The sequence below is a fragment of the Rubrivivax gelatinosus IL144 genome, from assembly GCF_000284255.1.
GTDB classification, from domain to species: Bacteria; Pseudomonadota; Gammaproteobacteria; order Burkholderiales; family Burkholderiaceae_C; genus Rubrivivax; species Rubrivivax gelatinosus_A.
Genome location: NC_017075.1, coordinates 2501726 through 2558129 on the forward strand (window position 1 = coordinate 2501726; position 56404 = coordinate 2558129).

Consider the following 56404-nt stretch of genomic DNA (forward strand, 5'->3'; position numbering starts at 1 on the left):
AGCGCCATCTGGATCTTGCCGGCGCGCCAGCCGCGTTTTTCCTGCAGCCACAGCACCAGCACGTTGATGCCACCCAGGCTGGCCTTGTGGCGGAACAGGATCAGCAGGCCGGTGCCCATCAGCAGGCCGCCGCCGATCGCGGCGAACAGCGGCTCGACCGACTGCAGCACCACCCAGTGCGGCAGCACTTCGGACAGCACCGACAGCAGCGCCACCGCGCAGAAGGTCTTGATCGTGAAGCGCGCGCCCATGCGCTTCCACGCCAGCCAGTAGAACGGCAGGTTGAGCACGAAGAACGCGGCGCCGAAGGACACCTGCGTCGCGTAGTGCAGCACGAAGGCCATGCCCGCCGTGCCGCCGGTCAGCATGCCGGCGTGGCGGAACATCACCAGCGCCAGGGCGACGAACAGCGCGCCGGTGACGACGCCCTGGACGTCCTCGAACAAGGTGTGCCGCTGGATCGGCAAGGTGTTCATCGTCGTCGTGGTCATTCGCCGACACCGTTGAGAAAGTACTTGATCAGGCCCTTGGCGGCGAAACCGACGAGGCCGAAGCCCAGGGCCAGGAAGAGCACGAAGGCGCCGAACTTGCCGGCTTTCGATTCGCGTGCGAGCTGGAAGATGATGAAGACCATGTAGAGCATGAAGGCCGAGACGCCGAAGGTCAGGCCGAATTGCGCAATCTGGTCTTCCGTGAAACCGAACATTCAGGGGAGCTCCGACAACCCGCTGGTATCCACCAGGTCGCGATAAGCGTGCCAGCTGGCGTGGGCGAGCCAGGGCACGACGACGACGAGGCCGACCAGCGCGAGCGCCATCCCGACCATCGTCAACACCAGGATCAGCCCCGCCCAGAGCGCCAGCGGCAGCGGATCCTCCATCACGGCGCGCCAGCTCGTCAGCACGGCGGCCAGCACGCCGACCTCGCGGTCCAGCAGCAGCGGGATCGCGACGACGGTCGAGGCGAACAGCGGCGCGGCCAGCGCGCCGCCCAGCAGCAGCCAGGCCTCGAACAGCCACGAGTCCTCGGCGAGCACGACGTGCTCGATGAAGTCGCGCGGGCCGTCGATCGGATGCGGCGCGAACCCCGCGATCAGCGACCCCGAGGTCAGCACCCAGCCGGTGCCGGCGAACGCCAGCAGCACGCCGAAGACGACAAGGCGGCCGTCGCGCGGCTTCCAGACGGCCAGCGACTCGCCAACGCTCAGCACGCGCCCGCGCTGCAGCGCTCGGCTGACGGCATACAGGCCGGTAGCCAGGATCGGCGCGACGAGCAGGAAGCCGCTGAAGGCGCCGGCGATGAGCCAGAAACGCTGCTGCGACAGCGCCAGCAGCAGCGCGCCGAAGGCCGCGGCCGCCAGACCGTGCAGCAGCCCGGGCGCCGGGTTGCGGGCCAGGTCTCGCCAGCCGCGGGCCAGCCAGCCCAGCGGGCGCAGCGCCGGGATCTCCCGGACGCCGAAACGACGCGATTCCTCGAGTGCGGTGGTGTGGCGCATGGTCTTCGCTCCAGGGATGGCGACGCCTCCCGGTATATCGGCCATGGCCGACGCGGCCATCGGGGAAATCGCCTTGGCCGCGATCACGGCAAGACTCCCTCCACGACCGTCGTTCGCGCCAGCGCCTGTGCCGCACGCGCCAGCGTCGCGGGCTCGCCGTCGTCCAGCGCCACCACCACCGCCTGGCCGAAGCGCTCGAAGTTGCGCGCCGTCGAGCGCGCGTAGATCGGGTCGTAGTGCTCGGCGAGCAGTTCGCGCACCAGCGTCGGGAACTCGCCGGCGCGCGCCAGCGCCTGCCAGCGCTCGACGGTGGCCGCACCGCGCAGCTCGCGCAGCCGGGCGAGCAGCGCACACAGCGCCTCGGCGTCGGCGACGAGGTGGGCGTAGTCCTCGATCAGCAGGCGCACGCGGGCCTCCAGCGGCATCTCGACGGCTATGCAGGGCGCGGCGCGCAGGCGCTCGACCAGGCGTTCAGGCACCCGCAGCCGGCCGATCGTGCGGCTCTCGGCCTCGACGAAGACCGGGCGCGCGGGGTCGAACGTGCGCAGCACCTGCCAGATCCGGGTCTCGAAAGCCTTCTGCGAGGGCTGGGCCTGGCCGGGCAGCGGCCCGAGCACCGAACCGCGATGCGCGGCCAGCGCCTCCAGGTCCAGCACCTGGGCGCCGGCCGTGGTCAGCGCACCGAGCAGCCGGCTCTTGCCCGAGCCGGTCGGGCCGGCGACGACCTGCAGCGTGAAGCGCTCCGGCAGCGTCTCCAGCTCGGCGACGACGGCGCGGCGGAACTCGCGGTAGCCGCCTTCGAGCACGTTGACCGAGAAGCCGATCTGGTCGAGCACCAGCGCCAGCGCGCCCGAACGGTGGCCGCCGCGCCAGCAGTAGATCAGCGGCCGCCACTCGCGGTCCTTGTCGAGCAGCTCGCGCTCGACGTGGCCGGCGACGTTGCGCGCGACCAGGATCGCGCCGCGTTTGCGCGCCGCGAACGGCGAGACCTGCTTGTATTCGGTGCCGATGCTGGCGCGCTCGGCGTCGTTCAGCGACGGCCAGTTGATGGCGCCGGGCAGGCGGTCCTCGGCGTACTCGCTCTCGCTGCGCGCATCGACGACGGCGCCGTACTCGCCCAGCCGGGCGATGGCCTCGGCGGCGCTGATGCGGCGCAGGCTCATGGCAGGCGCGCGCGCCCGGCGTCGTCGTGGCGGCGCTTCATGCCGGGGCCGCGACGGCGTCGAGCAGCTCGCTCTCGATCTGCAGCTGCGTGCGCGGCTGCTGCAGCGCCGGGCCGTCGACGAGGAAGGTGTCTTCCACACGTTCACCCAGCGTCGTGATCTTGGCGAGCTGCAGGTTGATGTGGTGGCGTGCCAGCACGCGGGCGATGGCGTAGAGCAGGCCCGAGCGGTCGCTGGCCGAGACCGTCAGCAGCCAGCGCTGGGCACGTTCGTCCGGCGCCAGCGTTACGCGCGGCACGACCGGGAACGAGCGCACGCGGCGCGAGACGCGGCCCTGGCTGGGCTGCGGCAGCGGGCCGTCGGAAGACAGCGCCGCGGTGGCCTGGTTCTCGACCAGCGCGATCAGGTCGCGGTAGGCGGCCGGGCTGGTGTCGGCCAGGCGCGTGCTGACGACCTGGAAGGTGTCCAGCGCGTAGCCGGCGCGCGTGGTGTGGATCTTGGCGTCCAGGATGCTGAAGCCGGCACCGTCGAAGTAGCCGCAGATGCGCGCGAACAGGTCGGGCCGGTCGGGCGAATAGACCAGCACCTGCAGCCCGTCGCCGACCGACGAGGGCCGCGCGCGCACCACCGGCTCGCGCGTCTCGATGTGCCGCCACAGCGAGCGTGCGTGCCAGGCGATGTCGGCGGCCTCGTGGCGCGCGAAGTAGCTGACCTCCAGCGTGCGCCACAGCGGCTCCTCGGTGCCGGGCAGCGCGGTGTGCAGCGCCAGGATCTGCCGCGCCTCGTGCATGCGGGCCTCGATCTCGGCGTCGACGTTGGGGTGCGAGCCGCCCAGCGCACGCAGCGTCAGGCGGAACAGGTCTTCCAGCAGCTTGCCCTTCCAGGCGTTCCAGACGCGCGGGCTGGTGCCGCGGATGTCGGCCACCGTCAGCAGGTACAGGCCGATCAGATGGCGCTCGTTGCCGACCAGGCGCGCGAACGAGGCGATGACCTCGGCGTCCGACAGGTCCTCCTTCTGCGCGATGCGGCTCATCGTCAGGTGGTGGCGCACGAGGAACTCGACGAGCTGCGTGTCGGGGCGCGACAGGCCGTGGTCGCGGCAGAAACGCCGCACCTCGAGCGCGCCGAGTTCGGAGTGGTCGCCGCCGCGGCCCTTGGCGACGTCGTGGAACAGCGCCGCGATGTAGAGCAGTTCCGGGTGGTCCCAGTGCGCCGCCAGCCGGCTGCAGAAGGGGTACTCGTGGGCGTGCTCCGGGATGAAGAAACGGCGCACGTTGCGCAGCACCATCAGGATGTGCTGGTCCACGGTGTAGACGTGGAACAGGTCGTGCTGCATGCGCCCGACGATGCGCCGGAACACCCAGAGATAGCGGCCCAGCACCGAGGTCGAGTTCAGCAGCCGGAAGGCGTGCGTCAGCCCGACCGGCTGGCGCAGGATCTGCATGAACAGCGCACGGTTCCTCGGGTCGCGGCGGAAGCGCCCGTCCATCACGCTGCGCGAGTTGTAGAGCGCGCGCAGCGTGCGCGAGGACAGGCCCTGGATGCCGGGCTCCTGCGCGAAGACGAGGAAGGTCTCGAGGATCGCGTCCGGGTGCTGCAGGTACAGGTCGTCGCTGGCGACCTCGAGCATGCCGGCGCGGTCGCGGAAACGCTCGTTGATCGGGCGCGCCGGCTCGGCTTCCGAGCCGTTGACGCGGTCCTCGATGTTGAGCATCAGGATCTGGTTGAGCTGCGCCACCGCCTTGGCCGCCCAGTAGTAGCGGTGCATCAGCACCTCGGAGCTGCGCTGGGCCTTGGTCGGGTGGTAGCCGAAGCTCTCGGCCACCGCGGTCTGCAGGTCGAAGACCAGTCGGTCCTCGCGGCGGCCGGCGACGACGTGCAGCCGGGCGCGGATCAGCTTCAGCGTGCCTTCGTGGCGTGCCAGCTGCGAGGCCTCGAACGGCGTCACCAGGCCCTTGGCGGCCAGCTCGCCCCAGGTGCGGCCCAGGCCGGCGGCACGCGCGACCCAGATCACGACCTGCAGGTCGCGCAGCCCGCCCGGGCTTTCCTTGCAGTTGGGCTCCAGCGAGTACGGCGTGCCTTCGTACTTGACGTGGCGCTGCTGCATCTCCAGCGTCTTGGCGCGCAGGAAGGCCGGGGCGTCGACGGCCTGCGTCGTCGCGTCGCGGAAGTTGTTGAAGAGCTTGCGCGCGCCGCAGATCAGGCGCGACTCGAGCAGCGCCGTCTGCACCGTCACGTCGCGCTGCGCTTCTTCGAGGCACTCGTCGAGCGTGCGCACCGACGAGCCGATCTCCAGGCCGATGTCCCAGCAGGCGGTGATGAAGCCTTCGACCGAGGCGCGCAGCGCGTCGCCGCCGGCGGCGTCGGCCGGCAGCAGCACCAGCACGTCGACGTCGGAATAGGGGAAGAGTTCGCCGCGGCCGTAGCCGCCGACGGCCACCAGCGCCGCGCCGGCGGGCATGCCTGCGTGCGCCCAGAGGTCGGCCAGCGTCGCGTCGACGTGGCGCGCCAGCGCCTTGAGCAGCTGGCGCGCGGCGGTGGTCGTCGGCCGGCCGTTGCGGAAGTGGCCGATCAGCTCGGCCTTGCCGTCACGGAAACGCGCACGCAGCGCGGCGACGCTGCCCGGGGCCCGGGCCGACGCTTCGGGCAGCGCGGACATCGCTCAGCTGGCGGCGGTGGCCGCGGTGACGAAGGCCGGCGGCGGCGGGCTGCCGGCCGACAGCGTCAGCACCTCGTAGCCGCTGTCGGTGACGAGCACGGTGTGCTCCCATTGCGCCGACAGCGAACGGTCGCGGGTGACGATGGTCCAGCCGTCGTAGGGGCGGTTGCCCTTGCGGTCTTCCTTGATCTCGCGCCGGCCGGCGTTGATCATCGGCTCGATCGTGAAGATCATGCCCGGCTGCAGTTCTTCCAGCGTGCCGGGGCGGCCGTAGTGCAGCACCTGCGGTTCCTCGTGGAAGCGGCGGCCGACGCCGTGGCCGCAGAACTCGCGCACGATGGAGAAACCGGCGTTCTCGGCGAAGGTCTGGATCGCGTGGCCGATGTCGCCCAGGCGCGCGCCGGGGCGCACCTTGACGATGCCTTTCCACATCGCCTCGTAGGTGATCTGGCACAGCCGGCGCGCGGCGATCGAGCCCTCGCCGATCACGAACATGCGGCTGTTGTCGCCGTGGAAGCCGTTCTTGATGATCGTGACGTCGATGTTGAGGATGTCGCCGTTCTTCAGCGGCCGCTCGTCGGGGATGCCGTGGCAGACGACGTCGTTGAGCGAGGTGCACAGCGAGGCCGGGTAGGGCGGATAGCCTGGCGGCTGGTAGTTCAGCGTCGCCGGCACGCCGCCCTGGACGTTGACCATGTAGTCGTGCGCCAGACGGTCGATCTCCAGAGTCGTGACGCCGGCGCGCACGTGCGGCGTCAGCATGTCCAGCACCTCGGACGCGAGCCGGCAGGCCTCGCGCATCGCCGCGATCTCTTCGGCGTTCTTGATCACAATCGTCATCACCGGATTATCCCATCGGCCCCCGTAAAATCCCGGTCCATGGCTTCTTCCGCCCCGCAACTTCTGCACTACGAGGGCGGCAACGCGCTCTCCCCGTTCCGGTCCCGCTCGCTGCTCGCGCGGCTGCAGTCGGCCTGTCCGCGCATCAGCGCCGTTGCCGCTCGCCACGTCCACTGGGCCGCGTTCGACGCCGAGCCCGACGCGGCGACGCGTGAACGGCTGGCGGCGCTGCTGGCCGTCGGAGACCCCTACGACGGCCCCGCCGACGGCGAGCTCGTCGTCGTGATGCCGCGTCTGGGCACGGTGAGCCCCTGGGCCAGCAAGGCGACCGACATCGCCCACAACTGCGGCCTCGTCGTGCACCGCGTCGAGCGCGTCACCGAATACCGGCTGGCGGTCAAGGGCGGTTTCTTCGGCGGCGCCAAGCCGCTGGCCGACGAGGAGCGTGCCGCGGTCGCGGCGGTGCTGCACGACCGCATGACCGAGAGCGTGGCCTTCGAACGCGGCGCGGCAGCGCAGCTGTTCGCCGCCCAGGCCGCCGAGCCGCTGGCCCACGTCGACGTGCTCGGCCACGGCCGCGAGGCGCTGGTGCAGGCCAACGTCGAGTTCGGCCTGGCGCTGTCGGCCGACGAGATCGACTATCTCGTCGAGGCTTTCGGCAAGCTCGGCCGCAACCCGAGCGACGTCGAGCTGATGATGTTCGCCCAGGCCAACAGCGAGCACTGCCGGCACAAGATCTTCAACGCCGAGTTCACGATCGACGGCCAGAAGCAGCCGCTGTCGATGTTCGGCATGATCCGCAACACCGAGAAGCTGTCGCCGCAGCACAGCATCGTCGCCTACAGCGACAACGCCGCGGTGATGGAAGGCGGCCCGGTCGAGCGCTGGCTGCCGCAGGGCTGGACCTCCGCCCCGGTCTACGGCCCGCGTGCCGAGACCTCGCATGTGCTGATGAAGGTCGAGACGCACAACCACCCGACGGCGATCTCGCCGTTCCCGGGCGCGGCCACCGGCGCCGGCGGCGAGATCCGCGACGAAGGCGCGACCGGCCGCGGCGCCAAGCCCAAGGCGGGCCTGACCGGCTTCTCGGTCGGCAACCTGCGCCTGCCGGGCACGAACGAGCCCTGGGAGCGCGAGGACATCGGCCGCCCCGGCCACATCGCCAGCGCGCTGCAGATCATGACCGAGGGCCCGCTGGGCGGCGCCGCGTTCAACAACGAGTTCGGCCGGCCCAACCTGGGCGGCTACTTCCGCGTCTACGAGCAGACGGTGGCCGGCGTGCAGCGCGGCTACCACAAGCCGATCATGATCGCCGGCGGCATCGGCGCCATCGCCGACAGCCAGACGCACAAGCTGCCCTTCGGCGCCGGCACGCTGCTGGTGCAGCTCGGCGGCCCGGGCATGCGCATCGGCATGGGCGGCGGCGCCGCCAGCTCGATGGCCGCCGGCACCAACGCCGCGGCGCTCGACTTCGACTCGGTGCAGCGCGGCAACCCCGAGATCCAGCGCCGCGCGCAGGAGGTCATCAACCACTGCTGGGCGCTGGGCGAGGGCAACCCGATCCTCGCCATCCACGACGTCGGCGCCGGCGGCATCAGCAACGCCTTCCCCGAGCTGGTCGACGGCGCCGGGCAGGGCGCACGCTTCGACCTGCGCAAGGTGCCGCTGGAAGAGACCGGCCTGGCACCGAAGGAGATCTGGTGCAACGAGAGCCAGGAGCGCTATGTCCTGGCCATCGCCCCGGACAAGCTCGAAGCCTTCGAGGCGATGTGCACGCGCGAGCGCTGCCCCTTCGCCGTCGTCGGCGTCGCTACCGCCGAGCGTGAGCTGGTCGTCGAGGACGGCTCCGAAGCCGTCATCGCCATGCCGATGGACGTGCTGCTGGGCAAGCCGCCGAAGATGCACCGCGACGTGACGCGCGTCGAACGCACCGAAGCGCCGCTGGACCTGACCGGCGTGAAGCTCGAGCAGGTGGCGCTGGACGTGCTGCGCCACCCGACGGTCGCCAGCAAACGTTTCCTGATCACGATCGGCGACCGCACCGTCGGCGGTCTGAGCCACCGCGACCCGATGGTCGGCCCCTGGCAGCTGCCGGTGGCAGACTGCGCGGTGACGCTGGCCGACTACGCCGGATTCCGCGGCGAAGCGATGGCTATGGGCGAGCGCACGCCGCTGGCTTCGCTGGACGCGCCGGCCTCGGGCCGCATGGCGGTGGCCGAGGCCATCCTGAACCTGCTGGCCGCGCCGATCGAGCTGTCGCGCGTCAAGCTCAGCGCCAACTGGATGGCGGCCTGCGGCGAACCCGGTGAAGACGCCGCGCTGTACGACACCGTCAAGGCCGTCGGCCTGGAGCTGTGCCCGGCGTTGGGCGTCGGCATCCCGGTCGGCAAGGATTCGCTGTCGATGAAGACGCGCTGGACCGAAGGCGGCCAGACGCGCCAGGTCACCGCGCCGGTGTCGCTGATCGCCAGCGCCTTCGCGACGCTGGACGACGTTCGCGGCACGCTGACGCCGCAGCTCCAGCAGGGGGACACCACGCTGCTGCTCGTCGACCTCGGCGGGGGCAAGAACCGCATGGGCGGCTCGATGCTCGCCCAGGTGCTGGGCGGCTTCGGCGACCGCGTGCCCGACCTCGACGACCCGGCGCGCCTGAAGGCGCTGGTCGCGGCGGTCAACGAACTGCGCGCTGCCGGCACGCTGCTGGCCTACCACGACCGCAGCGACGGCGGCCTCTGGGCCGCGGTCTGCGAGATGGCCTTCGCCGGCCACGTCGGCGTCAGCCTGAACGTCGACATCCTGGTCACCGAAGGCGACGGCATCGCCGACAGCCGTGCCGACGTCGGCGACTCGAAGAACTGGGCCACCCAGGTCGCCGAGCGCCGCAACGAGCTGACGCTCAAAGCCTTGTTCAACGAGGAACTGGGCGTCGTGCTGCAGGTGCCGCGCGAGCAGCGCGACGCCGCGATCGCGGTGCTGCGCGCGCACGGCCTGTCCAAGGACACGCACGTCATCGGCAAGACCAACGAGCGCGGTGCGGTCGAGGTCTGGCGCGACACCCAGCTGCAGTTCGGCGCCCCGCTGGCGGACCTGCTGAAGCAGTGGGACGAGGTCAGCTGGCGCATCGCGCGCGAGCGCGACAACCCGGAGAGCGCCGACAGCGAACACGCCAGCGTCGCCGCGGCCGACGATCCGGGCCTGCATGTGCATCTGAGCTTCGACCCGGCCGAGGACGTCGCCGCACCGTTCGTCAACGTCGCGCGGCCGAAGATCGCGATCCTGCGCGAGCAGGGCGTCAACTCGCACGTCGAGATGAGCTACGCGATGCACCAGGCGGGCTTCGACACCTACGACGTGCACATGAGCGACCTGCAGGCCGGGCGCGCGCGTCTCGACGGCTTCCAGGCCTTCGTCGCCTGCGGCGGCTTCAGCTACGGCGACACGCTGGGCGCCGGCGAAGGCTGGGCACGCTCGATCCTGTTCAACCCGGTGCTGGAAGCGCAGTTCGCGGCCTTCTTCGCCCGGCCGGACACGATCGCGTTGGGCGTCTGCAACGGCTGCCAGATGCTGGCGGCGCTGTCGCCGATGATTCCGGGCGCCGAGCATTGGCCCAAGTTCACGCGCAACAAGAGCGAGCAGTTCGAGGCCCGGCTGTCGCTGGTGGAGGTGCTGCAAAGCCCCAGCGTCTTCTTCGAAGGCATGGCCGGCAGCCGCATTCCGATCGCCGTCGCCCACGGCGAAGGTTTCGCCGACTTCTCGCAGCGCGGCGACGCCGCCCGGGTGCTGCGTGCGATGCGTTTCGTCGACCACCACGGCCGCGCCACCGAGGCCTATCCCGCCAACCCGAACGGCAGCCCCGACGGCCTGACCTCGGTGACCACGGCCGACGGCCGCTTCACCGCGCTGATGCCGCACCCGGAGCGTGTCTTCCGCAACGTCCAGATGAGCTGGACCTCGGGCGACAAGAGCGCGTTCAGCCCCTGGATGCGCATGTTCCGCAACGCGCGTCGTTCGCTGGGCTGAGACCAGGCGAACAGGCCCCGGCCGGCACGAACAGGAGTCCGCACCCATGCGCCATTGATGCCGCCGTCTGCATGACGGCTTTCGCCCCTCCGGCAGCGCCGGAGGACCGAACGCATCGATCGGAGCCCGGGATGACGGACCCTCTGCTGACGCTGGACGGCGTCGGTTTTCTGCTCGCCGACGGCCGGCCGCTTTTCGCCGACCTGAACGAAACCTTCGACCGCCGCCGCACCGGCCTGGTCGGCCGCAACGGGATCGGCAAGAGCGTGCTCGGCCGTGTGCTGGCCGGCGAGCTGCCACCTTCCAGCGGCCGTGTGCGCCGCCAGGGGCGCGTCTTCCGCCTCGCGCAGCAGCTCGCGCCGGAGCCCGGTGCGACGCTGGCGCAGCTGGCCGGCGTGCACGAGGCGCTGGCGGCGCTGCAGCGGCTCGAAGCCGGCGAGGGCGACGAACACGACCTGAGCCGGCTCGCCGACCGCTGGGACCTGCGCCAGCGCCTGCAAGCCGAACTCGCACGTGCCGGCCTGCCGGCCTTGCCACCCGAGACGCCGGCGGCGACGCTCAGCGGCGGCCAGGCGATGCGTGCCGCGCTGGCCGGCGCCTGGCTCGCCGACGCCGACTTCCTGATCCTCGACGAGCCCAGCAACCACCTCGACCGCGAAGGTCGCCTGACCTTGCTCGCGCAGCTGCGACGCTGGCGCGGCGGCCTGCTCGTCATCAGCCACGACCGCGAGCTGCTGGAGACGATGGACAGCATCGTGGAGCTGTCGCCGCTGGGCCTGCAGCGCCACGGCGGCGGCTGGAGCTTTTACGTCGAACGACGCGACGCGCAGCGCGCCCAGGCCGAGGCCGAACTGGAGCGCTGCAAGCTCGAACGCCGCCAGACCGCGGCGCGGCTGCAGCGCGAAGCCGAGCGTCAGCAGCACCGCCAGTCGCAGGCGCGCCAGGAGCGTGGCGACGGCAGCCAGCCGAAGTTCGTGCTCGACTTCCGCCAGGAGCGCAGCGAAGCCAGCGCCGGCCGCATGCGCCAGCGCCACGACGCTGTGCGTGCCGAACTGGCCGGCGCGGTGCGCGAGGCCGCGAGCCGCGTCGCGGCCGACGTGGCCATCGTCGTGCCGCCGCTGCCGCCGGCGGTGCTGCCGCACGAGGTGCTGGCCTTCGACGGCGAGCTGCCTTTCGTCGCCGCGCCGCTGGCCCGGCTGCAGCTCAGGCTGCACGGCGCCGCCCGGCTGGCGGTCTGCGGCCCCAACGGCTGCGGCAAGTCGACGCTGCTGCAGGTGCTGGCCGGGCGCCTGGCGCCGCGGGCCGGGCGGGTGGAGCGGAACGTCAGGCAGGCCTGGCTGGACCAGCGCCTGGCAAGCTTCGACGGCCCGGGCAGCGCGCTCGAACGCATTCAGGACGCTTGCCGGCAGAGGCCCGAGGCGGAACTGCGCACCCGGCTGGCGCAACTCGGCCTGGGCGCGGCGACGCTGGCGACACCCTGCGACGCGCTGAGCGGCGGCGAACGCCTGAAGCTCGCCTTGGCCCTGGCGCTGCTGGCCGACGAGCCGGCACGGCTGCTGCTGCTCGACGAACCCGGCAATCACCTGGACCTCGCGGCGCTCGAAGCGCTGGAAGCCATGCTGCGCAGCTGGCGCGGCGCGCTTGTCGTCGTCTCGCACGACGAGGCTTTCCTCGCCGCGCTGGCGCTCGACGAACGCCTGGAAGCCACGCCGGACGGCTGGCAACGCCGCCCGTTCTGAGCGCCGGACAAAAGAAAACCGGCCCCGCGGGGCCGGTTTCAGCACGAGGCGGCGAGGGCCTCAGGTCTTGGCTGCCATCTGCTCGATGCCGGCGATGGCCCAGCCGCGGCTGTCGTCGCCGACCGGCTTGACCAAGTGCCAGACCTCGTCGAAGGACACCGGCTCGGCGCCGGCTTCCTCGCGCACGCGGCCGACGTAGCGCACGCTGACGATCTGGCGGCCGTCGTCCTCGGCGACGTCGACGACACGCGCGTCGACCTGGATGACGTCGGTGCTCTGCGGCGCGCTGCCCCGTTCCTGGATGTCCATCTTCAGCTCGGCGAACATCTCCGGCGTCGTGAAGCGGCGCAGGTCGTCGAGGTCGGCGGCGTCGTTGGCGGCCTGCAGGCGCACGAAGATCGTCTTCGCGGTGCGCTCGAAGCCTTCGCTGTCGAAGGCCGCCGGCACGAAGGCCGGGGCCAGCGTGCGTTCGGCGGCCGCCGACGTGGGCGGGGACACCGGGGCCACCGGCGCCGGCGAGGGCATCGGGTTCACCGGCGCCGGCGGCGGCGTCCAGTCGTTCGAGGCGCTGCGCAGCGTGCCGACCCCGGCGGCGGCCGGTGCGGCTGCCGGCTGCGGGCCGAAGCGGCGCAGCAGGAAGCGGATCGCGATGAAGGCGACGACGGCCAGCAGGATGATGGTCAGGAAGTTGGCGAACCCGGCGCCCAGGCCGAGGTGGCTCATCAGCGCCGCCAGGCCCAGGCCGGCGGCCAGACCGGCGATCGGGCCGAGCCAGGAACGTTTGCCTGCCGCGGCAGCGGCGCCAGCGGCTGCGCCGGCCTGCGTCGGAGCGGCCTGGTTGGGCGCGGCCTGCGTCGGCTGCGCGGGCTTGGCCGGCGTCGGCGCCGGTGCGGTGCGTTCGGGCATGCTGCGCTGCATGCCGGAGGACTTGCCGCCGCCCATGCGTTTGGCTTCGCTGAGATCGGGCGCCAGCGTCAGCGCGAGCGAAGCGGCAAGCACGACAAGCCAGCCGGATTTCATCGGAGTGTTTCCTCTTGTGAGAACTGTGGGAGGCCCGAGTGTGCGCGAGGAGCCCGGCGGCGCCAAACGCGGCCGTCAATCCCCCAGCGGCCGTCGGACTGCCCTTGAAAGAGGGGACGGGCGCCCCAAGTGCCCACGACCGTCTCTCGTCGAAAGCCTCCGATGTCGATCGCGCTGCTCTGGTCCCTGGTCGTGCTGCTGATGCTGGTCGGCCTGGCCGGCACGGTGCTGCCGGTGCTGCCGGGCACGGCGCTGATCTTCGCCGGCGCCTGGCTGGGCGCGTGGATCGACGGTTACGAGCGTGTCGGCGTCTACACCGTCGTCGTGCTCGGCGTGATGGCCGTGCTGGCCTGGGCGCTGGACTACCTGGCCGGGCTGATGGGCGCCCGGCGGGTCGGCGCCAGCCCTCAGGCGCTGGTCGGCGCCGCGATCGGCACCGTCGCGGGGCTGCTGGCCGGTTTCGTCGGCGTGTTGTTCATGCCCTTCGTCGGCGCCGCAGCCGGCGAGTACCTGGCGCGGCGCGACGAGCAGCGTGCGATGCAGGTCGGCCTGGCCACCGGCCTGGGCCTGCTGCTGGGCATGGTCGCCAAGGTCGCGATCGCCTTCGCGATGGTCGGCCTGTTCGTCGTCGCCTGGCTGGTCTGACGGGATTCAGGCGCCGGCCAGGCGGCCGAGCCATTCGTGCACCGCGATCCAGCTCAGGCGGTAGCCCTCCGGTTCGGGCATCAGGTCGCTCAGCAGCAGCTGCCGGGGGGCGCGCATGCCGGTCGGTGCCGGCACGATCTCGATCGGCGGCCCGCCGTCGGCCGCCGCGCGTTCGAAAGCCCCCAGCGCGCGCCGCATGTGAAAGCCGTGCGTGACGAGCACGATGCGCGTGATGCCGTCGCGGCGCAGCATCTCGACGCTGTAACGCGCGTTCTCGGTCGTGTCGCGTGAACGGCCCTCGGCCCAGCGCAGCGGCAGGCGGTAGTCCTCGGCGAGCATCGCCGCCGCGGCCTCGGCTTCGCTGGGCCCGCCTTCGCTGCCGTGGCCGACGCCGCCGCTGAAGCCCAGCGGCAGGCCGGTGCGGTGCGCAAGCCGCACGCCGTAGCGCAGCCGCTCGGCGGCCAGCGGCTTGAGCACCGCGCCGCCGTACTCCGGCGCCCAGGGATAACGCCCGGCGCCGAGCACGAGGATCGCGGTGTGCGGCGCGCCACGCAGCGACTGCACCTGGGCCTCGCTCAGCACCGGCGGCGGCTGGGTCAGACGGGTGACCAGCCATTGGCCGCCGGCCGAGCTGCAGATCGCCCACAGACCGGCGACACCGGCCAGCAGCGGCAGCCAGCCCAGCGCGCGGCGGCGCAGCATCAGCGCGCCGATCAGGATCAGCAGCAGCAGGGGCACCGGCGGCAGCAGCAGCGTCGCGAGCGCCGGCTTCCAGGATTCGATGCCCAGCCGCATCAGCAAGTCGTTCATGCGGGACGGGTCGGGGGGAGGCGCGGCATTGTCGCCGCCTGCGGCTGGGGCATCATCGCCCCATGCTCGCGAGAATGAAGAAGACGGGCGGCTGGACGCGTCTCGCGGCCACGCTGCTCGCAGGCGCCGTGCTGCTGGCGCTGGTGGCCTGGATCGCCGTACCGCGCCTGGTGAAGGCGCAGCTCGAACAACAAGGCAGCGCGCTGCTGGGCCGCGGCCTGCACGTCGAGTCGGTGTCGTTCTCCCCGCTGACGCTGACGCTCGAACTGCGCGGTCTGGTGCTCGACGCCGCGGCCGGCGACGCCGACCGCAGCCCGCAGGCGCGCGTCGAACGACTGGCGCTGAACCTGTCCTCGCGCTCCTTGTGGGCGCGGATCCCGGTCATCGAGGCCTTGGACCTCGATTCGCCGTCGTTGCGGCTGGCACGCACCGCCGAAGGCCGTTACGACGTCGACGACCTGATCGAGCGGCTCAGCGAGCCCTCGGCGCCAGGCACCCCGCCAGCGCGTTTCGCGCTCTACAACCTGAGCCTGCGCGACGGCAGCCTGCGTTTCGACGACCGGCCCGAAGGCCAGCGCCACCTCGTCGACGCGGTCTCGCTGGGGCTGCCATTCGTCTCGAACGAACCCGACCAGGTGCAGGCCGAGGTCGAACCGCGGCTGTCGCTGCGCCTGGACGGCAGCCCGCTGCATCTGCAAGGCCGCAGCCGGCCGTTCTCGGCCGAGCGCGTCAGCACGATCACGGTGGACCTGCCGGCGCTGGCGCTGGACTCTTTGTGGCCTTATCTGCCGCGCAGCCTGCCGCTGCGGGGGCAGGGCGGCGTGCTCTCGGGCAAGCTGGAGCTGCGATTCGCCCAGCCGGCCGGGCAGCCGGCGCAGCTGTCGCTGCAGGGCCAGGCGACGCTCGCCAGCCTGGCGCTGCGCCGCCCCGACGGCGCGCCGCTGGTGGCCTGGAAGTCGCTCGCCGTCGAGATCGAGGACCTGCGCCCGCTGGAGCGGGTCGTGGCGCTGCGCTCGGTGGTGCTGGACTCGGCCGTGCTGCATCTGCGCCGCGATGCCGCCGGGCGGCTGGAACTGGCCGCGCTGGGCGGCGCCCCTGCCGCAGCCCAGCCAGCGGCACCGGCCTGGCGCTGGAGCGTCGGCTCGAGCGCGCTGCGCGCGGCGACCCTGCACTGGGAAGACGCGTCGCTGCGCCCGGCGGCTTCGCTGGAGGCGCGCGAGCTGTCGCTGCAGGTCGGCCGCCTGTCCAGCGCCGATCCGGCACCGGCTCCGCTGTCCGGCAGCCTGCGGCTCGCCGCCGCGGGCGACGGCGGCGCCGAACTCGGCCGGCTGAAGCTCGACGGCAAGCTGTCGACGGCTTCGGCCGCGCTCGGCGTCGAGGTCGAGGGACTGCAGCTCGCGGCGGCGGCACCGTATCTGCGCTCGGCGCTCACCGAGACACCGTCGGGCCGGCTCGGTGGCCGCGCCGAAGTGGACTGGGCGGCGGGTGAGCCCGGCCGCCTGCTCGTCAAGCTACCGCAGGCGGCGGTCGAGGACCTGCGCTGGGGCCGCCAGCGGCTGGCGGCGCTGAAGCTGGCCGGTGTGCAGGCCGACCTGGGCGCGCGCCGCGTCGCCGTCGACTCGCTGGCGCTGGAGAACCCGGCGCTGGACCTGGCGCGCGACGCACGTGGGCAGTGGAACGTGCTGGCGATGCTCAAGCCCGCCGGCACCCCGGCCACGGCCGACCGCGGCCCGGGCTGGCAGGCCAGCCTGAAGTCGCTGTCGGTCTCCGCCGGCTCGCTGCATCTGGCCGACGCCGCGACGCCGGCGCCGGTCGGCTTCGCGCTGCAGGCGCTGGCGCTGAAGGCGCGTGATCTGCAGTGGCCGTCCGGCAAACGCCCGGCCTCGCTGGACCTGTCGCTGAACCTCGTGCCCGACCACGAGCCGGGCACGCCGGCGCCGACGCCCGGCCGGCTGCAGGCCGAGGGCACGCTGGCGCTGCAGCCGCTGGCCTGGCGCGGCCGCGTCAGCGTCGCGCGGCTGCCGCTGCAGGTGGCCGAACCGTACTGGCGCGAGCGCCTGCCGGTGCTGGTGCGCCGGGCCGAACTCGGCTGGCGCGGCGATACCGAGTTCCGGATGCTGGACGCCGGGCCGGCGCTGTCGCTGCGCGGCAATGCGATGCTCGCCGACCTGCGCGTGCTGGCGCGTGGCGACGACGACGAGGCCGGCGACGAGCTGCTCGCCTGGCAGTCGCTGCGCGTCGAGTCGCTGGCGGCGTCCATGGCGCCGGGCCAGCCGACGCGTCTGGCCACCGGCCCGGTGCGGCTGTCGCGTTTCTTCTCGCGCCTGGTCGTCACGCCGGAAGGCCGGCTGAACCTGCGCGACGTGCGCGGCGGCGATGCACCGGCGCCGGCGACACCCGCCGCCACGTCTTCGCCTGCCGCGCCGCTGGAACTCGACATCGCCGGCGTCGAGTTCGTCGACGGCCGTGTCGACTTCCGCGACCGTTTCATCCAGCCCAACTACTCGGCCTCGCTGAGCGAGCTGAACGGCAAGCTCGGCCGGCTGCGCTCGGGCACACGCGAGATGGCGACGCTGGAGATCACCGGCCGCGCCGCCGACACCGCGACGCTGGAGCTGCGCGGCGCGCTGAACCCGACCGCCGACCCGCTGGCGCTGGACATCGCCGCCAAGGCCAGCGGCCTGGAACTGGCGCCGCTGTCGCCTTACGCCGGCAAGTACGCCGGCTATGCGATCGAACGCGGCAAGCTCAGCATGGACGTCGCCTACCGCGTCGACGCCGACGGCCGGCTGCAGGCCCGCAACCGCATCGTGCTGAACCAGCTGACTTTCGGCGACCCGGTCGACAGCCCCGTGGCGACCAAGCTGCCGGTGCGGCTGGCGCTGGCGCTGCTGGCCGACCGCAACGGCGTCATCGACGTCGACCTGCCGATCAGCGGCTCGATCAACGACCCCGAGTTCAGCGTCTTCGGCCTGGTGCTGAAGGTCATCGGCAACCTGCTGGTCAAGGCGGTGACCTCGCCGTTCGCGCTGCTCTCCGGCGGCGGTGGCGACGAGACCGGCGCGGTCGAGTTCCTGCCCGGCACCGCGACGCTGGCACCGTCGGCCGAGGAGGCGCTGGATCGCATCGCCCAGGCGCTGAAGGACCGCCCGGCGCTGCAGACCACGGTGGCCGGGGCCGCCGACGCGACGGCCGAGCACGACGCGATCCAGGCCGCGACGCTGGAAGAGCGGCTGCGCAGCGAGCAAGCGCGGGAGCGCGCGCGTTCGCGCGGCGTCGGCCCCGGCGCCGCCGTTCCGGCCACCGAGGAGCGCGAACGCACGCTGCGCCGCGTCTACGCCGACACCCGGCTGCCGAACAAACCACGAAACCTGATCGGCCTGGCCAAGGACATCCCGCCGGCGGAGATGGAAGCGCTGCTGAAGGCCGCGGTGTCGGTCGACGCCGACGTCGCGCGCGACCTGGCGCTGCGCCGCGGCGTCGCGGTGCGCGAGGCGCTGGTCGCTCGCGGCCTGCCGGCCGAGCGCCTGTTCCTCGCTGCGCCCAAGCTCGACGCGGCCGAGGGCCAGACCGGCTGGACACCGCAGGTCGAGCTGTCGCTGGAAATGCCTTAAGCCGCTGCCACCGCAGCCGCGACCTGCTCGCGCAGCCACTGGTGCGCCGGGTCGCGGTGCAGGCGCTCGTGCCAGAGCATCAGCATCTCGAAGCCGGGCAGCTCCAGCGGCGGCGCCACGACCTGCAGCGTGCTGCCCGGGCGCAGCTGGCGCGCCGGCAGCATCGCCACCAGATCGCTGGCCGCCAGCGCCGCTTCCAGGAACAGGAAGTGCGGCACCGACAGCACGACGCGCCGCGCCAGGCCTTGCGCCGCCAGCACCTGGTCGGTGGCACCCTGGAAGCCGCCGCCGTCTGGCGAGACGATGGCGTGTTCCAGCGCGCAGAACTCGGCCAGCGTCGGCTGCCGCATGAGGCTCGGGTGGCCGGCGCGGGCGACCAGCACGTAGCGTTCCTGGAACAGCGGCCGGCGGCGCAGGTCGGGCGGCGCCAGCTCCGCGGCGTGGAAGGCGAGATCGAGTTCACCTTGTTCCAGCTGGCGGGTGAGCGCCGGCGGTTTCAGTTCCAGCACCGCGAGACGCGTGCCCGGCGCCGCGGCGCGCAGCCGGGCCAGCGCCGGCAGCACGATCGTCGAGGCGCCGTAGTCGGTGGCCGCGACGCGCCAGGTGTGGGTCGCGTGCGCCGGGTCGAAGGCGGCCGACGGCGCGATCGCCTGGCCGAGCGCGGCCAGCGCCTCGTGCAGCGGCTGGCGCAGCTCCAGCGCACGCGCGGTCGGCCGCATGCCGCGAGGGCCGGGCAGCAGCAGCGGGTCGGCGAAAGCTTCGCGCAGCTTGGCGAGCTGCACGCTGACCGCCGGCTGCGACAGATGCAGGCGCGCGGCGGCTCGTGTCACGTTGTGTTCGGCGAGCAGGGCGTCGAGCGTGACCAGCAGGTTGAGGTCCAAACGCCTCAGGCTATCTTCCACGGCTATACCAGGCGTCATTGCAATTCATTTCCAATATACGCCCGGCCTGCCTATCGTGCGTCGCATCCTCCGATGGAAAACGACGCATGAAAGTCCTGATCGTCTACGCCCACCCCGAGCCGCGCTCTCTGAACGGCGCGCTGAAGGATTTCGCCGTGCAGCGCCTGCAGAGCGCCGGCCACGAAGTCCAGGTCTCCGACCTGTACGCGATGCGCTGGAAAGCGGCGCTCGACGCCGACGACGACCGCGCCCACCTGCCCGGCGCGCGTTTCGACGCCTCGGCGAACTCCAAACGTGCCTTCGACACCGGCAGCCAGAGCGCCGACATCGAAGCCGAGCAGGCCAAGCTGCGCTGGGCCGACGCGCTGATCCTGCAGTTCCCGCTGTGGTGGTTCTCGATGCCGGCGATCCTCAAAGGCTGGGTCGACCGGGTCTACGCCTGCGGCTTCGCCTACGGCGTCGGCGAACATTCGGACACGCACTGGGGCGACCGCTACGGCGAAGGCACGCTCGCCGGCAAGCGCGCTATGCTGGTCGTGACGACCGGCGGCTGGGCTTCGCACTACGCGCCGCGCGGCATCAACGGGCCGATCGACGACATCCTGTTCCCGATCCAGCACGGCATCCTGTTCTACCCGGGTTTCGAGGTGCTGCCACCGCATGTGATCTACCGCAGCAGCCGCATCGACGAGGCCGGTTTCGCCCAGGCCAGCGCGGCGCTGGGCGAGCGGCTGGACGCGCTGTGGACCACCGAGCCGATCGCCTTCCGGCGCCAGAACCTCGGCGACTACCACATCCCCGAGCTGGAACTGCGGCCCGAACTCGCGCCGGGCGAGTCGGGCCTGGGCATCCACGTCCGCCGCTGACTCAGAAGAAGGCCTGCAGCCCCGTCTGCGCGCGGCCCAGGATCAGCGCATGCACGTCGTGCGTGCCCTCGTAGGTGTTCACCGTCTCGAGGTTGATCATGTGGCGGATGACGTGGAACTCGTCGTGGATGCCGTTGCCGCCGTGCATGTCGCGCGCCAGACGCGCGATGTCCAGCGCCTTGCCGCAGCTGTTGCGCTTGATCAGGCTGATCATCTCCGGCGCCGCCTGGCCTTCGTCGATCAGCCGGCCGACACGCAGACAGCCCTGCAGGCCCAGCGTGATCTCGGTCTGCATGTCGGCGAGCTTCTTCTGGATCAGCTGGTTCTGCGCCAGCGGCCGGCCGAACTGCTTGCGCTCCAGCGTGTAGCGGCGTGCGGCGTGCCAGCAGAACTCGGCCGCGCCCAGCGCCCCCCAGGCGATGCCGTAGCGCGCCTTGTTCAGGCAGCCGAACGGGCCCTTGAGGCCGGCGACGCCGGGCAGCTTGTTCTCGGCCGGCACGAAGACCTGATCCATCACGATCTCGCCGGTGATCGAGGCGCGCAGGCTCATCTTGCCTTCGATCTTGGGCGCCGACAGGCCCTTCATGCCCTTGTCGAGGATGTAGCCGCGGATCGCCTCCTGGCCGCCGGCGGCGCCCTGGGCGTCGGTCTCCTTGGCCCAGACGACGAAGACGTCGGCGATCGGGCTGTTGGTGATCCACATCTTCGAGCCGCTCAGCACGTAGCCGCCGTCGACCGGGCGGGCGCGGGTGGCCATGCTCGCCGGGTCGCTGCCGTGGTCGGGTTCGGTCAGGCCGAAGCAGCCGACCCATTCGCCGGTCGCGAGCTTGGGCAGGTACTTCTGGCGCTGTTCTTCGCTGCCGTAGGCGTGGATCGGGTGCATCACCAGCGAGCTCTGCACGCTCATCGCGCTGCGGTACCCCGAGTCGACACGCTCGACTTCGCGCGCCACCAGGCCGTAGCTGACGTGGTTCAGGCCGGCGCAGCCGTAGCCTTCGATCGTGCAGCCGAGCAGGCCGAGCGCGCCCATCTCGGACAGGATCTCGCGGTCGAAACGCTCCTCGCGCGCCGCGCTCAGCACCCGCGGCTGGAGCTTGTCCTGGCAGTAGTCGCGCGCCGCGTCGCGCACCGCACGTTCGTCCTCGGCGAGCTGCTGCTCGAACAGAAAAGGGTCATCCCACTGGAAGCGCTGCATGTGTCCTCGTCTCCGGATAATCCAGCCCGCAGTGTAAGGACCGGGCCGTGGCGGCCCGTCACCGCTGCGACAAGGAGCTTGCAGAGATGGCGGTGCAGACGATCACGCTGGGCGGCGGCTGCTTCTGGTGTGTCGAGGCGGTGTACGAACTGGTCGACGGCGTGCTCGGCGTCGAGTCGGGCTACAGCAACGGCCAGCTGCGCCAGCCGAGCTACGAGCTGGTCTGCGAAGGCCGCACCGGCCACGCCGAGGTCGTGCGCGTGCGCTTCGACGACGAGCGCATCTCGCTGCGCGAGATCCTCGAGATCTTCTTCACCGTGCACGACCCGACGACCCGCGACCGCCAGGGCAACGACGTCGGCCCGCAGTACCGCTCGGCGATCTACTGGCACACGCCGGAGCAGGAAGCGGTGGTGCGCGAGGTGCACGCCGAGGCCGACCGGGCGCTGGGCGGGCGGGTCGTCACCGAACTCGCGCCCGAAGACAACTACTGGCCGGCCGAGGCCTATCACCAGCACTACTTCGCGCAGCACCCGCAGCAGGGCTACTGCGCCTACGTCATCGCGCCGAAGGTGGAGAAGTTCCGCAAGACCTTCCGCGAACGCGTGCGCGGCTGAGCGCGCTCAGCGCGGCAGGCCGGTCGTGCAGAGGAAGTCGGTCTCGGGCTGGCCGTAGGGAAACAGCGTCGCCAGGCTGCCGCGCAGCAGGGGCTCGAGTTCCGACTTGCCGGCCGAGGCCAGCGCGGCGAACACCGTGCCGCGCAGCAGCCACAGGTCCGACGGCTGCTCGGCGGAGCGCACCTGGCGCCGCACCCATTCGCCGTGGGAACCGTCGAGTTCTTCGGCGGCGACGAGGAAATCGTGTTTCGTCGTCACGAAGGCGCGGCGTGCGGCCAGCCGCGCCAGGCGCGGGCCGGCCAGCGCGACGGCGCCGACTACCGGGTGCACCGGCAGGCGCGGACGTTCGACGGCGTGCAGGGCAGGGCGGTTCACAGCGGCATCAGGCGCGAGCGACCGCGCTTCGGAAAATGGCCGTTGAGGCGGGCGAGGCGGCGTTCGGCCTCGGACTGACTGCGGTGCAGCGCGACGACGCGGTAGAGGTCGGCGCGCAGATGCCAGAGTTCGCGCAGCGTGCGCGCCTGCTGGATGCGTTCGGACAGCTGGTGGACGTCGGAGCCTTGCAGATCCAGCAACGAGTCGACGAACTCCTGGCGTGCGACCGGCAGCTGGCTCAGCGGCGGCGCCGCGTCCAGCGCCGCCGGGGCGGTGAGCCAGAAGACGAAACGGTCCCAGGCCGCGGTCGGCGCGGTGCGCAGCGACGGCGGCGGCACCGGCGCGCGACCGAAGCCGACGCTGTCGGCGGGTCGGGATGCGCTGCGGGGCAACATGCTGGAACTGGTCATGAACGTGATATCGGCCACGAATGGCACGGCTTAAGTGCATTGTGGTCAGCCGGGCAACGCGTTAAGGCCCGAACAAGGGCCACGAAGCCGGTCAGTTCATTCGCCGTTCATCAGCCGGGCAGGAGTGAACCAGCCGGCTGCCGACGACAGCCGAGGCGATCTTTCGAGAGGGAGAAGTGGCGTGGCGGCAGCGTGGCCGCCCGCGTCAACGGCCGGTGCTCAGACCGCGCCGTAGACCGCCTTGCGTTCGGCGGTGTAGGTCCACCAGGGGCGCGGCTCGGCACCGCGCATGAAGTCGACGGCGGCCATGAAGGTGTCGAGCACGCAAGGATCCTGGCGCTTGCCGGTGGCTTCGCAGAGCGCGCGGTACAGCGCCAGCGCGTCGCGCTCGGCCAGTTCACGCGGGTGCAGGATGCCGAGCTGGCGCAGGTCACCGGCGATCGACGGACCGATGTTGGGCAGTTGCTCGAGCAGTTCGCATTCGTCGGCCGTGCGAGCCTTCAGCGGCCGCGGTGCCTTGGGCGCCCGTGGCGGGCGCGCCGGCCCCGGCCGCGGCGGCGCCGAGGGCAGCGTGCGACGGGCGTAGGGCGCGGCCATCACGCTCACATCAGCATCGTGTTGCGGATCAGGCCGACCGCGATGCCCTCGAGCTCGAAACCCTGGTCGCTGCCTTCCAGCGGCACGACGATGGTCTGGAAATCGGGGTTCTCGGGGATCAGCTCGATCGCGGCCTTGGTGCGGCGGAAGCGCTTGACGGTGACGTCGTCGCCCAGGCGCGCGACGACGATCTGGCCGTTCTTGGCCTCGTGCGCCTTCTGCACCGCGAGCAGGTCGCCGTCCATGATGCCGGCGTCACGCATGCTCATGCCGCGCACCTTGAGCAGGTAGTCGGGCTTGCGCTGGAACAGCGAGGCCTCGACGACGTAGCTCTGGTCGATGTGTTCCTGCGCCAGGATCGGGCTGCCGGCGGCGACTCGGCCCACGAGCGGCAGCGTCAGCTGCGCCAGGCTGGGCAGCGGCAGGCTGAACTGCTTGCCGTGCTGCGACATGCGCGCCTCGGCCAGCGCACGCAGTGTGTCAGACTTCAGCCGGATGCCGCGCGAGGTGTTGCCGACGAGTTCGATGACGCCTTTGCGTGCGAGGGCTTGCAGGTGCTCCTCGGCCGCGTTGGCCGAACGGAAGCCCAGCTCGGCGGCGATCTCGGCCCGGGTGGGCGGGGCGCCGGTGCGCTCGATCGCGCTTTGCACGAGGTCGAGGATCTGCTGCTGTCGCGGCGTGAGCTTGGGGCTGTCGTCCATCGCGTGATCCGGTCTTTGAGACTGGAGATTCATCCAGATCACTGTATTTTCATCCAGAGGACCACGGAATGCAAAGCGAATCGCGTGTCGTCGCGCTGGTCGCCACCGGCGGCACGATCGCCGGCACGGCGGCGCGCGGCGACGATCTCGTCGGCTACGACGCCGGCGCGCTGTCGGCCGAACAGCTCACCGCCGCCGTGCCGGCGCTGGCCGGCGAGGCGCTGGAGACCTGGACGCTGGCGCGGCTGGACAGCTGCGACCTGGGCCACGCGACCTGGGCGCTGCTGCTCCGCGAGCTGCAGTCGCGGCTGGCGCGGCCCGAGTTCGCCGGCATCGTCGTCACGCATGGCACCGACACGCTGGAGGAGACCGCCTGGTTCCTGCACCGCACGCTGGCCGCGCCCAAGCCGGTGGTGCTGACCGCGGCGATGCGCCCGGCGAGCGCGCCGTCGCCCGACGGCCCGCAGAACCTGCTCGACGCCGTGCGTTTGGCGCGCGAGCCCGGCGCCCGCGGCGTGCTGGTCGCTTTCGGCGGCAAGGTCTACGCAGGGAGCGAGCTGCGCAAGCTGCACGGCTGGCAGCTCGACGCCTTCTCGGCGGGTGACGCCGGAGCCGTGGCGCTCGTCGAAGACGGTGCTTTCCGCCGGCTGCGCGACTGGCCGGCGCCTGAGTTGCATCCCGCACCGGTCGGCGAGGTGCCGCCCGGCCGATGGCCGCGCGTCGAGATCGTCACCAGCCATGCCGGTGCCAGCGGGCGCATCGTCGATGCGCTGGTGGCCGACGGTGTGCAAGGCCTGGTGATCGCCGGCACCGGCAACGGCACGGTGCACACGGCGCTGCGTGAAGCGGCGGCGCGGGCGCTGGCGGCCGGGGTGGCCGTCGTGCGCGCCTCGCGCTGCCTGGCAGGCGGCGTCGTCGGCACGACCGACGGCGCCTTGCCGCACTACGGCGCGGCGACACCGGCGCAGGCGCGCATTGAGCTGATGCTGGACCTGCTGGCGCGCCGCGCCTGAGCCGCCGTCAGGCGACCGACAGCGCGACGTCGACGTTGCCGCGCGTCGCGTTGGAGTACGGGCAGACCTCGTGCGCCTCGGCGACCAGCGCCTCGGCTTCGCTCTTGTCGAAGCCCGGCAGCGACACCGTCAGCGCGACGGCGATGCCGAACGCACCCGGCTTGCCGGCGTGCGGGCCGATCGAGACTTCGGCGTTGATCGAGGCGTCCGCGGGAATCGCCTTCTTGTGGCGGGCACCGACGGCCTTCAGCGCGCCGATGAAGCAGGCGGCGTAACCCGCGGCGAAGAGCTGCTCCGGGTTGGTGCCGGCGCCGTCGTCGCCGCCCAGCGCCTTGGGCGTCGACAGCTGGATGTCCAGGCGGCCGTCGTCGGACTTGGCGGTGCCGGTGCGGCCGCCGGTGGCGGTGCCGCGGGCGGTGTAGAGCGCTTTTTCGATGGCCATGGAAAGTCTCCTTGGGGTTACGTCGTGAAGGGCGGCCTCAGGCCGCGCGGGGAAGGGATTCGTTGATGCGCCGGCGCAGGGCCTGCACACGCTCGACGAGCACCGCCAGTTCGGCGGCGTCGCAGTCGACACCGGCAAGCAGCCGGCCTTGCAGTTCGACCGCCTGGGCTTGCAGCGCGCGGCCGGCTTCGGTGGGCTCGACGTGCACGCGGCGCTGGTCGGTTTCGTCGCGCTCGCGGCGCACGAGCCCGGCGCGTTCCAGCCGGCGCAGCAGCGGCGTCAGCGTGCCGGACTCCAGGTCCAGTCGCTCGCCGATGCCCGACACCGTCTGCCGGCCTTCGTGCCACAGCACCAGCATCACCAGGTACTGCGGGTAGGTCAGGCCGAGCGGTTCGAGCAGCGGGCGGTACAGCCGCGTCATCGCCAGCGAGCCCGCGTACAGAGCGAAGCAGAGCTGGCGTTCCAGTGGCAGCAGGGCGGGGGCGTCGGTCGAGGCCATGGGCCGCACTGTAGCCAGTTGCGCGCAACTCGGTTGCGCACAACTTGATACGCCGACCGGCCGAAGGGTTGATGCCGGCCGCGCCGGCATCGAACTCAGTTTTCGGCTTGAAGCGACTCGATCTCGGTCTGCAGTTCGAGCCAGCGTTCCTCGAGCATGCCGGTCTCGGCGGCGACGTGGTTCAGGCGCCGGCCCGCTTCGGCGATCTCGGCGCCGGACATCGTGCCGCTGGCGAGCTGGGCCTCGAGTTCGGCGCGTTCGGCGCCCAGCTTCTCCAGCCGGGTGTCGATCTGCGCCAGCTCGTTGCGCAACGGGCGCGTGCGGTTGGCCAGCGCCTGGCGGGCCTGCGCGGCCTGCTTGCGGTCTTCGCGGCGGTCGCCGCTCGGCTGGGGCGCCGGACGCGCCGGCTGTGCGGCCTTGCTCTCCACCGGCGTCGCCGGGACGAAGGCCGCCGGCCGCGGCGGCGGCGGCGGTTCCTGGCCACGCGCCGTGGCACGCGAGACCTCCAGCAGCCAGCGCTGGTAGTCGTCGAGGTCACCGTCGAAGGGCTCGACGCCGCCGCGGCTGACCAGCCAGAACTCGTCGCAGGTCTCGCGCAGCAGCGCGCGGTCGTGGCTGACCAGCATCACCGTGCCTTCGAACTCGTTGAGCGCGATCGACAGCGCCTCGCGCGTCGTCAGGTCCAGGTGGTTGGTCGGCTCGTCGAGCAGCAGCAGGTTGGGGCGCTGCCAGACCAGCATCGCCAGCACCAGGCGTGCCTTCTCGCCGCCCGACAGCGAACCCACGGCCTGCGTGACCATGTCGCCGGTGAAGCGGAAGCGGCCGAGGAAGTCGCGCAGTTCCTGCTCGCGCGCCGCCGGGCCGACGTCGCGCGCCAGCCGCACCATGTGCATCAGCGGGCCGTCGTCCAGCGACAGCACGTCCAGCTCCTGCTGCGCGAAGTAGCCGATGACCAGGCCCTTGCCTTCGGTCATGCGGCCCGCGAGCGGCGCCAGCGCATGGGCGATGGTCTTCACCAGCGTCGACTTGCCCTGGCCGTTGGCGCCCAGGATGCCGATGCGCTGGCCGGCCAGCACCGAGCGGCTGACACCTTGCACGATGGCCGTGCTGCCGTAGCCGCAGACCAGGCCGTCCAGCGACAGCATCGGGTTGGGCAGGCTCACCGGCTCGCGGAACTCGAACTCGAAGTCGCTGGCCGTCAGCACCGGCGCCAGCTTCTCCATGCGCGCCAGTGCCTTGACCCGGCTCTGCGCCTGCTTGGCCTTGGTCGCCTTGGCCTTGAAGCGGTCGATGAAACGCTGCAGGTGGGCGATGCGATCCTGCTGCTTGCTGTAGGCGGCCTGCTGCTGTTCCAGGCGCTCGGCGCGCATCTCCTCGAAGGCGCTGTAGTTGCCGCCGTAACGCGTCAGCGTGCATTCGTCGAGGTGCACCGTGACCTTGGTGACGGCGTCGAGGAACTCGCGGTCGTGGCTGATGACGACCATCAGGCCGTCGAAACGCTTGAGCCAGGCTTCCAGCCAGACCAGGGCGTCCAGATCCAGGTGGTTGGTCGGTTCGTCGAGCAGCAGCAGGTCGGCCGGGCACATCAGCGCGCGCGCCAGCTGCAACCGCATGCGCCAGCCGCCGGAGAAGCTGTTGACCGGCGCGTCGAGCTGGTCGCTGCGAAAACCCAGGCCCAGCAGCAGCGCCTGGGCGCGCGAGCGCGCGTCGAAGGCGCCGGCTTCGTCGAGCTGCATATGGGCTTCGGCGATGGCGTGGCCGTCGCCGGAGGCTTCGGCCGCGGCCAGCGCGGTCTGCGCCTCCACGAGCGGGATGTCGCCCTGGAGCACGAAGTCGGTCGCGCCGTCCTCGGTCTCGGGCATGTTCTGCGCCACTTCGCCCAGCCGCCAGCGCGGCGGGATCTCGACGTCGCCGGTGTCGGCCTGCAGGCGGTTGGTCAGGAGCGCGAACAGGCTGGACTTGCCGGCGCCGTTGCGGCCGATCAGGCCGACCTTCTCGCCCGGCTGCAGCACCAGGTTGGCGTTCTGCAGCACGACCTTGACGCCGCGTCGCAGCGTGATGTTGCGCAGCGTGATCACAGGCCGGCCTCCAGCGCCTGCGCGGTCAGCAGCAGCACCTGGTCCTCGCCGACGCTGGTTTCCAGCCAGACGGCCTCGAGGCGCGGGAACGCGGCTTCGAAATGCGCGCGTTCGTGGCCGATCTCCAGCACCAGCACGCCGTGCGGCGACAGATGCGCCGGCAGCGCGGCCAGCAGCGTGCGCACGAAGTCCATGCCGTCGTCGCCGCCGTCCAGCGCCAGCGCCGGCTCGGCGCGGTACTCGGGCGGCAGCGCCTGCATCGATGTGCGGTTGACGTAGGGCGGGTTGCAGAGCACGAGGTCGTAGACGCCGTCGGCCGCCGCCAGACCGTCGCCCTGGCGCAGGCGGATGCGCGACTGCAGGCCGTGGCGCTCGACGTTGATCGCGGCAACCGCCAGCGCGTCGGCGCTGAGGTCGGTCGCGTCGACCTCGACCTCGGGCCAGGCCATCGCGGCCAGCACGGCCAGGCTGCCGTTGCCGGTGCACAGGTCCAGCACGCGCCGCGTCTGGTCCGAGAGCCAGGCGTCGATCGCACCGTCGGCCAAGGGCTCGGCGATCAGCGAACGCGGCACGATGACACGTTCGTCGACGGTGAAGGGCACGCCTTGCAGCCAGGCTTCGCCGGTCAGGTAGGCGGCGGGTTTGCGCGTGGCGATGCGCTCGGCCAGCAGCGTCTCGCAGGCGGCGACGTCAGCCGCCGACAGTTCACGCGCGGCGTGTTCGTCCAGCGCGTCCAGCGGCAGGCCCAGCTTCCACAGCACGAGCCAGGCGGCTTCGTCGAAGGCGTTGGTGGTGCCGTGCCCAAACGAAACGCCCGCCTCGGCGAGGCGGGCGCTGGAGGTCTCGATCAGCTCGATCAGGGTCATGGAAAGAAGTTTTTCAGCGTGCCGCGGTAGACGTTCTTCAGCGTCTCGACCGAGGCCGCGTCGACGTGTTCGTCGATCTGGTGGATGGTGGCGTTGAGCGGCCCGAACTCGACGACCTGCGGGCAGATCGCGGCGATGAAACGCCCATCGGAGGTGCCGCCGGTGGTGCTGAGCTCGGGCTCGACGCCGCATTCGGCTGTGATGGCCGCGCCCAGCGCGGCGATCAGCGGGCCGGGTGTCGTCAGGAAGGGGCGGCCGGAGAGCGTCCACTCCAGCCGGTGCTCGACGCCGTGGCGCGCCAGCACTTCGGCGACCCGAGCCTGCAGCGACTCGGGCGTCGACTCGGTGCTGAAGCGGAAGTTGAAGTCGACGACCAGTTCGCCCGGGATGACGTTGCTCGCCCCGGTGCCGCCGTGCAGGTTGCTGACCTGCCAGCTCGTCGGCGGGAAGAAGGCGTTGCCCTCGTCCCAGCGCATCGCCGCCAGCTCGGCCAGCGCCGGCGCGAAGACGTGGATCGGGTTCTTCGCCAGCTGCGGGTAGGCGATGTGGCCCTGCTTGCCGATGACCGTCAGCCGGCCCGACAGCGAGCCGCGGCGGCCGTTCTTGACCATGTCGCCCAGGCGCGAGACCGAAGTCGGCTCGCCGACGATGCAGGCGTCCAGGCGTTCGCCGCGCTGTTGCAGCAGCTCCACCAGGCGCACGGTGCCGTCGACCGACGGGCCCTCTTCGTCGCTGGTCAGCAGGAAGGCGATCGCGCCGGCGTGGCGCGGCTGCGCGGCGACGAACTCCTCGACGGCGACGACCATCGCCGCCAGCGAGCTCTTCATGTCGGCGGCGCCGCGGCCGTAGAGCCGGCCGTCGCGGTGGCTGGGCACGAAGGGGTCGCTCGTCCAGCGCTCCAGCGGGCCGGTCGGCACGACGTCGGTGTGGCCGGCGAAGGCCAGCACCGGGCCCGGCAGGCCGCCGGTGCGGCGCGCCAGAAGGTTGGTGACGCGGAAGTTCTCCGGGCCGCAGACCAGCGTCTCGCACTCGAAGCCCAGCGCCGCCAGGCGCGAGGCGATCAGTGCCTGGCAGCCGGCGTCGTCGGGGTTGACCGAGCGCCGAGCGATCAGCTGCTCGGCCAGGCGCAGCGCGTCGTTCATCGCACGCTCCAGGGGGCGCCGCCGCCGCGGCCGTCCTCGGGGCGCACGTCGATCGTGATCTCGGTGAAGCTGGCCGGCTCCAGCTCGTCGGCAGGCTTGGGCGGCGGGGCTTTGGCGGGGGCGCCGCCAGCGGGCGCGTTCTGCAGGCGCCACAGCAGGTTGGTCGGCGAGTCGGCGTAGGCCAGGCCTTCATCGCGCGTGATGACGCCTTCGTTGATCAATCGCGCCAGGTCCTGCTCGAAGGTCTGCGAGCCTTCGGCGATCGACTTCTCGACGGCTTCCTTGACGCCGGCGAGGTCGCCCTTCTCGATCAGCTCGGACACCAGCTTGGTGTTGAGCAGCACCTCGACGGCCGGCACGCGGCCGCCGGTGGTGGCGCGCAGCAGGCGCTGCGAGATCACCGCGCGCAGGCCGGAGGACAGGTCCGACAGCAGCGTCGGCCGCGCCTCGGGCGTGTAGAACGACAGGATGCGGCCCAGCGCGTGGTAGCTGTTGTTCGCGTGCAGCGTCGCCAGCACCAGGTGGCCCGACAGCGCGTACGAGGTCGCCGCGGTCATCGTCTCGCGGTCGCGGATCTCGCCGATCATGATGCAGTCGGGCGCCTGGCGCAGCGCGTTCTTCAGCGCGATCTGCAGGCTCTGCGTGTCGCGGCCGACCTCGCGCTGGTTGACGATGGACTTCTTGTTCGAGAACAGGAACTCGATCGGGTCCTCGATCGTCAGGATGTGGCCGGTGACCTGCTGGTTGCGCCACTCCAGCATCGACGCCAGCGTCGTGCTCTTGCCGGTGCCGGTGGCGCCGACCATCAGGATCAGGCCGCGTTTTTCGGTGACCAGCTGCGACAGCAGCGGCGGCAGCCCCAGCGTGTCCAGCGCCGGGATCTGGTGCGGGATGCAGCGGAAGACCGCGGCGACGGTGCCGCGCTGCTTGAAGGCCGAGAGCCGGAAGCTGCCGACCCGCGGGATGCCGATGCCGACGTTCAGCTCGCCGGTGTCGTCCAGCTCCTCGAGCTGGTGCGGCGTCAGCAGCTCGGCCAGCAACTGGCGCGTCTGCGTCGGGCTCAGCAGCTGGTCCGACAGCTGCAGGATCTGGCCGTGGATCTTGATGAGGATCGGCGTGTTCGCCGACAGGTAGACGTCGGAGGCGTTCTTCTCCGCCATCAGGCGCAGCACGCGCTCCATGTTGCCCGACATGCCGATCCTCCCGTCGCTGCGCGTCTTCAGGCGCGCAGCAGCTCGTTGATGCTGGTCTTGGCGCGCGTCGCCGCCGTCACCTGCTTGACGATCACCGCGCAGTACAGGCTGTGGCTGCCGTCGGCCGCCGGCAGCGAGCCGCTGACGACCACCGAGCCCGCCGGCACGCGGCCGTAGCTCACTTCGCCGGTCATGCGGTTGTAGATCTTGGTGCTCTGGCTGATGAACACGCCCATCGAGATCACCGAGTTCTCCTCGACGATCACGCCTTCGACGACTTCGGAGCGTGCGCCGATGAAGCAGTTGTCCTCGATGATCGTCGGGTTGGCCTGCAGCGGCTCGAGCACGCCGCCGATGCCGACGCCGCCCGACAGGTGCACGTTCTTGCCGATCTGCGCGCAGGAGCCCACCGTCGCCCAGGTGTCGACCATCGTGCCTTCGTCTACGTAGGCGCCGATGTTCACGTAGCTGGGCATCAGCACGACGTTCTTGGCCTGGAAGCTGCCGCGGCGGGCCACCGCCGGCGGCACGACGCGCACGCCGGTGGCACGGATGGCCTCGGCGTCGGCACCGCCGTACTTGGTCTCGACCTTGTCGAAGAAGCTCAGCTCGCCGGCCTGCATCAGGCGGTTGTCGTTGAGGCGGAAGGACAGCAGCACCGCCTTCTTGACCCACTGGTTGACGGTCCACTGGCCGACGGCCTGGCGTTCGGCCACGCGCAGGCGGCCGGCGTCGAGTTCGTCGATCACGTGCTCGACGGCCTCGCGCACCTCGGGGGCGTTGACGGCGTTGATCTCGGCACGCCGTTCCCAGGCGAGGTCGATGGTGGCTTGGAGCTGGGTCGTCATCGGGTGAGGCTTTCGGTGTAGGAAACGATGCGGTCGGCGGCTTCGAGGCATTCCTCGAGCGGGGCGACGAGCGCCATGCGGACGCGGCCGGCGCCGGGGTTGCGGCCCTGCGCGCTGCGCGCCAGCAGGCTGCCGGGCAGGACGGTCACATTGTATTGAGCGAGCAGGCCCTGGGCGTAGGCGACGTCGTTGCCGCCGGGGACCGCGGCCCAGAGATAGAAGCCGGCGTCGGGCAGCGCGACGTCGAGCACGCCGGCCAGCCGCGGCGTGACGGCGGCGAACTTCTGTCGGTAGGCCTCGCGGTTGGCGACGACGTGCGCCTCGTCGTTCCAGGCGGCGACGCTGGCGCGCTGCACCAGCGGGCTCATCGCGCTGCCGTGATAGGTGCGGTAGAGCAGGAAGGCCTTCAGCAGCGCGGCGTCGCCGGCGACGAAGCCCGAGCGCAGCCCGGGCACGTTGCTGCGTTTGGACAGGCTGGTGAAGGCGACGAGATTGCGGAAGTCGCTGCGGCCGAGCTTCGCCGCCGCCTCCAGCCCGCCCAGCGGCGCTTCGTCGCGGAAATAGATCTCCGAATAACACTCGTCGCTGGCAATGACGAAGCCGTGGCGGTCCGACAGCTCGAACAGCCGCGCCCATTCGTCCAGCGGCATCACCGCGCCGGTCGGGTTGCCGGGCGAGCAGACGTAGAGCAGCTGCGTCGTGGCCCAGGTCGCGTCGTCGATCGCCGACCAGTCGGCGGCGAAGTTGCGCGCCGGGTCGCTGGGCGCAAAGGCCGTGCGTGCGCCGGCCAGCAGCGCCGCGCCTTCGTAGATCTGATAGAACGGGTTGGGGCAGACGACCGTGGCGCTCTCGCGCGTCGGGTCGATCACCGTCTGCGCGAAGGAGAACAGCGCCTCGCGCGAGCCCAGCACCGGCAGCACCTGGCTCGCCGCGTCGACCGTGATGCCGTAGCGCCGGCCCAGCCAGGCGGCGCAGGCTTCGCGCAGCGCCGGCTCGCCGGCGGTCGCCGGATAGGCGGCCAACGACTTCAGGTTGGCCACAAGCGCTTCTTCGAGCAGCGCCGGCGCCGGGTGTTTGGGTTCGCCGATCCCCAGATTGATGGATCGCAGCGCCGGGTTGGGCACCAGACCGCGCGTCAGCTCGCGCCAACGCTCGAAAGGGTAGGGGTTCAGGCGGGCCAGCAACGGGTTCATGGCGCGGATTATCCCGGAGGGGGATGGCGCGGCCGGCGGCCACAATCGGTCGCGACTTTCCGCTGCCGATTCCGGCACGATGTCCCCGTCCACCCTGACAGGAGAAGCTCATGAGCCTTCCGCGCGAGATCTTCGTCGTCTCCGCCGCCCGCACCGCGATCGGCACCTTCGGCGGTGCCCTCAAGGACCTGCCGCTGTCCGAACTGGCGACGCTGGCCGTCAAGGCCGCGCTGGAGCGTTCCGGCGCCCCGGCGGCCGCCATCGGCCACCTGGCGATGGGCACCGTCGTGCCCACCGAGCCGCGCGACGCCTATCTCAGCCGCGTCGCCGCCATGGGCGCCGGGCTGCCGCAGGAGACGCCGGCCTTCAACGTCAACCGGCTCTGCGGCTCGGGGCTGCAGGCCATCGTCTCGGCGGCTCAGGCGATCACGCTCGGCGACTGCGAGCTGGCGGTCGGCGCCGGCGCCGAGAACATGTCGCGCGGCGCCTACCTGATGCCCAGCGCGCGCTGGGGCGCCCGCATGGGCGACGCGCAGATCCTGGACTTCGTCGTCGGCGCGCTGAACGACCCGTTCCACAAGGTGCACATGGGCATCACCGCCGAGAACGTCGCCGAACGTTTCGGCATCACGCGCGAGCAGATGGACGCGCTGGCGGTCGAAAGCCACCGCCGCGCCGCCGCGGCGATCGAGGCCGGCTACTTCCGCGAGCAGATCATCCCGGTGGTGCAGCAGACCCGCAAAGGCGAGGTCGTCTTCGACACCGACGAGCACGTCAAGCCGGGCACGACGCTGGAGGGGCTGGCGAAGATGAAGCCGGCGTTCAAGAAGGACGGCACGGTGACCGCCGGCAACGCCTCGGGCATCAACGACGGCGCCGCGGCCGTCGTGCTGGCCAGCGCCGAGGCCGTCAAGGCGCACGGGCTGACGCCGCTGGCGCGGTTCGTGGGTTACGCCCACGCCGGCGTCGAGCCGGCGATCATGGGCATCGGCCCGGTGCCGGCGACGCGTGCGCTGCTGGCGCGCACCGGGCTCAAGGTCGGCGACTTCGACGTCATCGAAGCCAACGAGGCCTTCGCCGCCCAGGCCTGCGCGGTGTCCAAGGAGCTCGACCTCGACCCGGCCAAGGTCAACCCCAACGGCTCGGGCATCTCGCTGGGCCACCCGATCGGCGGCACCGGCGCGATCATCACCACCAAGGCGATCCACGAGCTGCGCCGCATCGGCGGCCGCTACGCGCTGGTGACGATGTGCATCGGCGGCGGCCAGGGCATCGCCGCCGCATTCGAGAAGGTCTAAGGCCCCCCCCGGAGCGCCTTCGGCGCTCCCCCCTCAAGGGGGCGCCGCCAGTGACCCGGCAAAGCCGGGCCACGGCGTCCGCTTGATGCGCTGGCGAGTGCGCAGCCGACTGCCGCGGCGCCGCAGGCCTGTCAGTTACAGCGCCCCGCGACAGCCGGGCGCGCCGCAGCGGCACGGCAGCGTGCCGCCGTGGTGCGTCTCGCCGTAGTCGACGGTGATCTCCTCACCCGGGGCGATGGCGCGCAGCGAGAAGAACTCTACGCGGCCGTTGTCCAGCACCAGCCGGGCGTTGGGCCGGCAGCTGTGGTTGGTGTAGCGCATCGGGTCGGTCGACAGCGTGAAGTCGATCGCGCGCTTGGGCGACAGCTCGACGATCATGATGCGTTCGTGACGCGTCGCGCGGATGCGCGCCTGCTCGACGCTCAGCGCCTCGCCGCGGATCTCGCCGATCTTCACGCGCTCGGGGATGGCCTCGGCGGCAAAGACACCGTGGCCGTCGATGGTGCTGACAGCGACCTCGACCGCGTACTTCTGGTAGGGCCGGCGTTCGACGCGCGGCGCCTCCGGCACGTTCACGCCTGCGGCGCCGGTAGCACGACCGGCGCGGCCGGCTTCCAGCCCTTGGCGCGGTGTTCGACGGTGACGTGGGTGCCGATGCCGCCGCGCACGAACCAGTTGCCGTGGATGCGCAGGAACCGCGGCTTGATGGCCTTCACCAGGTCCTCGAGGATGGTGTTGGTCACCTTCTCGTGGAACGCGCCTTCGTTGCGGTAGCTCCAGAAATAGAGCTTCAGGCTCTTCAGCTCGACGCACAGCTTGTCCGGCACGATCTCGATCGTGAAATGGGCGAAGTCGGGCTGGCCGGTCAGCGGGCACAGGCAGGTGAACTCGGGCACGTCGAAGCGGATCACGTAGTCGCGTTCGGGTGCCGGGTTCGGGAAGACCTGCAGTTCCTTGCTGGGCTGGGTGGGCGGCACCGCGGGGGCGGTGCGCTGGCGGGGGGGGGTGCGGGCCATCGGAGTTCGGGGGCGGCGGGGCCGGGGGGAAAGGGGCGCGATGCTATCATCCGGCCACCAGCGCGCTCCCCCGTCGAGCGCGTTTTGCCATGTAGATCAAGCACTTGCGTGTATTGACCCGCCGCCAGCGGCCGCCTCGATGCGACTGAACCAGATCAAGCTCGCCGGCTTCAAGTCCTTCGCCGAACCGACCACCTTCCAGCTGCCCGGGCAGCGTGTCGGCGTCGTCGGCCCGAACGGCTGCGGCAAGAGCAACATCATGGACGCGGTGCGCTGGGTGCTCGGCGAGAGCAAGGCCAGCGAACTGCGCGGCGAGTCGATGCAGGACGTGATCTTCAACGGCTCGGGCCAGCGCAAGCCCGCCAGCCGGGCCAGCGTCGAGCTCGTCTTCGACAACGCTTCGGCGCGTGCCGGCGGCCAGTGGAACGCCTTCGCCGAGATCGCCGTCAAGCGCGTGCTGACGCGCGACGGCACCTCCAGCTACTTCATCAACAACCAGCCGGTGCGCCGGCGCGACGTGCAGGACGTGTTCCTGGGCACCGGCCTGGGCCCGCGCGCCTACGCCATCATCGGCCAGGGCACGATCAGCCGCATCATCGAGAGCCGCCCCGAGGAACTGCGCCTGTTCCTCGAAGAGGCCGCCGGCGTCTCCAAGTACAAGGAACGCCGCCGCGAGACCGAGAACCGGCTGAAGGACACGCGCGAGAACCTGACGCGGGTCGAAGACATCCTGCGCGAGCTGAACCTCAACCTCGAGAAGCTGGAGAAGCAGGCCGAGGTCGCCGCCGCCTACCGCCGGCTGCAGGACGACGGCACGACCAAGCTGCACCAGCTCTGGTTCCTGAAGGCGCGCGACGCCGCCGGCGAGGAAGAACGTGTCAAGACCGCGGTGCTGGCCGCGACCAACGTGCTCGAGCAACGCATGGCCGAGCTGCGCCACGTCGAGGCCGAGCTGGAGCAGCTGCGCCAGGCGCATTACGAAGCCAGCGACGAGCTGCACGCGCGCCAGGGTTCGCTGTCCGAAGCGGCACTGGAAGTGAGCCGGCTCGAGGAACGCATCCGCTATGTCGTCGACGGCCGCCAGCGTGCCGAGCAGCGCCTGGCCGCACTCGACGCGCAGAACGAAGGCTGGCGCGAGCGCCAGGCCGCCGCCGAAGCCGAGCTGGAAGACATCGCCGGACAGATCGTCGCCGCCGAGGAAGAGGCCGACGTGCTCGTCGCCCAGGCCGAGGACCAGGGGCTGGAACTGCCGGCGCTGGAAGACGGCCTGCGCGCCGCCCAGGCCGACGCCAACCGCCAGCGCAACGCCGTCACCCAGGTGCAGCAGCAGATCCAGGTGCTGGCCGCCGACAGCCGCAACCTCGACGAGCAGGCGCGCCAGCTGCGCACGCGCCGCGAGCGCCTGGCCGGCGAGCGCCAGCAGCTGCAGGCGCCCGACACCGCGCGCCTGGACGCGCTGCGCGAGGACGAAGCCGTCGCCGCCGAGCGCCATGAGGAAGCCGAAGGCCGGCTGCACGAACTGTCCGAGCAGGTGCCGGCGCTCGACGAGCAGCGCCGCGCCGCGCAGACCGCCGTCAACCGCGAGAACGCCAAGCAGGCCGACATCGCCGCGCGTCTGGAGGCGCTGCGCACGCTGCAGGAAAAAGTGCAGACCGAAGGCAAGCTCAAGCCCTGGCTGGAGCGCCACGGCCTCACCGGCATGCAGGGCCTGTGGCGCCAGGTGCACATCGAACCCGGCTGGGAGACGGCGCTGGAAGCCGCGCTGCGCGAGCGCCTGAACGCGCTGGCCGTCGGCCGGCTCGACACCGTGCGCGCCTTCGCCGCCGACGCTCCGCCGGCCAAGCTGGCTTTCTACGCGCTGCCCTCGGGCGCCATCGCCAGCACGCACGCCACGCTGCCGCGGCTGTCCGACCTGCTGCGCCTGGGCGACGCCGGCCTGAAGGCGCTGCTGGGCGACTGGCTCGAAGGCGTCTACACCGCCGACTCGCTGGACGCGGCGCTAGCCCTGCGCGGCCAGCTGACGCACGGCGAGGTCGTCATGACGCGCGAAGGCCACGCCGTCAGCCAGTTCGCCGTCGCCTTCTACGCGCCCGACTCCGAGCAGGCCGGCCTGCTGGCGCGGGCCCAGGAGATCGAGAACCTCGACCGCCAGCAGCGCGCGCAGACACTGATCGCCGAAGAGACGCGCACCCAGTCCGTGCGCCTGGAAGCCGCCTACACCGACGCCAGCGGCCGCCTGGCCGCCGCGCGCCGCGAAGCCGCCGAAGCGCAGAACCGCGCCCACGCGCTGCACGTCGAGCTGCTGCGCCTGAGCCAGCAGGCCGAGGCCGCGCTGCAGCGCCGCGAGCAGCTGGGCGACGAGCTCGCCGAGATCGATGCCCAGATGGAGGCCATCGAGGAGCGCCGCGCCGTCGGCGAAGCGCGTTTCGAGGAACTCGACGTCGAGCTCGGCGAGGCCCAGCAGCGCCACGCCGACCTCGAAGACGAGGTCATCGCCGCCGACCGCCGCCTGGCCGACGCGCGCGAGCAGCAGCGAGCGCTGGAGCGCCAGGCGCAGGAAGCGCGCTTCCAGGCGCGCTCGCTGGCCGCGCGCCGCGACGAGCTGCAGCGTGCGCTGGAAACCGCCGGTGCGCAGATCGCCGCCAACGAGCAGGCCGCCGAGCAGATCCGCAGCGAACTCGCCGGCTTCGACGACGCCGCAGCCGAAGCCGGGCTGCAGGAAGCGCTGTCGCTGCGCCTGGAGCGCGAACGCGAGCTGGGCGCCGCCCGCAGCCGCTACGACGACCTGTCGGCGCAGATGCGCCGCGCCGACGAGCAGCGCTTGGGGCTGGAGCAGGGCATGGCGCCGCTGCGCGAGCAGATCACCAAGCTGCAGCTCGAACAGCAGGCGGCACAGCTGGGCGGCGCGCAGTACCTGGAGCAGCTGCAGGCGGCTGAGGTCGACCTGGAGGCGCTGGCCACCGGCATCGAGCAGGGCGGCGTCAAGCTCTGGGGCCTGCAGTCCGAGATCGACCGCATCAACCGCGAGATCGCGGCGCTGGGCGCCGTCAACCTCGCCGCGCTTGACGAACTCACCGCCTCGCGCGAGCGCAAGACCTTCCTCGACGCCCAGCTCGCCGACCTGACCGAAGCCATCACCACGCTGGAAGACGCGATCCGAAAGATCGACCTGGAGACGCGCGACCTGCTGGGCAGCACTTTCAACCAGGTCAACGAGCACTTCGGGCGCATGTTCCCGTCGCTGTTCGGCGGCGGCCAGGCCAGGCTGGTGATGACCGGCGACGAGATCCTCGACGCCGGCGTGCAGGTGATGGCGCAGCCGCCGGGCAAGAAGAACAGCACCATCCACCTGCTGTCCGGCGGCGAGAAGGCGCTGACCGCGATCGCGCTGGTGTTCGCGATCTTCCAGCTCAACCCGGCGCCGTTCTGCCTGCTCGACGAAGTCGACGCACCTCTGGACGACGCCAACACCGAGCGTTACCGCAACCTCGTCACCGAGATGAGCGCGGGCACCCAGTTCCTCTTCATCAGCCACAACAAGATCGCGATGGAGATGGCCGAACAGCTGATCGGCGTGACGATGCAGGAGCAGGGCGTCTCGCGCATCGTCGCCGTCGACATGGAAGCGGCCATCGGCTTCGCCGAAGCGGCATGACCCTCACCACGGCACTCGCCCTCGTCGGCGGCCTCGTTCTCGTTGCCCTGATCGTCCAGGGCTGGCTTTCCACCCGTCGCGCCGGCCCGCGCCGCGCCGACGCCCAGCCCGACGCGCCCGACCGCGTCGAACCCGGCCTGGGCAGCGCGCCGGCCTCCGGCGATGCGTCCGACGAGCCGACGCTGGACGGCACGCCGGCGCCCCATCACCCGCCCGCGGCCACCCGCCGCCCGGCACGCCTGGACGCGCTGATCGACGCCATCGTGCCGATGACGCTGGAGTCGCCTGTCACCGGCGACTTCGTGCTCTCGCACCTGCCGCCGTCGCGCCGCGCCGGCACCAAGCCCTTCTACGTCGAAGGCCTGGATACCGAGACCGGCGACTGGGAGCAGCCGCGCGCCGGCCACCGCTACGGCGAGCTGCAGGCCGGCGTGCAGCTGGCCAGCCGCAGCGGCGCGCTCAACGAGATCGAGTACTCCGAGTTCGTGCAGAAGGTCCAGGCCTTCTGCGAGGCCGTCGGCGCGATGCCCGACTTCCCCGACATGCTGGAAGTCGTGGCCCGCGCGCGTGAACTCGACGGCCTGGCCAGCCCGCTGGACGCCCAGCTGGCGGTGACGCTGCGCTCCAACCACGTCGCCTGGTCCGTGGGTTATCTGCAGCAGACCGCCAAGCGCCACGGCTTCGTGCCGGGTTCGCTGCCCGGGCGGCTGGTGCTGCCGGGCGCGGAAGCCGGCGCGCCGCCGATGCTGGTACTGAGCTTCGACCCGCAGGCCGCGCTGGCCGAGGACGGCCAGCTCGCCGCCGTGCGCGACTGCACGCTGGCGCTGGACGTGCCGCAGACCGAGGCGCGCCTCGAACCCTTCCCGACCTGGCACCGCCTGACGACGACGCTGGCCGACGAGATGGACGCCACCGTCGTCGACGACCAGGGCCAGCCGGTGACGCTGCACGCCTTCGACGCCATCGGCCGCGAGCTCGAACAGCTTTACGGCCAGCTCGAAAAGCTGGATCTGGCCGCCGGCTCGCCCGCGGCGCGGCGGCTGTTCAGCTGAGCCTTCAGAATCCCCCCATGCCCGAGACGACCCCCGCCGCGCGTGCGGAGGCGCTGCGCCGCCTGCTCGCCCACCACGCCCACCGCTACTACGTGCTCGACGCGCCGGAGATCCCCGACGCCGAGTACGACCGCCTGTTCCAGGAGCTGCAGGCGATCGAGGCCGACCACCCCGAGCTGCTGACGCCCGACTCGCCGACGCAGCGCATCATCGGCCAGGTGCTGCCCGGGCTGGTGCCGGTGCGCCACGTCGTTCCGATGCTGTCGATCCGCACCGAGACCGACACCACCGCCGCCGGTGCCGCGGCCTTCGACGCGCGTGTGCGCCGCGAGCTGGAACTGGGCGAGGACGCGCCGCCGGTCGAGTACGCTGCCGAGCTGAAGTTCGACGGCCTGGCGATCAACCTGCGCTACGTAGCCGGCCTGCTGGTGCAGGCCGCCACCCGCGGCGACGGCGAGACCGGCGAGGACGTCACGCACAACATCCGCACGATCGGCCAGATCCCGCTGCGCCTGTTCGGCGAGGCGCCGCCGGTGCTGGAGGTCCGCGGCGAGGTCTACATGCGGCGCGACGACTTCGAGCGCCTGAATGAACGCCAGCGCGAGAAGGGCGCCAGGACCTTCATCAACCCGCGCAACACCGCCGCCGGCGCGGTGCGCCAGCTCGACAGCCGCTCGCTCGCCGACAAGCGCCTGAGCTTCTACGCCTACGGCCTGGGCGAAGTGCAGGGCTGGCAGCAGCCGGCGACGCACAGCGCGACGCTGGACGCGCTCGCCGCCTTCGGCCTGCCGGTCAACGGCGAACGCGCGGTGGTTCAGGGCGCCGACGGCCTCGTCGCCTTCCACCAGCGCATCGCCGCGGCGCGCGACCGGCTGCCGTTCGACATCGACGGCGTCGTCTACAAGGTCAACGACATCGCGCTGCAGAAGCGCCTGGGTTTCGTCACCCGCGAGCCGCGCTGGGCGGTGGCGCACAAGTACCCGGCGCAGGAGCAGATGACGCGGCTCAACGCCATCGAGATCCAGGTCGGCCGCACCGGCAAGCTGACGCCGGTGGCCAAGCTGGAGCCGGTGTTCGTCGGCGGCACGACGGTCAGCAACGCGACGCTGCACAACCTCTTCGAGCTGCGCCGCAAAGGCGTGCGCGTCGGCGACACCGTCGTCGTGCGCCGCGCCGGCGACGTGATTCCCGAAGTCGTCGGCCGCGTGCCCGGCGAACGCGCCGGCTATGTGCCCAACTTCCGCATGCCGCGCCAGTGCCCGGTCTGCGGCAGCGCCGTCGCGCGCGAGCGCGGCGGCATCGACCACCGCTGCAGCGGCGGCCTGTTCTGCGCCGCGCAGCGCAAGCAGGCGCTGCTGCACTTCGCCGGCCGGCGCGCGATGGACATCGAGGGCCTGGGCGACAAGCTCGTCGACCAGCTCGTCGACGCCGGCATCATCCGCACGCTGCCCGAGCTGTACACGCTGGGCGTGCTCAAGCTCTCGGCGCTGGACCGCATGGCCGACAAGAGCGCCGCCAACCTCGTCGCCGCGCTCGAGAAGAGCAAGCAGACGACGCTGGCGCGTTTCCTCTACGCGCTGGGCATCCGCCAGGTCGGCGAAGCCACCGCCAAGGACCTGGCGCGCCACTTCGGCAGCCTGGACCGCGTGATGGACGCCAGCGTCGAGCAGCTGCTGGAGGTGCGCGACGTCGGGCCCATCGTCGCGCAGAGCATCCGCACCTTCTTCGAGCAGCCGCACAACCGCGAGGTCGTCGAGCAGCTGCGGGCCGCCGGCATCCGCTGGGACGAGCACGAAGGCGCGGCGCTTGCCAACGTGGCGGCGCTGCCGCTGGCCGGCAAGACCCTGGTGCTGACCGGCACGCTGCCGACGCTGTCGCGCGAGCAGGCCAAGGAGATCATCGAGGCCGCCGGCGGCAAGGTCGCCGGCTCGGTGTCGAAGAAGACGCACTACGTCGTCGCCGGCGAGGAAGCCGGCAGCAAGCTGGAGAAGGCGCGTGAACTCGGCATCACCGTGCTCGACGAAGACGGGTTGAAGGCGCTGATCGAGGCGGCTGCGGCCGCCGCCAACGACGAGGCGGCCGCTGCCGCCGGGGAGTCCTGATGGCCGTGCACGAGATCCTGAAGATGGGCGATGCGCGCCTGCTGCGTGTCGCCCAACCGGTCGAAGCCTTCGACACGCCCGAGCTGCACGCGCTGGTGGCCGACATGATGGAAACCATGGCCGCCGCCAACGGCGCCGGCCTGGCGGCGCCGCAGATCGGCGTCGACCTGCAGCTCGTCGTCTTCGGCTTCGAGCGCAACGAGCGCTACCCGGAGGCGCCGGCGGTGCCGCTGACCGTGCTGTGCAACCCGGTGATCACGCCGCTGTCCGACGAGAAGGTCGACGGCTGGGAAGGCTGTCTGTCGGTGCCGGGGCTGCGCGGCGTCGTGCCGCGTTTCGCGCGCATCCGCTACACCGGCTTCGACGCCCAGGGCCGGGCGATCGAACGCGAAGCCGAGGGTTTCCACGCCCGCGTCGTGCAGCACGAGTGCGACCACCTGATCGGCCGGCTGTACCCGACGCGCATGGACGACCTGACGAAACTCGGCTTCACCAGCGTGCTCTTCCCCGAACTGGACCCCGCGTCCGACGACTGAAGCATGGGGTAACGGCGGGTTACGCAGCCCCAGGTCGGCGCCTTGCCCCTGTCGCGCGTTGGAGCCTCATGAACCCTGCTGAACGCCTCGTGCGCCGGCTCGTCGCCGGCCTGCTGACCGTCGCGGCACTCGCCGTCCCGCTGGGGGCGTCGGCCCAGGACGATCCTCCCGGACGCGTCGGCCGCATCGCCGCGTCGGAGGGGCGCATCTGGATCTACGACGACGCCCAGGGCGCCTGGATCGACGCCTCGACCAACCGCCCGCTGACCCGCGGCGACCGCATCTCCACCGACGGCGACGCCCGCGCGACGCTGCGCATCGGCTCGACGACGGTGCGCCTGGGCGGCAGCACCGAACTGGAAGTGCAGCGCCTGGACGACCAGCGGGTCTCGCTGCGCCTGCACAGCGGCGCCGTGGCGCTGCGCGTGCGTTCCAGCGAGGTCGCCGACGAGACCGAACTCGTCACCGACGAAGCCACGCTGCGCCCGCGCCGTGCCGGTTATTTCCGCGCCGACCGCGTCGACGACGTCACCTGGGCCAGCGCCTGGCGCGGCGAGCTGCGTGTCGACCCGCGCAACGACGAGGCTTTCACCGTCGACGACGGCCGCCGTGTCGAGGTCTGGAGCGAACGCGGCCGCGCGCAGCGCCGCTGGGACACGCCGCCCGACGACGAGTTCGCCGACTGGGCGCGCCGCGAGGACCGCGCAGACGAACGCAGCGCCGCCTACCGCTACGTCTCGCCCGAGATGACCGGGGCCGAGGACCTGGACCGTTACGGCAGCTGGGACCGCCACCCCGAATACGGCAACGTCTGGGTGCCGACGGCGGTGCCGGTCGGCTGGGCGCCGTACCGCTACGGCCACTGGGCCTGGATCGCGCCCTGGGGCTGGACCTGGGTCGACGACGCCCGCTGGGGCTTCGCGCCCTTCCACTACGGCCGCTGGGTGTACTGGGGCCGTCGCTGGGCCTGGTATCCGGGGGCCTACGTCGCCCGGCCGGTCTACGCGCCGGCGCTGGTGGCCTGGGTCGGCGGCTCGAACTTCAGTGTCGGCATCAACGTCGGCGGCCCGCCGGTCGGCTGGGTGCCGCTGGCGCCGCGCGAGGTCTTCGTGCCGTACTACCGCGTCACGCCGATCTACATCGACCGCGTGAACCACCGCCCGCACGGCCCGCGCCCGGTGCCGACCGGCCCGATCATGTACACCAACCAGGGCGTGCCCGGCGGCGTCACCGTCGTGCCGCGCGACGTGCTGGTGCGGCGCGAGCCGGTGGCGCGTGCCGTCGTCGACGTCAACGTCGGCCGCCGGCCGCTGCGCAGCGATGCGCCGGCCGCCTTGCCGCAGCCGCCGGCGCTCGACGGCGGCCACCGGCCGGCACCGCCGTCGCCGCGCTGGAGCAGCGACGACGGCCGCCGCGGTGCTCCGGCGATGGGCCGCCGCGACGACACCCGCACCGAGCGTCCGACCCCGCGTGCCGACGACGGCGATCGCCCGGGCACGGCCTTCGGCCGGCCGGTGCCGGTGCCTTCGAACCGCGCCGAGGACCGCCGGGACGATCGCCGCGATGATCGCCGTGAGGACCGGCGCGACGAACGCGCCACGCCGCGCCCGTCCACGCCAGCGCCGGTGCAGATGCCTGCGCGTTCGATGCCGCGCCGGGACAGCGGCGACAACGAGGATCGCCCGGACCGCCAGGCGACGCCCGACCGCCGCGGGGCCAACTGGACCAAGCGTCCGGACGAGGACCGCGTGTTGCGCACGACGCCTCCGCAGACCGTCGAACGCCGTGCGCCCGACCAGGGTGTCGAACGCCCGGGCCGCGAGCCCAGCGTGTTGCCGGTGGAGCCGCCGGCGCGCCATGCGATGCCGGAGCGGCCTGCGGAACGGCAGCAGGAGCGCCAGCCTGAACGCGTCCAGGAACGCCCGCAGATGGCGCCGCGCCAGCCCGAGCGGGCAGAGCGCCGCGACGACAAGCGCGACGAGCGCCGCAACCCGCGCCAGGACGAGCGCTGACGTCGAGCGCCGGGCTCAGCCCTCGCGCGTGAAATCGCGCTCGGGCCTTCGGCAGGCGCAGAACGCCTTCCGGCGTCCTGCGTCCAGGCTCAGCCCTCGCGCGTGAAATCGCGCTCGGGCCTTCGGCAGGCGCAGAACGCCTTCCGGCGTCCTGCGTCCGGGCTCAGCGCAGCAGCGGCTTGAGCACCGGCCAGACGTTGTCGAGCATCGTCGGCTGGGCCTGCGCGGTCGGGTGGATGCGGTCGGCCTGGAACAGCGTCTCGGCCTCGGGCACGTCGGCGACGCCGCGCAGCAAAAAGGGCACGAGCGCCGCGCCGCTTTCGCGCGCGACCTTGGCGAACGAGGCCGAGAAGTCCTCGGCGTAGCGCCGGCCGTAGTTCGGCGGCACTTCCATGCCGACGACGACGACCTTGGCGCCGGCCTCGCGCGCGCTGCGCGCCATCGTCGCCAGGTTGTCGCGCGTGTTGGCGATGGGCAGGCCGCGCAGCGCGTCGTTGCCGCCGAGTTCCAGGATCACCAGCCCGGGCTTGTGCTGCTTGAGCAGCGCCGGCAGCCGCGTGCGCCCGCCGGAGGTCGTCTCGCCGCTGATGCTGGCGTTGACGAGTTTCCAGCCCGGCGCCTGGTCGCCCAGGCGCTTGTCCAGCAGCGAGACCCAGCCGCTGCCGCGCGCCAGGCCGTACTCGGCCGACAGGCTGTCGCCGAGCACGAGCAAGGTGCGCGCGTCGGCCGCTGCCGCCGGGCCCGCGAACGCCGGGGTGACGGCGAGCGCGCTAGCATGCGCCAGCCATTGCCGGCGGGTCCACCGCATCCGAATGTCAGATCCGATCATCTCCGTCCAACGCATCTCGAAGCAGGTCGCCGATTCGACCGGCACGCTGACGATTCTCCACGACATCGATTTCGCGCTCTTTCCGAAGGAGACCGTGGCCATCGTCGGTGCCTCGGGCTCGGGCAAGAGCACGCTGCTGGCCATCCTGGCCGGCCTGGACACACCCACGGCGGGCACGGTGACGCTGGCCGGCACCGACCTGTTCGCGCTCGACGAAGACGCCCGCGCCGCGCTGCGTGCGCGCCAGGTCGGCTTCGTCTTCCAGAACTTCCAGCTGCTGGGCCATCTGACGGCGCTGGAGAACGTGATGCTGCCGCTGGAGCTGATGGGCCGGCGCGACGCACGCGCCGCGGCTGCCGAGATGCTGGCGCGTGTCGGCCTCGGCGAGCGCCTGGCGCACTACCCGAAGCTGCTGTCCGGCGGCGAGCAGCAGCGTGTCGCGCTGGCGCGCGCCTTCGTCGTGCGCCCGGCGGTGCTGCTGGCCGACGAGCCCACCGGCAGCTTGGACTTCGCCACCGGCGCCAAGGTGATGGAGCTGATGTTCGAACTCAACCGCGAAGCCGGCACGACGCTGGTGCTCGTCACCCACGACCCGCAGATCGCCGCCCGCTGCGAGCGCCAGCTGCGCATCGACGCCGGGCGGGTGGCGGAGGCGGCGGCGGCCTGATCAGACCCCGGCGCGCTCCAGCCGCGCCTTGAGCGCCAGGCGGATCGTCTGCGCGCTGTCTTCCAGATGGGCGCGGGTCTCGGCGTCGCGGCGGGCCGGGTGGGCCTTGGCGTGGTCCAGGCGCACCAGCAGCGTCTGCGCCTGGCTGCGCAGCAGCGCGCGGGCGTCGGCGCGGGCCGAGGGCTGCAGCAGCGCGGCGGCCAGGCGGTTGGCGTGGTCGCGCTGCAGCTCCCGGCGTGCCGGCGGGATCGCCGCGCCGGCGCCGAGTTCGCTCCAGACCTCGCGAGTGAGCCGGCCGTACAGCTCGGCCAGCCCGAAAGCGTCTTCCGGGTGGTCGACCTTGGCCGCGGCGTCCAGCACGCGCCCGGCCAGCGCATCGCCTGACAGCGTGGCCAGCACGCTGCGCTGCAGCTCCAGCAGACGCTGCGGCAGCGCGAAGTCGGTCGGCGTGCCGGATTCGCCGCGCTCCAGGTAGTCGGGGGCCAGACGGCGCTGCAGCGCCGGGCTCAGCGCCAGGCCGTCGGCGCCCAGCACGTCGCGCATCAGCAGGTCCAGCGCCTGGCGCTGGGTCTGCGCCGGCAGCGGCTGCAGCGGGTCGCGGCCGCTGCCGGGGTAGTCGCGCAGCGTGCGCACGCCGCCGATCTGGCGCAGCAGCAGCTGCGTCGCGCGGCCGACGTCGTTGAGCGCGAAGGCGATCGAGCGCCGCAGCACCGAGTAGTCCTCGTCGGGCGCCAGCGTGCGTGTCTCCTGGCGGCGGAACAGGTCGCGGGCGATCTCCAGCCGCTTGGCGGCGAAGGCGACGGGGTCGGCGCCGAGGTCGAAGACCGCGACCTCGGGGTCCAGGCCGAGCGCGTTGTCTTCGTCGGTGGCGAAGGCGAGCTGCGGGTCGCGGCTGCGGGCGGCGATCTTCTGCAGCTCGGCCGCCTCGTGCTCGGCGGCGATCGGCTTGTAGGCGTACTCGATCGCCCAGTAGTCGTAAGGCCCCAGCGTGGTCTGGAACGGTGTGCCCAGCGGCGCCCCCGGGCGCGGCAGGTTGATGGCGTTGTATTCCATCACCGAGCCGGTCGTGCCGTGATCGCGCGTGAACTCGGGGTCGGCGAGCTGGGCCTCGGTGTAGATGCGCGAGGCGCGGAAGTTGTGGCGCAGGCCCAGCGCGTGGCCGACCTCGTGCATCACGGTGTTGCGCAGGTAGTCCTGCACGTAGCGCCGGGTGCGCGGGTCGTCGGCGGGCAGGTCGTCGCGCGCGGCGAGCACGTCCAGGCCGTAGGCCAGCTGGGCGGCCGCCTCGTCAGCGAAGCTGCAGGCGGCGGGGCCGTCGGCCGCGGCCGCTGCACCGGCGGTGCCGGCCAGCACCTGGGTGCGCTCGACACGCTTCAGCCGCGTGACCAGGGCTTCGACGCCGATGTCGGCGTCGAGGATCTCGCCGCTGCGCGGGTCGACCTGCGACGGGCCGATCGCGGCGAAGCCGGGGTCGGGGCTGGTCATCCAGCGCACCGAGGCGCGACCGGCGTCCAGCGTGTCGAAGTCGGCGTCGTCGGCCTGCTGGCGCACGACGATGGCGTCGCGGAAGCCGATGCGCTCGAAAGCCTTATTCCATTCGAGGATCCCGTCGCGCACGGTGTCGCGCCAGGCCAGCGGCACGTTGCGGTCGATCCAGAAGGTGATCGGCTTGACCGGCTCGGACAGCGCCGCGGCGGGGTCGCGTTTTTCCAGCCGCCAGCGGTTGATCCAGCGCTGGCGCGGCGAGCTGCCGAGCTCGCCGGCGACGTCGAAGCTCTGCGTCGTGAAGCTGCCGATGCGCGGGTCGGCGCGGCGCGCGTGCATCGGTTCGGCCGGCAGCGGCGCCAGCGAATAGTGCAGGCCGACGAGCAGGCTGCGCGCGTCGGGCACGTAACGCGGCAGCGAGGGCCCGCCCGGGGCCGCCGGGGCCAGCGTCGCGGCGTAGAAATGGTTCGTCGTCTCGATGACGGTGGCGTCGGCCGAGTTGCGCACCGCGGCGATCGTCGTGTTGCGCGGGTCCAGCAGATAAGGCTGGCGGAAGGCACGCTGCAGCGACATGCCCACGCCCAGCATGTCGCCGAGGAAGAGCGCGTTGGCCTCGACCAGCACGGCGCCGCTCTGCGGCTGCGGCTGGCTGACCACCGGCGCACTGGCCAGCAGACTGGAAGCGAACGAGGCCGCCGCGGCCCGCGCCTCGGGCGAGCCGGGCGCGGTAGCCGGGTAGACGTTGCGCGCCTGCAGCCGCACCTGCTGGTACTGGCGCACGAACTCCACGAGCTGCGGCCCGCCGGCGCCGGAAACCGGGTGCGCCATCAGCCCGCCGAGCACGCCGGCTTCGGCGATGCCCGAAGCGAACTTCGGCGACAGCAGGAAGGGTCGGCCCCAGGCGGCCGGCGCGAGTTCGATCCAGACCTTGTCCTCGCGCTGCCACAGCGGCAGCGGCCCGTCGATGCGGCGCGCGTCCTTCACGACCGCGGCGAAGGCTGGCAAGTTGGGGTCGGGCGGCGCCACGCGGGCCGCCGGGACGGCCTCGGCGGGCTTGTCGGCCGCGGCGGCGGGCGCCGCCGGACGCGTGGCGCAGGCCGCGAGCAGCGCGGCAGCGGCCAGCGGCAGCAGCGGACGGAGGAGGCGGGGCAGGGCAGGCACGGCGAAATTGTCGAAGCCGTGCGGCGGCGAGTCCCCGCGATAAGGAGCACGATTGCCCCTCTGCTGCTTCATTGCCCGCCATGTCGCCACACGTCACTCCGCTGCGTTGGGGCCTCGTCGGCCCCGGCACGATCGCCCGTCGCTTCGCCGATGCGCTGACCGTGGTGCCGGGCGCGCGCCTGACGGCGGTGTATGGCGGCCGCCCGAGCCATGCCGAGGCCTTCGCCGCGCACTGGCCGGCCACCGTGCACCATGAGCTGGCGGCGCTGCTGGCCGACCCGCAGGTCGACGCGGTCTACGTCGCCACGCCGCACAGCGCGCACGCCGAGGCCATCGCCGCGGCGCTGGACGCCGGCAAGCCGGTGCTCTGCGAAAAACCGCTGGTGGCCACCGCGGCCCAGGCGCGCGCCGTCGTCGCCCTTGCCGGCGAGCGCCGTGTGTTCCTGATGGAGGCGCTGTGGTCGCGTTTCCTGCCGTCCTGGCAGCAGCTGCGCGCCTGGATCGAAGCCGGCGAGATCGGCACCGTGCACACGGTGCAGGGCACGTTCTGCCTGCGGCTGCCCTTCGACCCGGCCTCGCGGCTGTTCGCGCCGGCGCTGGCCGGCGGCGCGCTGCTGGACATCGGCGTCTACGCGCTGTCGCTGGCGCAGTGGGTGATACAGGCCCAGGGCAGCGGCGAGCCCGAGGGCTTCGACGTCGCCGGGAGGCTGGCGCCGACTGGCGTCGACCTGCACCTCGCGACGCAGCTGCGCTGGGCCGGCGGCGCGGTGGCGCAGTTCGTCATCGGCTTCGACGGCGCGGCCGACAACGCCTGCCGCATCCACGGCCAGCGCGGCACGATCACGCTGCAGCCCAACTTCTGGGAGTGCACGCGCGTCACGCTGCAGCGCCGCGGCGAGCCCGAGCAGACGCTCGAGCTGCCGTTCCGCCACAACGGCTTCGAGTACCAGATCGAGGCGGCGACGGCCTGCATCGCCGCCGGCCAGATGGAGAACGCCGCGATGCCGCTGGCGCAGACGCTGGCGGTGGCCGAACTGAGCGACGCGATGCGCCAGCGCCTGGGCGTGCGCTACCCGTTCGAGTGATTCAGTCGATGGTCTGGCGGTAGCGCAGCATCGCCACGCCGCCGGCGGCCAGCGCGAAAGCGGCGATCGCCGCCGCTTCGGGCCACAGGTCGGCAAAGCCGCTGCCTTTCAGCATCACGGCGCGCACGATGCGCAGGAAGTGGGTCAGCGGCAGCACTTCGCCGATCGTCTGCGCCCAGCCCGGCATGCCGCGGAACGGGAACATGAAGCCCGACAGCAGGATGTTCGGCAGGAAATAGAACATCGTCATCTGCATGGACTGCATCTGCGAGCGCGCGATGGTGCTGAAGGTGAAGCCCACCGACAGCGTGGCGACGATGAACAGCAGCACCATCGCCGACAGCAGCACGAAGCTGCCGGCCATCGGCACGTGGAACAGCACGCGCGCCGCGGCGAAGACCAGCAGCACCTGGCCGTAGCCGATGATCACGTAGGGCAGGATCTTGCCGGCCATCATCTCCACCGGCCGCACCGGGGTGGCCAGCAGGTTCTCCAGCGTGCCGCGCTCGCGTTCGCGGGTCATCGCCATCGAGGTCATCATCACCAGCGTCATCGTCAGGATGACGCCCATCAGCCCCGGCACGACGTTGAACGCGGTGATGCCCTCGGGGTTGTAGCGCTTGTGCACGCGGACCTCGAACGGCGCCGCACCGCCGGCCAGCGGCGCCAGCGCGCCGGTGAGCTCGCTGCGAAGCGCCAGCGTCGGCAGCGCCGCCAGCGCGGCCACCGCCTGGCCGGTGGCGGCCGGGTCGCTGGCGTCGGCCAGCACGACGAGCGGCGGCGTCTCGCCACGCAGCAGCCGGCGCGTGAAGTCGCCCGGGAAGACGAGCGCGAACTGCACCTGGCCGCTGGCGATCAGCGCCTCGGCATCGGCTTCGCTCGGCATGGCGACGATCTCGAAGTAGCCGGTGTTGCGCACCGCGGCGACGACGCTGCGCACGACGGGCGATTCGTCCAGCGCGACGACGGCCGTCGGCAAATGCTTGGGGTCGCCGTTGATCGCGTAGCCGAACAGCACCAGCTGCATCAGCGGCACGCCGATCAGCATCGCGAAGGTCAGCCGGTCGCGGCGCAGCTGGATCAGCTCCTTGCGCAGCACCGCGAGGATGCGGCCCCAGCTAAGCGAGAGGATCCTGGGCATGCTGGGTCAGCGAGATGAAGACGTCTTCGAGCCCGGTGGCGATCGGCTCGACGGTCCAGCGGTGGCCGGGCGCGGCACCGTCCAGCCAGGCGGCGAAGTCCTCGCCGGCGCGCGCGCTGACGTGCACCGAACCGCCGAAGGGCACCGCCATCCAGCGTTCGTCGTGCGCCAGCAGCGCCACCGCGTCGGCCAGGTGTTCGCCGCGCAGCGTCCAGGTGCGCAGCCCTGCGGCGGCCACCACCTCGGCGGCGGTGCCGGCGGCCAGCAGCCGGCCGTAGCTGATGTAGGCCAGCCGGTGGCAGCGTTCGGCTTCGTCCATGTAGTGCGTCGACACCAGCACCGTCAGGCCTTCGGCGGCGAGGCTGTGGATCTGCTGCCAGAAGTCGCGCCGCGCCTTGGGGTCGACGCCGGCGGTCGGCTCGTCCAGCAGCAGCAGTTCGGGCTGGTGCAGCATGCAGGCGGCCAGCGCCAGGCGCTGCTTCCAGCCGCCCGACAGCGAGCCTGCGAGCTGCGTGCGCCGGCCGGCCAGCCCCAGGCGTTCGAGCGCGCCATCGACCGCCTCGCGCCGCTGCGCCATGCCGTAGACGCGCGCGACGAAGTCCAGGTTCTCCTCGATCGACAGGTCTTCGTAGAGGCCGAAGCGCTGCGTCATGTAGCCGACGCGGCGCTTGATGCGGCGCGCGTCGCGGCGCAGGTCCAGGCCCAGGCACCGGCCTTCGCCGGCGTCGGGCTCGAGCAGACCGCAGAGCATGCGGATCGTCGTCGTCTTGCCGCTGCCGTTGGGGCCGAGGAAGCCGCAGATCTCGCCGCGCCGCACCTGGATCGAGATCGCGTCGACGACGGTGCGCGTGCCGAAACGTTTGCTCAGGCCGCGTACGTCGATCGCGAGCTCGGTGTTCATCGTGCGGCGTCCGGCAGCGACACCTGCACCGGCTGCCCGGGCTTGAGCGCCGAGACGCCGTCGGGCCAGGCTTCGGCGCGGAAGACGAGCTTGCTGCGCGACTCGTTGCTGTAGATGACCGGCGGCGTGTACTCGGCCTCGGGCGAGACGTGGCCGATGCGCGCGGTGAGGCCGGCCGGGCAGCCGTCGCAGGCCACCGCGACGCTGGCGCCGACCTGGGCGCGCGCCAGCAGCGCCTCGGGCACGAAGAACCGCAGCTTGACGGCGCCCGGCGGCAGCAGCACGACCACCGGCGAGCCCGCCGGCACCCATTCGCCCGGGCGGTACAGCGTGTCGTAGACCTGGGCGGCGACCGGCGCGTTGCGCGCCTTCTGATCCTCGTGCCAGCGCGCCAGCGCGGCATCGGCGCCGGCGCCGCGCGCGCTGGCGGCGGCCGCGGCCACCGCGTCGGCACGTGCCGCTTCGTCGGCCAGGCGGCGCTCGGCTTCGAGTTCGTGCACGCGCGCGGCGTCGGCGTCGCGCGCGGCGACGAGTTCGTCCAGCCGCGCGGCCGAGACGAAGCCTTGTTCGACCAGCGCGCGCTGGCGCTTCAGCGCCGACTCGCTGGCCACCAGCGCGGCGCGCGCCTGGGCGAGTTGGGCGTCCAGCGCCGCACGCTCCAGCGGGCGCTTGCCCTTGCGCAGGTCATCGGCCTGCGACTCGGCGGCGGCGCGGCGTTCGTCGGCCGCCTCGCGCGAAAGCGCCTCGGCGTCGGCGTCGAGCGCGAACAGCGGCTGGCCGGCCTGCACCGCGTCGCCGCGGCGCACGTGCAGCGTGCGCAGCGTGCCGCCGGCCGAGGCGGCGACGTAGACCAGCTCGGCTTCGGCATAACCGGCCAAGGGCGCGTCCGTGCGCTGGCCGCAGCCGGCCAGGAAGAGCAGGGCGGCGAGCGCCGCGGCGCGTCGGGGCAGGGCGTTCATCGTCGAGGCTCCGGGTCGGGGGCCAGGCCACGCAGCGCCCAGTCCAGGCGTTCGGCGATGCGTTCGGGGGCCACGGCCAGCGGCGTCAGCCGGGAGACGAAGCCCGGCGGCGCGATCTCGCGCCCGCTCATCAAGCGCGTCACCAGGACCGGCAGCGCCAGCGAGGCCAGCAGGAACATCAGCTGGTGCAGCGGCTCGGCGCGGCGCAGCCGGCCGGCGTCCTGCGCCTGGGCGATCAGGCCCAGCAGCACGGCGGGGTGGCGCTGTTCGATCGTCGCGACGAAACGCCGCACCGCCGGTTCGCCGGCCGCGGCATCGGCCAGCAGCAGGGCGAGGAAGTCGCGGTGGCGCGCGACCCAGGCGACGAACTCCAGCAGCGCTTCGCGCAGCGCCGGCAGCGGGTCGCCGGGGCGCCGCGCCAGGTCCTGCAACTGGCCGAACATCGGCGCGTACCAGCGTTCGATCAGCTCGGCGACGAAGGCGTCGCGGGTGCCGAAGTGATGCACGAAGCTGCCGAGGTTGGCGCCGGCCTCGGCCGCGACGGCACGCACCGTCAAGGCCTTCAGGCCGCGTTCGCGCGCCAGCGCCAGACCGGCCTGCAACAGGCGTTCGCGGGCGCCGGGGTCGGCGGCGGGGCGGGAGCTCATGCGGTGTTTATACGCGTGTACAAACGCGCCCGCAATCCTGCGTCGCCAAATGAAAACGGCGGCCCGCAGGCCGCCGTCCGTTCAGGCGTCGCCGCCCGGCGTCACTTGATCGGCTTGAAGCGCACGCGCTTCGGGCGTGCGCCTTCCTCGCCCAGGCGGCGCTTCTTGTCTTCCTCGTACTCGTGGTAGTTGCCGGCGTAGAAGAACCACTGCGACTCGCCTTCGCAGGCCAGGATGTGCGTCGCGATGCGGTCCAGGAACCAGCGGTCGTGGCTGATGACCATCGCGCTGCCGGCGAACTCGAGCAGCGCCTCTTCCAGCGCACGCAGGGTTTCGACGTCCAGGTCGTTCGACGGTTCGTCGAGCATCAGCACGTTGCCGCCCTGGGCCAGGGTCTTGGCCAGGTGCAGGCGGCCGCGCTCGCCGCCGGAGAGGTTGCCGACGAGCTTCTGCTGGTCGTTGCCCTTGAAGTTGAAGCGGCCGAGGTAGGCGCGGCTGGGCATCACGAACTGGCCGACGACGATGTTGTCCAGCCCGCCCGAGACGTCTTCCCAGACGGTCTTGTCGCCGGCCAGGCTTTCGCGGCTCTGGTCGACGAAGGTGACCTTGGCGGTCTTGCCGATCACGACCTCGCCGCTGTCCGGCTTCTCCAGCCCCTGGATCATGCGGAACAGCGTCGACTTGCCGGCGCCGTTGGGGCCGATGATGCCGACGATGGCACCGGCCGGGATCTTGAAGCTGAGGTTGTCGATCAGGCAGCGGTCACCGAAGCTCTTGGTGACGTTCTTGAACTCGATGACCTCGTTGCCCAGGCGCTCGGCGACCGGGATGAAGATCTCGTTGGTCTCGTTGCGGCGCTGGTAGTCGACGTCCGACAGCTCCTCGAAGCGGGCCAGACGCGCCTTGCTCTTGGCCTGGCGGCCCTTGGCGTTGGAGCGGACCCACTTGAGTTCCTCCTTCATCGCCTTGATGCGCGCGTCTTCCTTCTTCTGCTCGACTTCCAGGCGGCGTTCCTTCTGGTCCAGCCACTCGGAGTAGTTGCCCTTGTACGGGTGGCCGAAGCCGCGGTCGAGTTCGAGGATCCACTCGGCGGCGTTGTCCAGGAAGTAGCGATCGTGGGTGATCGCGACGACGGTGCCCGGGAAACGCTGCAGGAACTGCTCCAGCCAGTCCACCGACTCGGCGTCCAGGTGGTTGGTCGGTTCGTCGAGCAGCAGCATGTCGGGCTTGGACAGCAGCAGCCGGCACAGCGCGACGCGGCGCTTCTCGCCGCCGGAGAGCAGGCCGATCTGCGCGTCCCAGGGCGGCAGGCGCAGCGCGTCGGCGGCCAGCTCGAGCTGCAGGTCGGTGTTCTCGCTGCCGGCCGCGGCGATGATCGCCTCGAGTTCGGCCTGTTCGGCGGCCAGCTTGTCGAAGTCGGCGTCGGGCTCGGCGTACTCGGCGTAGACCTCGTCCAGGCGCTTCTTCGCCGCGAGCACGCCGCCGATGCCTTGTTCGACGGCTTCGCGCACGGTCTGCTCGGGGTCGAGCTGCGGCTCCTGCGGCAGGTATCCGATCTTCAGACCGGGCATCGGGACGGCATCGCCCTCGATGTCCTTGTCCAGGCCGGCCATGATCTTCAGCAGCGTCGACTTGCCGCTGCCGTTGACGCCGAGCACGCCGATCTTCGCGCCGGGGAAGAAGGACAGCGAGATGTCCTTCAGGATCTGCCGCTTCGGCGGCACGATCTTGCCGACGCGGTTCATCGTGAATACGTACTGGGCCATGGAGTCCTGTTCGGTTCTTTCGGTATGGGTTGGAGCGCGGCCGCGTCGCGCGGCCAAACCGCTATTGTCGCCGTTCCGCGGGCCCCGTCCCGCGCCGTTCCCCTGCAGCGCGCGGCCTCGGCCGCGGCGGCAGTTGTCACGCGTGGGGTTTCATCCTGCAGATTTGATCTGCATCAGATAGAATTTTCGACACCGATGCAGAGCCCAGTCGCTGCATCGACGTCGAGCCCGACGCCGCCTCGCGGCCCCTTGATCCGACGCCTGCGACTGGCGCCCCCGAGCGGGCGACAGGCCGACCGAATACCAAATTCATGAACTTCACCGACCTCGGCCTCGCCGAGCCGCTGCTGCGCGCCGTGCGCGATCAGGGCTACGACGTGCCGACCCCGATCCAGGCGCAGGCCATTCCTGCGGTGCTGCAAGGCGGCGACCTGCTCGCCGGCGCCCAGACCGGCACCGGCAAGACCGCCGGCTTCACGCTGCCGATGCTGCAGCGCCTGTCGGCTTCCAAGCCGGTGCGCGATTCGCGCGGCCGCATCGCCGTGCGCGCGCTGGTCCTGACGCCGACGCGTGAACTCGCCGCCCAGGTCGAGGAAAGCGTGCGCGCCTATGGCAAGTACCTGCCGCTCACCAGCATGGTGATGTTCGGCGGCGTCGGCATGCAGCCCCAGATCGACCGCCTGAAGAAGGGCGTCGACATCCTCGTGGCCACGCCCGGCCGGCTGCTGGACCACCACGGCCAGGGCACGCTGGATCTGTCGAACGTGCAGATCCTGGTGCTCGACGAAGCCGACCGCATGCTCGACATGGGCTTCATCCACGACATCAAGAAGGTGCTCGCGGTGCTGCCGCAGAAGAAGCAGAGCCTGCTCTTCTCGGCGACCTTCAGCGACGAGATCAAGGCCCTGGCCGACCGTCTGCTGAACCAGCCGGCGCTGATCGAGGTCGCGCGGCGCAACGCCACCGCCGACACGATCGCGCAGAAGGTCTACCCGGTCGGCCGCGAGAAGAAGAAGGAACTGCTGGCGCACCTGATCCGTCAGGGCGACTGGCACCAGGTGCTGGTCTTCACGCGGATGAAGCACGGCGCCAACCGCCTGGCCGAGTACCTGAACGAGCAGGGCATCACGGCGATGGCGATCCACGGCAA

The 56404-nt window shown here is 71.8% G+C and carries 47 protein-coding genes (2 of these 47 cut by a window edge); 16 read left to right on the plus strand and 31 right to left on the minus strand.

The window, feature by feature from the left end; genetic code table 11:
* The 6 genes from RGE_RS11585 to map form a co-directional block, all read right to left on the minus strand.
* A protein-coding gene (locus RGE_RS11585) for a YitT family protein (RefSeq protein WP_014428581.1) crosses the window boundary here: on the minus strand, window positions 1-491 show its 5' portion. The gene continues 133 nt to the left of window position 1, outside the view; the window shows 491 of its 624 coding nt (coding positions 1-491); it begins with the start codon at window positions 489-491; the stop codon falls past the left edge of the window.
* Window positions 488-706: a DUF2788 domain-containing protein gene (locus tag RGE_RS11590; protein WP_014428582.1), complete on the minus strand. Its 219-nt coding sequence runs from the start codon at window positions 704-706 to the stop codon at window positions 488-490. Before RGE_RS11590 ends, RGE_RS11585 begins: the two co-directional genes overlap by 4 nt.
* Window positions 707-1495, minus strand: a complete 789-nt coding sequence (locus RGE_RS11595; RefSeq protein WP_014428583.1) for a DUF2189 domain-containing protein — start codon at window positions 1493-1495, stop codon at window positions 707-709. It abuts the gene before it with no gap.
* Between the two features lie 83 nt (window positions 1496-1578).
* Entirely contained in the window at window positions 1579-2658 is a 1080-nt protein-coding gene (mnmH, locus tag RGE_RS11600) for a tRNA 2-selenouridine(34) synthase MnmH (protein ID WP_014428584.1), read from the minus strand.
* 37 nt (window positions 2659-2695) lie between these two features.
* Window positions 2696-5317 carry a [protein-PII] uridylyltransferase gene (locus tag RGE_RS11605; RefSeq protein WP_014428585.1) on the minus strand — a complete coding sequence of 874 codons (2622 nt, stop codon included), beginning with the start codon at window positions 5315-5317 and terminating at the stop codon, window positions 2696-2698.
* A gap of 3 nt (window positions 5318-5320) precedes the next feature.
* Entirely contained in the window at window positions 5321-6157 is an 837-nt protein-coding gene (gene map / locus RGE_RS11610; RefSeq protein WP_014428586.1) for a type I methionyl aminopeptidase, read from the minus strand.
* A 39-nt stretch (window positions 6158-6196) separates the two neighbouring features.
* Here map and purL point away from each other — a divergent pair, with 39 nt between their 5' ends.
* On the plus strand, window positions 6197-10177 hold the full coding sequence (purL, locus tag RGE_RS11615) for a phosphoribosylformylglycinamidine synthase (protein WP_014428587.1): 3981 nt from the start codon (window positions 6197-6199) through the stop codon (window positions 10175-10177).
* A gap of 131 nt (window positions 10178-10308) precedes the next feature.
* Window positions 10309-11916: an ABC-F family ATP-binding cassette domain-containing protein gene (locus tag RGE_RS11620; protein WP_014428588.1), complete on the plus strand. Its 1608-nt coding sequence runs from the start codon at window positions 10309-10311 to the stop codon at window positions 11914-11916.
* 60 nt (window positions 11917-11976) lie between these two features.
* On the opposite strand, the gene RGE_RS11625 is transcribed toward RGE_RS11620, so the two are convergent.
* Window positions 11977-12936 carry a Tim44 domain-containing protein gene (locus RGE_RS11625; RefSeq protein ID WP_014428589.1) on the minus strand — a complete coding sequence of 320 codons (960 nt, stop codon included), beginning with the start codon at window positions 12934-12936 and terminating at the stop codon, window positions 11977-11979.
* 162 nt (window positions 12937-13098) lie between these two features.
* On the opposite strand from RGE_RS11625, the gene RGE_RS11630 reads away from it, so the two are divergent.
* A complete protein-coding gene (locus tag RGE_RS11630) occupies window positions 13099-13581 on the plus strand; it encodes a DUF456 domain-containing protein (RefSeq protein ID WP_014428590.1) in 483 nt (160 codons plus the stop codon).
* 6 nt (window positions 13582-13587) lie between these two features.
* Here RGE_RS11630 and RGE_RS11635 read toward each other — a convergent pair whose 3' ends face one another.
* Window positions 13588-14391 carry a YdcF family protein gene (locus RGE_RS11635; protein WP_014428591.1) on the minus strand — a complete coding sequence of 268 codons (804 nt, stop codon included), beginning with the start codon at window positions 14389-14391 and terminating at the stop codon, window positions 13588-13590.
* 74 nt (window positions 14392-14465) lie between these two features.
* Here RGE_RS11635 and RGE_RS11640 point away from each other — a divergent pair, with 74 nt between their 5' ends.
* The gene (locus tag RGE_RS11640) at window positions 14466-18005 is read left to right on the plus strand and encodes a DUF748 domain-containing protein (RefSeq protein WP_014428592.1); all 3540 of its coding nucleotides are present in this window, start codon (window positions 14466-14468) and stop codon (window positions 18003-18005) included.
* Here RGE_RS11640 and RGE_RS11645 read toward each other — a convergent pair.
* Complete coding sequence (locus tag RGE_RS11645) at window positions 18002-18925, minus strand: LysR family transcriptional regulator (protein ID WP_043784018.1); 924 nt, start codon at window positions 18923-18925, stop codon at window positions 18002-18004. The genes RGE_RS11640 and RGE_RS11645 overlap by 4 nt on opposite strands.
* A gap of 68 nt (window positions 18926-18993) precedes the next feature.
* Here RGE_RS11645 and RGE_RS11650 point away from each other — a divergent pair, with 68 nt between their 5' ends.
* Entirely contained in the window at window positions 18994-19773 is a 780-nt protein-coding gene (locus tag RGE_RS11650) for an NAD(P)H-dependent oxidoreductase (protein ID WP_014428594.1), read from the plus strand.
* Window position 19774: 1 nt separating this feature from the next.
* Here the strand turns inward: RGE_RS11650 and RGE_RS11655 are convergent, their stop codons facing one another.
* Entirely contained in the window at window positions 19775-20968 is a 1194-nt protein-coding gene (locus RGE_RS11655; protein WP_014428595.1) for an acyl-CoA dehydrogenase, read from the minus strand.
* An 86-nt stretch (window positions 20969-21054) separates the two neighbouring features.
* Here RGE_RS11655 and msrA point away from each other — a divergent pair, with 86 nt between their 5' ends.
* On the plus strand, window positions 21055-21585 hold the full coding sequence (gene msrA / locus RGE_RS11660) for a peptide-methionine (S)-S-oxide reductase MsrA (RefSeq protein ID WP_014428596.1): 531 nt from the start codon (window positions 21055-21057) through the stop codon (window positions 21583-21585).
* 6 nt (window positions 21586-21591) lie between these two features.
* Here msrA and RGE_RS11665 read toward each other — a convergent pair whose 3' ends face one another.
* The 4 genes from RGE_RS11665 to lexA form a co-directional block, all read right to left on the minus strand.
* Window positions 21592-21960, minus strand: coding sequence for a hypothetical protein (locus tag RGE_RS11665; protein WP_014428597.1), 369 nt, complete (start codon window positions 21958-21960; stop codon window positions 21592-21594).
* Window positions 21957-22355 (minus strand): hypothetical protein, encoded by a 399-nt coding sequence (locus RGE_RS11670; RefSeq protein WP_014428598.1) that lies wholly within the window; start codon window positions 22353-22355, stop codon window positions 21957-21959. Before RGE_RS11670 ends, RGE_RS11665 begins: the two co-directional genes overlap by 4 nt.
* Window positions 22356-22589: 234 nt before the next feature.
* Window positions 22590-22967: a helix-hairpin-helix domain-containing protein gene (locus RGE_RS11675; RefSeq protein WP_232504921.1), complete on the minus strand. Its 378-nt coding sequence runs from the start codon at window positions 22965-22967 to the stop codon at window positions 22590-22592.
* Between the two features lie 5 nt (window positions 22968-22972).
* A complete protein-coding gene (lexA, locus tag RGE_RS11680) occupies window positions 22973-23668 on the minus strand; it encodes a transcriptional repressor LexA (protein WP_014428600.1) in 696 nt (231 codons plus the stop codon).
* A gap of 68 nt (window positions 23669-23736) precedes the next feature.
* On the opposite strand from lexA, the gene RGE_RS11685 reads away from it, so the two are divergent.
* The gene (locus tag RGE_RS11685) at window positions 23737-24681 is read left to right on the plus strand and encodes an asparaginase (protein ID WP_014428601.1); all 945 of its coding nucleotides are present in this window, start codon (window positions 23737-23739) and stop codon (window positions 24679-24681) included.
* A gap of 7 nt (window positions 24682-24688) precedes the next feature.
* Here the strand turns inward: RGE_RS11685 and RGE_RS11690 are convergent, their stop codons facing one another.
* From RGE_RS11690 to dapC, 8 genes are all read right to left on the minus strand, one after another.
* A complete protein-coding gene (locus RGE_RS11690; protein ID WP_014428602.1) occupies window positions 24689-25123 on the minus strand; it encodes an organic hydroperoxide resistance protein in 435 nt (144 codons plus the stop codon).
* A gap of 37 nt (window positions 25124-25160) precedes the next feature.
* Window positions 25161-25622 carry a MarR family winged helix-turn-helix transcriptional regulator gene (locus RGE_RS11695; RefSeq protein ID WP_014428603.1) on the minus strand — a complete coding sequence of 154 codons (462 nt, stop codon included), beginning with the start codon at window positions 25620-25622 and terminating at the stop codon, window positions 25161-25163.
* 95 nt (window positions 25623-25717) lie between these two features.
* Complete coding sequence (locus RGE_RS11700) at window positions 25718-27700, minus strand: ABC-F family ATP-binding cassette domain-containing protein (RefSeq protein ID WP_014428604.1); 1983 nt, start codon at window positions 27698-27700, stop codon at window positions 25718-25720.
* Entirely contained in the window at window positions 27697-28566 is an 870-nt protein-coding gene (gene prmB, locus RGE_RS11705; protein ID WP_014428605.1) for a 50S ribosomal protein L3 N(5)-glutamine methyltransferase, read from the minus strand. The genes RGE_RS11700 and prmB overlap by 4 nt, the downstream gene beginning before the upstream one ends.
* Window positions 28563-29708 carry a succinyl-diaminopimelate desuccinylase gene (gene dapE / locus RGE_RS11710; RefSeq protein ID WP_014428606.1) on the minus strand — a complete coding sequence of 382 codons (1146 nt, stop codon included), beginning with the start codon at window positions 29706-29708 and terminating at the stop codon, window positions 28563-28565. Before dapE ends, prmB begins: the two co-directional genes overlap by 4 nt.
* Window positions 29705-30901, minus strand: a complete 1197-nt coding sequence (locus RGE_RS11715) for a PilT/PilU family type 4a pilus ATPase (protein ID WP_014428607.1) — start codon at window positions 30899-30901, stop codon at window positions 29705-29707. Before RGE_RS11715 ends, dapE begins: the two co-directional genes overlap by 4 nt.
* 26 nt (window positions 30902-30927) lie before the next feature.
* A complete protein-coding gene (dapD, locus tag RGE_RS11720; RefSeq protein ID WP_014428608.1) occupies window positions 30928-31749 on the minus strand; it encodes a 2,3,4,5-tetrahydropyridine-2,6-dicarboxylate N-succinyltransferase in 822 nt (273 codons plus the stop codon).
* Complete coding sequence (gene dapC / locus RGE_RS11725) at window positions 31746-32942, minus strand: succinyldiaminopimelate transaminase (protein WP_014428609.1); 1197 nt, start codon at window positions 32940-32942, stop codon at window positions 31746-31748. Before dapC ends, dapD begins: the two co-directional genes overlap by 4 nt.
* A gap of 110 nt (window positions 32943-33052) precedes the next feature.
* Between dapC and RGE_RS11730 the strand changes: the two genes are divergently transcribed.
* The gene (locus tag RGE_RS11730) at window positions 33053-34240 is read left to right on the plus strand and encodes an acetyl-CoA C-acyltransferase family protein (protein ID WP_014428610.1); all 1188 of its coding nucleotides are present in this window, start codon (window positions 33053-33055) and stop codon (window positions 34238-34240) included.
* A 135-nt stretch (window positions 34241-34375) separates the two neighbouring features.
* Here the strand turns inward: RGE_RS11730 and RGE_RS11735 are convergent, their stop codons facing one another.
* Window positions 34376-34816: an SET domain-containing protein gene (locus tag RGE_RS11735; protein ID WP_014428611.1), complete on the minus strand. Its 441-nt coding sequence runs from the start codon at window positions 34814-34816 to the stop codon at window positions 34376-34378.
* Entirely contained in the window at window positions 34813-35256 is a 444-nt protein-coding gene (queF, locus tag RGE_RS11740) for a preQ(1) synthase (RefSeq protein WP_052310994.1), read from the minus strand. Before queF ends, RGE_RS11735 begins: the two co-directional genes overlap by 4 nt.
* A 139-nt stretch (window positions 35257-35395) precedes the next feature.
* Between queF and smc the strand changes: the two genes are divergently transcribed.
* The 5 genes from smc to RGE_RS11765 all read left to right on the plus strand — a co-directional run bounded on the left by smc (window position 35396) and on the right by RGE_RS11765 (window position 44613).
* Window positions 35396-38911, plus strand: coding sequence for a chromosome segregation protein SMC (gene smc, locus RGE_RS11745; protein ID WP_014428613.1), 3516 nt, complete (start codon window positions 35396-35398; stop codon window positions 38909-38911).
* Window positions 38908-39963 (plus strand): cell division protein FtsZ, encoded by a 1056-nt coding sequence (locus RGE_RS11750; protein WP_014428614.1) that lies wholly within the window; start codon window positions 38908-38910, stop codon window positions 39961-39963. Before smc ends, RGE_RS11750 begins: the two co-directional genes overlap by 4 nt.
* A gap of 17 nt (window positions 39964-39980) precedes the next feature.
* Window positions 39981-42065 carry an NAD-dependent DNA ligase LigA gene (gene ligA, locus RGE_RS11755; RefSeq protein ID WP_014428615.1) on the plus strand — a complete coding sequence of 695 codons (2085 nt, stop codon included), beginning with the start codon at window positions 39981-39983 and terminating at the stop codon, window positions 42063-42065.
* Window positions 42065-42601, plus strand: coding sequence for a peptide deformylase (def, locus tag RGE_RS11760; protein ID WP_014428616.1), 537 nt, complete (start codon window positions 42065-42067; stop codon window positions 42599-42601). Before ligA ends, def begins: the two co-directional genes overlap by 1 nt.
* A 68-nt stretch (window positions 42602-42669) precedes the next feature.
* On the plus strand, window positions 42670-44613 hold the full coding sequence (locus RGE_RS11765) for a DUF6600 domain-containing protein (RefSeq protein ID WP_014428617.1): 1944 nt from the start codon (window positions 42670-42672) through the stop codon (window positions 44611-44613).
* A 163-nt stretch (window positions 44614-44776) separates the two neighbouring features.
* Here RGE_RS11765 and RGE_RS11770 read toward each other — a convergent pair whose 3' ends face one another.
* Window positions 44777-45421 carry an arylesterase gene (locus tag RGE_RS11770; RefSeq protein WP_014428618.1) on the minus strand — a complete coding sequence of 215 codons (645 nt, stop codon included), beginning with the start codon at window positions 45419-45421 and terminating at the stop codon, window positions 44777-44779.
* A gap of 4 nt (window positions 45422-45425) precedes the next feature.
* Here RGE_RS11770 and RGE_RS11775 point away from each other — a divergent pair, with 4 nt between their 5' ends.
* Complete coding sequence (locus RGE_RS11775) at window positions 45426-46109, plus strand: ABC transporter ATP-binding protein (RefSeq protein WP_014428619.1); 684 nt, start codon at window positions 45426-45428, stop codon at window positions 46107-46109.
* On the opposite strand, the gene RGE_RS11780 is transcribed toward RGE_RS11775, so the two are convergent.
* Complete coding sequence (locus RGE_RS11780) at window positions 46110-48755, minus strand: zinc-dependent metalloprotease (RefSeq protein ID WP_014428620.1); 2646 nt, start codon at window positions 48753-48755, stop codon at window positions 46110-46112.
* Between the two features lie 80 nt (window positions 48756-48835).
* On the opposite strand from RGE_RS11780, the gene RGE_RS11785 reads away from it, so the two are divergent.
* Window positions 48836-49840: a Gfo/Idh/MocA family protein gene (locus tag RGE_RS11785; RefSeq protein ID WP_014428621.1), complete on the plus strand. Its 1005-nt coding sequence runs from the start codon at window positions 48836-48838 to the stop codon at window positions 49838-49840.
* Between the two features lies 1 nt (window position 49841).
* On the opposite strand, the gene RGE_RS11790 is transcribed toward RGE_RS11785, so the two are convergent.
* From RGE_RS11790 to ettA, 5 genes are all read right to left on the minus strand, one after another.
* Window positions 49842-50981 (minus strand): ABC transporter permease, encoded by a 1140-nt coding sequence (locus tag RGE_RS11790; protein WP_014428622.1) that lies wholly within the window; start codon window positions 50979-50981, stop codon window positions 49842-49844.
* Window positions 50959-51882 carry an ABC transporter ATP-binding protein gene (locus tag RGE_RS11795; protein ID WP_014428623.1) on the minus strand — a complete coding sequence of 308 codons (924 nt, stop codon included), beginning with the start codon at window positions 51880-51882 and terminating at the stop codon, window positions 50959-50961. Before RGE_RS11795 ends, RGE_RS11790 begins: the two co-directional genes overlap by 23 nt.
* A complete protein-coding gene (locus RGE_RS11800) occupies window positions 51879-52841 on the minus strand; it encodes an HlyD family secretion protein (RefSeq protein ID WP_014428624.1) in 963 nt (320 codons plus the stop codon). Before RGE_RS11800 ends, RGE_RS11795 begins: the two co-directional genes overlap by 4 nt.
* Complete coding sequence (locus RGE_RS11805; protein WP_014428625.1) at window positions 52838-53488, minus strand: TetR/AcrR family transcriptional regulator; 651 nt, start codon at window positions 53486-53488, stop codon at window positions 52838-52840. Before RGE_RS11805 ends, RGE_RS11800 begins: the two co-directional genes overlap by 4 nt.
* A gap of 101 nt (window positions 53489-53589) precedes the next feature.
* Complete coding sequence (gene ettA / locus RGE_RS11810) at window positions 53590-55254, minus strand: energy-dependent translational throttle protein EttA (protein WP_014428626.1); 1665 nt, start codon at window positions 55252-55254, stop codon at window positions 53590-53592.
* Between the two features lie 311 nt (window positions 55255-55565).
* Here ettA and RGE_RS11815 point away from each other — a divergent pair, with 311 nt between their 5' ends.
* Window positions 55566-56404: the 5' portion of a DEAD/DEAH box helicase gene (locus RGE_RS11815; RefSeq protein WP_014428628.1), read on the plus strand. 562 nt of this gene lie beyond the right edge of the window; 839 of the gene's 1401 nt are visible here — the first part of the coding sequence; it begins with the start codon at window positions 55566-55568; the stop codon falls past the right edge of the window.

What these genes read in the sequence shown, in the direction of transcription:
- RGE_RS11590 (WP_014428582.1), bottom strand. Translation starts at nt 706, where the DNA reads ATGTTCGGTTTCACGGAAGACCAGATTGCGCAATTCGGCCTGACCTTC.
- RGE_RS11595 (WP_014428583.1), bottom strand. Translation starts at nt 1,495, where the DNA reads ATGCGCCACACCACCGCACTCGAGGAATCGCGTCGTTTCGGCGTCCGG.
- mnmH (WP_014428584.1), bottom strand. Translation starts at nt 2,658, where the DNA reads ATGAGCCTGCGCCGCATCAGCGCCGCCGAGGCCATCGCCCGGCTGGGC.
- RGE_RS11605 (WP_014428585.1), bottom strand. Translation starts at nt 5,317, where the DNA reads ATGTCCGCGCTGCCCGAAGCGTCGGCCCGGGCCCCGGGCAGCGTCGCC.
- map (WP_014428586.1), bottom strand. Translation starts at nt 6,157, where the DNA reads ATGACGATTGTGATCAAGAACGCCGAAGAGATCGCGGCGATGCGCGAG.
- purL (WP_014428587.1), top strand. Translation starts at nt 6,197, where the DNA reads ATGGCTTCTTCCGCCCCGCAACTTCTGCACTACGAGGGCGGCAACGCG.
- RGE_RS11620 (WP_014428588.1), top strand. Translation starts at nt 10,309, where the DNA reads ATGACGGACCCTCTGCTGACGCTGGACGGCGTCGGTTTTCTGCTCGCC.
- RGE_RS11625 (WP_014428589.1), bottom strand. Translation starts at nt 12,936, where the DNA reads ATGAAATCCGGCTGGCTTGTCGTGCTTGCCGCTTCGCTCGCGCTGACG.
- RGE_RS11630 (WP_014428590.1), top strand. Translation starts at nt 13,099, where the DNA reads ATGTCGATCGCGCTGCTCTGGTCCCTGGTCGTGCTGCTGATGCTGGTC.
- RGE_RS11635 (WP_014428591.1), bottom strand. Translation starts at nt 14,391, where the DNA reads ATGAACGACTTGCTGATGCGGCTGGGCATCGAATCCTGGAAGCCGGCG.
- RGE_RS11640 (WP_014428592.1), top strand. Translation starts at nt 14,466, where the DNA reads ATGAAGAAGACGGGCGGCTGGACGCGTCTCGCGGCCACGCTGCTCGCA.
- RGE_RS11645 (WP_043784018.1), bottom strand. Translation starts at nt 18,925, where the DNA reads ATGACGCCTGGTATAGCCGTGGAAGATAGCCTGAGGCGTTTGGACCTC.
- RGE_RS11650 (WP_014428594.1), top strand. Translation starts at nt 18,994, where the DNA reads ATGAAAGTCCTGATCGTCTACGCCCACCCCGAGCCGCGCTCTCTGAAC.
- RGE_RS11655 (WP_014428595.1), bottom strand. Translation starts at nt 20,968, where the DNA reads ATGCAGCGCTTCCAGTGGGATGACCCTTTTCTGTTCGAGCAGCAGCTC.
- msrA (WP_014428596.1), top strand. Translation starts at nt 21,055, where the DNA reads ATGGCGGTGCAGACGATCACGCTGGGCGGCGGCTGCTTCTGGTGTGTC.
- RGE_RS11670 (WP_014428598.1), bottom strand. Translation starts at nt 22,355, where the DNA reads ATGTTGCCCCGCAGCGCATCCCGACCCGCCGACAGCGTCGGCTTCGGT.
- RGE_RS11675 (WP_232504921.1), bottom strand. Translation starts at nt 22,967, where the DNA reads ATGGCCGCGCCCTACGCCCGTCGCACGCTGCCCTCGGCGCCGCCGCGG.
- lexA (WP_014428600.1), bottom strand. Translation starts at nt 23,668, where the DNA reads ATGGACGACAGCCCCAAGCTCACGCCGCGACAGCAGCAGATCCTCGAC.
- RGE_RS11685 (WP_014428601.1), top strand. Translation starts at nt 23,737, where the DNA reads ATGCAAAGCGAATCGCGTGTCGTCGCGCTGGTCGCCACCGGCGGCACG.
- RGE_RS11690 (WP_014428602.1), bottom strand. Translation starts at nt 25,123, where the DNA reads ATGGCCATCGAAAAAGCGCTCTACACCGCCCGCGGCACCGCCACCGGC.
- RGE_RS11695 (WP_014428603.1), bottom strand. Translation starts at nt 25,622, where the DNA reads ATGGCCTCGACCGACGCCCCCGCCCTGCTGCCACTGGAACGCCAGCTC.
- prmB (WP_014428605.1), bottom strand. Translation starts at nt 28,566, where the DNA reads ATGACCCTGATCGAGCTGATCGAGACCTCCAGCGCCCGCCTCGCCGAG.
- dapE (WP_014428606.1), bottom strand. Translation starts at nt 29,708, where the DNA reads ATGAACGACGCGCTGCGCCTGGCCGAGCAGCTGATCGCTCGGCGCTCG.
- RGE_RS11715 (WP_014428607.1), bottom strand. Translation starts at nt 30,901, where the DNA reads ATGTCGGGCAACATGGAGCGCGTGCTGCGCCTGATGGCGGAGAAGAAC.
- dapD (WP_014428608.1), bottom strand. Translation starts at nt 31,749, where the DNA reads ATGACGACCCAGCTCCAAGCCACCATCGACCTCGCCTGGGAACGGCGT.
- dapC (WP_014428609.1), bottom strand. Translation starts at nt 32,942, where the DNA reads ATGAACCCGTTGCTGGCCCGCCTGAACCCCTACCCTTTCGAGCGTTGG.
- RGE_RS11730 (WP_014428610.1), top strand. Translation starts at nt 33,053, where the DNA reads ATGAGCCTTCCGCGCGAGATCTTCGTCGTCTCCGCCGCCCGCACCGCG.
- queF (WP_052310994.1), bottom strand. Translation starts at nt 35,256, where the DNA reads ATGGCCCGCACCCCCCCCCGCCAGCGCACCGCCCCCGCGGTGCCGCCC.
- smc (WP_014428613.1), top strand. Translation starts at nt 35,396, where the DNA reads ATGCGACTGAACCAGATCAAGCTCGCCGGCTTCAAGTCCTTCGCCGAA.
- RGE_RS11750 (WP_014428614.1), top strand. Translation starts at nt 38,908, where the DNA reads ATGACCCTCACCACGGCACTCGCCCTCGTCGGCGGCCTCGTTCTCGTT.
- ligA (WP_014428615.1), top strand. Translation starts at nt 39,981, where the DNA reads ATGCCCGAGACGACCCCCGCCGCGCGTGCGGAGGCGCTGCGCCGCCTG.
- def (WP_014428616.1), top strand. Translation starts at nt 42,065, where the DNA reads ATGGCCGTGCACGAGATCCTGAAGATGGGCGATGCGCGCCTGCTGCGT.
- RGE_RS11765 (WP_014428617.1), top strand. Translation starts at nt 42,670, where the DNA reads ATGAACCCTGCTGAACGCCTCGTGCGCCGGCTCGTCGCCGGCCTGCTG.
- RGE_RS11770 (WP_014428618.1), bottom strand. Translation starts at nt 45,421, where the DNA reads ATGCGGTGGACCCGCCGGCAATGGCTGGCGCATGCTAGCGCGCTCGCC.
- RGE_RS11775 (WP_014428619.1), top strand. Translation starts at nt 45,426, where the DNA reads ATGTCAGATCCGATCATCTCCGTCCAACGCATCTCGAAGCAGGTCGCC.
- RGE_RS11785 (WP_014428621.1), top strand. Translation starts at nt 48,836, where the DNA reads ATGTCGCCACACGTCACTCCGCTGCGTTGGGGCCTCGTCGGCCCCGGC.
- RGE_RS11790 (WP_014428622.1), bottom strand. Translation starts at nt 50,981, where the DNA reads ATGCCCAGGATCCTCTCGCTTAGCTGGGGCCGCATCCTCGCGGTGCTG.
- RGE_RS11795 (WP_014428623.1), bottom strand. Translation starts at nt 51,882, where the DNA reads ATGAACACCGAGCTCGCGATCGACGTACGCGGCCTGAGCAAACGTTTC.
- RGE_RS11800 (WP_014428624.1), bottom strand. Translation starts at nt 52,841, where the DNA reads ATGAACGCCCTGCCCCGACGCGCCGCGGCGCTCGCCGCCCTGCTCTTC.
- RGE_RS11805 (WP_014428625.1), bottom strand. Translation starts at nt 53,488, where the DNA reads ATGAGCTCCCGCCCCGCCGCCGACCCCGGCGCCCGCGAACGCCTGTTG.
- ettA (WP_014428626.1), bottom strand. Translation starts at nt 55,254, where the DNA reads ATGGCCCAGTACGTATTCACGATGAACCGCGTCGGCAAGATCGTGCCG.